37 protein-coding genes, 8 tRNA genes and 2 pseudogenes are annotated in these 44,696 nt (G+C 39.0%); 34 read left to right on the top strand and 13 right to left on the bottom strand.

Annotation, left to right across the window (positions count from 1 at the left end; all coding sequences use genetic code 11):
* The first annotated feature begins 140 nt into the window (after positions 1-140).
* The 7 genes from H5115_RS16145 to H5115_RS16115 all read left to right on the top strand — a co-directional run bounded on the left by H5115_RS16145 (position 141) and on the right by H5115_RS16115 (position 7,834).
* Positions 141-404, top strand: a complete 264-nt coding sequence (locus H5115_RS16145) for a type IIL restriction-modification enzyme MmeI (RefSeq protein ID WP_182756306.1) — start codon at positions 141-143, stop codon at positions 402-404.
* Positions 397-2,328 carry a DEAD/DEAH box helicase gene (locus H5115_RS16140; protein ID WP_182756304.1) on the top strand — a complete coding sequence of 644 codons (1,932 nt, stop codon included), beginning with the start codon at positions 397-399 and terminating at the stop codon, positions 2,326-2,328. Before H5115_RS16145 ends, H5115_RS16140 begins: the two co-directional genes overlap by 8 nt.
* On the top strand, positions 2,328-3,578 hold the full coding sequence (locus H5115_RS16135) for a GIY-YIG nuclease family protein (RefSeq protein ID WP_182756302.1): 1,251 nt from the start codon (positions 2,328-2,330) through the stop codon (positions 3,576-3,578). The genes H5115_RS16140 and H5115_RS16135 overlap by 1 nt, the downstream gene beginning before the upstream one ends.
* A gap of 22 nt (positions 3,579-3,600) precedes the next feature.
* On the top strand, positions 3,601-4,605 hold the full coding sequence (locus tag H5115_RS16130) for a nucleotidyltransferase (RefSeq protein ID WP_182756300.1): 1,005 nt from the start codon (positions 3,601-3,603) through the stop codon (positions 4,603-4,605).
* Positions 4,602-6,305, top strand: coding sequence for a ThiF family adenylyltransferase (locus tag H5115_RS16125; protein WP_182756298.1), 1,704 nt, complete (start codon positions 4,602-4,604; stop codon positions 6,303-6,305). Before H5115_RS16130 ends, H5115_RS16125 begins: the two co-directional genes overlap by 4 nt.
* Positions 6,298-6,795 carry a Mov34/MPN/PAD-1 family protein gene (locus tag H5115_RS16120; protein ID WP_182756296.1) on the top strand — a complete coding sequence of 166 codons (498 nt, stop codon included), beginning with the start codon at positions 6,298-6,300 and terminating at the stop codon, positions 6,793-6,795. Before H5115_RS16125 ends, H5115_RS16120 begins: the two co-directional genes overlap by 8 nt.
* A 244-nt stretch (positions 6,796-7,039) precedes the next feature.
* Entirely contained in the window at positions 7,040-7,834 is a 795-nt protein-coding gene (locus H5115_RS16115; protein WP_182756294.1) for an SAVED domain-containing protein, read from the top strand.
* 58 nt (positions 7,835-7,892) lie between these two features.
* Here the strand turns inward: H5115_RS16115 and H5115_RS20270 are convergent.
* The 4 genes and pseudogenes from H5115_RS20270 to H5115_RS16090 all read right to left on the bottom strand — a co-directional run.
* Positions 7,893-8,589 (bottom strand): annotated as a pseudogene (locus H5115_RS20270) (IS3 family transposase); the annotation flags it as partial.
* A 161-nt stretch (positions 8,590-8,750) separates the two neighbouring features.
* A complete protein-coding gene (locus tag H5115_RS16100; protein ID WP_182756288.1) occupies positions 8,751-9,275 on the bottom strand; it encodes a YgjP-like metallopeptidase domain-containing protein in 525 nt (174 codons plus the stop codon).
* Positions 9,276-9,515: 240 nt separating this feature from the next.
* Positions 9,516-9,902 (bottom strand): annotated as a pseudogene (locus H5115_RS16095) (YgjP-like metallopeptidase domain-containing protein); the annotation flags it as partial.
* A 24-nt stretch (positions 9,903-9,926) separates the two neighbouring features.
* Entirely contained in the window at positions 9,927-10,775 is an 849-nt protein-coding gene (locus H5115_RS16090) for a DUF72 domain-containing protein (RefSeq protein WP_182756287.1), read from the bottom strand.
* A gap of 247 nt (positions 10,776-11,022) precedes the next feature.
* On the opposite strand from H5115_RS16090, the gene aspS reads away from it, so the two are divergent.
* The 3 genes from aspS (at position 11,023) to H5115_RS16075 (ending at position 13,762) form a co-directional block, all read left to right on the top strand.
* Entirely contained in the window at positions 11,023-12,801 is a 1,779-nt protein-coding gene (aspS, locus tag H5115_RS16085) for an aspartate--tRNA ligase (protein WP_182675658.1), read from the top strand.
* A gap of 119 nt (positions 12,802-12,920) precedes the next feature.
* On the top strand, positions 12,921-13,151 hold the full coding sequence (locus tag H5115_RS16080; protein WP_002959972.1) for a hypothetical protein: 231 nt from the start codon (positions 12,921-12,923) through the stop codon (positions 13,149-13,151).
* Positions 13,152-13,165: 14 nt separating this feature from the next.
* Positions 13,166-13,762: a pentapeptide repeat-containing protein gene (locus tag H5115_RS16075; protein ID WP_182738792.1), complete on the top strand. Its 597-nt coding sequence runs from the start codon at positions 13,166-13,168 to the stop codon at positions 13,760-13,762.
* 49 nt (positions 13,763-13,811) lie between these two features.
* Here H5115_RS16075 and H5115_RS16070 read toward each other — a convergent pair whose 3' ends face one another.
* Positions 13,812-14,135 (bottom strand): hypothetical protein, encoded by a 324-nt coding sequence (locus H5115_RS16070; protein ID WP_002959968.1) that lies wholly within the window; start codon positions 14,133-14,135, stop codon positions 13,812-13,814.
* Between the two features lie 129 nt (positions 14,136-14,264).
* Here H5115_RS16070 and H5115_RS16065 point away from each other — a divergent pair, with 129 nt between their 5' ends.
* A complete protein-coding gene (locus tag H5115_RS16065; protein WP_182756285.1) occupies positions 14,265-15,047 on the top strand; it encodes an alpha/beta hydrolase in 783 nt (260 codons plus the stop codon).
* A 58-nt stretch (positions 15,048-15,105) separates the two neighbouring features.
* On the opposite strand, the gene H5115_RS16060 is transcribed toward H5115_RS16065, so the two are convergent.
* Positions 15,106-16,308 (bottom strand): bifunctional alpha/beta hydrolase/OsmC family protein, encoded by a 1,203-nt coding sequence (locus H5115_RS16060; RefSeq protein WP_033040721.1) that lies wholly within the window; start codon positions 16,306-16,308, stop codon positions 15,106-15,108.
* Positions 16,309-16,841: 533 nt separating this feature from the next.
* Here H5115_RS16060 and H5115_RS16055 point away from each other — a divergent pair.
* The gene (locus H5115_RS16055) at positions 16,842-17,681 is read left to right on the top strand and encodes an isopenicillin N synthase family oxygenase (protein ID WP_008172584.1); all 840 of its coding nucleotides are present in this window, start codon (positions 16,842-16,844) and stop codon (positions 17,679-17,681) included.
* Between the two features lie 200 nt (positions 17,682-17,881).
* Positions 17,882-19,276 carry a DEAD/DEAH box helicase gene (locus H5115_RS16050; protein WP_149594774.1) on the top strand — a complete coding sequence of 465 codons (1,395 nt, stop codon included), beginning with the start codon at positions 17,882-17,884 and terminating at the stop codon, positions 19,274-19,276.
* A gap of 137 nt (positions 19,277-19,413) precedes the next feature.
* On the opposite strand, the gene H5115_RS16045 is transcribed toward H5115_RS16050, so the two are convergent.
* The gene (locus tag H5115_RS16045) at positions 19,414-20,157 is read right to left on the bottom strand and encodes a DUF3307 domain-containing protein (protein WP_182756283.1); all 744 of its coding nucleotides are present in this window, start codon (positions 20,155-20,157) and stop codon (positions 19,414-19,416) included.
* Positions 20,157-20,780 (bottom strand): hypothetical protein, encoded by a 624-nt coding sequence (locus H5115_RS16040; RefSeq protein WP_182756281.1) that lies wholly within the window; start codon positions 20,778-20,780, stop codon positions 20,157-20,159. Before H5115_RS16040 ends, H5115_RS16045 begins: the two co-directional genes overlap by 1 nt.
* A gap of 150 nt (positions 20,781-20,930) precedes the next feature.
* Here H5115_RS16040 and H5115_RS16035 point away from each other — a divergent pair, with 150 nt between their 5' ends.
* The 8 genes from H5115_RS16035 (at position 20,931) to H5115_RS16000 (ending at position 28,429) form a co-directional block, all read left to right on the top strand.
* Positions 20,931-21,434 carry an NYN domain-containing protein gene (locus H5115_RS16035; protein WP_002962844.1) on the top strand — a complete coding sequence of 168 codons (504 nt, stop codon included), beginning with the start codon at positions 20,931-20,933 and terminating at the stop codon, positions 21,432-21,434.
* A 174-nt stretch (positions 21,435-21,608) separates the two neighbouring features.
* Entirely contained in the window at positions 21,609-22,529 is a 921-nt protein-coding gene (gene nudC / locus H5115_RS16030; protein WP_182756308.1) for an NAD(+) diphosphatase, read from the top strand.
* Between the two features lie 9 nt (positions 22,530-22,538).
* A complete protein-coding gene (locus H5115_RS16025) occupies positions 22,539-23,720 on the top strand; it encodes a cystathionine beta-lyase (RefSeq protein WP_182756279.1) in 1,182 nt (393 codons plus the stop codon).
* 143 nt (positions 23,721-23,863) lie between these two features.
* Positions 23,864-24,691, top strand: coding sequence for an ABC transporter permease (locus H5115_RS16020; protein ID WP_182756277.1), 828 nt, complete (start codon positions 23,864-23,866; stop codon positions 24,689-24,691).
* Positions 24,688-25,596, top strand: a complete 909-nt coding sequence (locus H5115_RS16015; RefSeq protein WP_182756276.1) for an ABC transporter ATP-binding protein — start codon at positions 24,688-24,690, stop codon at positions 25,594-25,596. The genes H5115_RS16020 and H5115_RS16015 overlap by 4 nt, the downstream gene beginning before the upstream one ends.
* Positions 25,596-25,970, top strand: coding sequence for a PH domain-containing protein (locus tag H5115_RS16010; RefSeq protein ID WP_007377979.1), 375 nt, complete (start codon positions 25,596-25,598; stop codon positions 25,968-25,970). The genes H5115_RS16015 and H5115_RS16010 overlap by 1 nt, the downstream gene beginning before the upstream one ends.
* Before the next feature lie 199 nt (positions 25,971-26,169).
* Positions 26,170-26,964, top strand: a complete 795-nt coding sequence (locus H5115_RS16005) for a putative porin (protein WP_002962833.1) — start codon at positions 26,170-26,172, stop codon at positions 26,962-26,964.
* Between the two features lie 661 nt (positions 26,965-27,625).
* The gene (locus H5115_RS16000) at positions 27,626-28,429 is read left to right on the top strand and encodes a putative porin (RefSeq protein ID WP_149594781.1); all 804 of its coding nucleotides are present in this window, start codon (positions 27,626-27,628) and stop codon (positions 28,427-28,429) included.
* A 67-nt stretch (positions 28,430-28,496) separates the two neighbouring features.
* On the opposite strand, the gene H5115_RS15995 is transcribed toward H5115_RS16000, so the two are convergent.
* Positions 28,497-30,344 (bottom strand): M2 family metallopeptidase, encoded by a 1,848-nt coding sequence (locus tag H5115_RS15995; protein WP_182756273.1) that lies wholly within the window; start codon positions 30,342-30,344, stop codon positions 28,497-28,499.
* A gap of 167 nt (positions 30,345-30,511) precedes the next feature.
* On the opposite strand from H5115_RS15995, the gene H5115_RS15990 reads away from it, so the two are divergent.
* On the top strand, positions 30,512-32,788 hold the full coding sequence (locus H5115_RS15990) for an acyl-CoA dehydrogenase (protein ID WP_182756271.1): 2,277 nt from the start codon (positions 30,512-30,514) through the stop codon (positions 32,786-32,788).
* 438 nt (positions 32,789-33,226) lie between these two features.
* On the opposite strand, the gene H5115_RS15985 is transcribed toward H5115_RS15990, so the two are convergent.
* Together H5115_RS15985 and cysK are read right to left on the bottom strand one after the other, a co-directional pair.
* Positions 33,227-33,661, bottom strand: a complete 435-nt coding sequence (locus H5115_RS15985; protein WP_002963139.1) for a hypothetical protein — start codon at positions 33,659-33,661, stop codon at positions 33,227-33,229.
* Positions 33,662-33,803: 142 nt separating this feature from the next.
* Positions 33,804-34,772, bottom strand: coding sequence for a cysteine synthase A (gene cysK / locus H5115_RS15980; RefSeq protein WP_002963138.1), 969 nt, complete (start codon positions 34,770-34,772; stop codon positions 33,804-33,806).
* A gap of 362 nt (positions 34,773-35,134) precedes the next feature.
* Between cysK and H5115_RS15975 the strand changes: the two genes are divergently transcribed.
* The 12 genes from H5115_RS15975 to H5115_RS15920 all read left to right on the top strand — a co-directional run bounded on the left by H5115_RS15975 (position 35,135) and on the right by H5115_RS15920 (position 40,592).
* Positions 35,135-36,286: a dicarboxylate/amino acid:cation symporter gene (locus tag H5115_RS15975; RefSeq protein ID WP_002963137.1), complete on the top strand. Its 1,152-nt coding sequence runs from the start codon at positions 35,135-35,137 to the stop codon at positions 36,284-36,286.
* A 108-nt stretch (positions 36,287-36,394) separates the two neighbouring features.
* Positions 36,395-37,045 carry a UvrY/SirA/GacA family response regulator transcription factor gene (uvrY, locus tag H5115_RS15970; protein WP_002963136.1) on the top strand — a complete coding sequence of 217 codons (651 nt, stop codon included), beginning with the start codon at positions 36,395-36,397 and terminating at the stop codon, positions 37,043-37,045.
* A gap of 9 nt (positions 37,046-37,054) precedes the next feature.
* On the top strand, positions 37,055-38,878 hold the full coding sequence (gene uvrC, locus H5115_RS15965) for an excinuclease ABC subunit UvrC (protein WP_039488521.1): 1,824 nt from the start codon (positions 37,055-37,057) through the stop codon (positions 38,876-38,878).
* 42 nt (positions 38,879-38,920) lie between these two features.
* Positions 38,921-39,466: a CDP-diacylglycerol--glycerol-3-phosphate 3-phosphatidyltransferase gene (pgsA, locus tag H5115_RS15960; RefSeq protein WP_032827134.1), complete on the top strand. Its 546-nt coding sequence runs from the start codon at positions 38,921-38,923 to the stop codon at positions 39,464-39,466.
* Positions 39,467-39,678: 212 nt separating this feature from the next.
* A tRNA-Gly gene (locus H5115_RS15955) sits at positions 39,679-39,754 on the top strand.
* A gap of 31 nt (positions 39,755-39,785) precedes the next feature.
* A tRNA-Cys gene (locus H5115_RS15950) sits at positions 39,786-39,859 on the top strand.
* 37 nt (positions 39,860-39,896) lie between these two features.
* Positions 39,897-39,983 (top strand) — tRNA-Leu (locus H5115_RS15945).
* A gap of 64 nt (positions 39,984-40,047) precedes the next feature.
* A tRNA-Gly gene (locus tag H5115_RS15940) sits at positions 40,048-40,123 on the top strand.
* A gap of 39 nt (positions 40,124-40,162) precedes the next feature.
* A tRNA-Leu gene (locus H5115_RS15935) sits at positions 40,163-40,249 on the top strand.
* Positions 40,250-40,298: 49 nt separating this feature from the next.
* Positions 40,299-40,374 (top strand) — tRNA-Gly (locus H5115_RS15930).
* Between the two features lie 19 nt (positions 40,375-40,393).
* Positions 40,394-40,467 (top strand) — tRNA-Cys (locus H5115_RS15925).
* 38 nt (positions 40,468-40,505) lie between these two features.
* A tRNA-Leu gene (locus H5115_RS15920) sits at positions 40,506-40,592 on the top strand.
* Positions 40,593-41,019: 427 nt separating this feature from the next.
* Here the strand turns inward: H5115_RS15920 and H5115_RS15915 are convergent.
* Both H5115_RS15915 and H5115_RS15910 read right to left on the bottom strand, forming a co-directional pair.
* Complete coding sequence (locus H5115_RS15915) at positions 41,020-42,618, bottom strand: BCCT family transporter (RefSeq protein WP_182756270.1); 1,599 nt, start codon at positions 42,616-42,618, stop codon at positions 41,020-41,022.
* A 164-nt stretch (positions 42,619-42,782) separates the two neighbouring features.
* Entirely contained in the window at positions 42,783-44,198 is a 1,416-nt protein-coding gene (locus H5115_RS15910) for a sodium:alanine symporter family protein (protein ID WP_182756268.1), read from the bottom strand.
* Between the last annotated feature and the right edge of the window lie 498 nt (positions 44,199-44,696).

The following is a 44,696-nucleotide window of genomic DNA, read 5'->3' as shown; positions in this document are numbered from 1 at the left end:
TTATATCAACGGATATTACAACAATGTTAGACCACATCATTATAATGCAGGTTTAGCACCAAATGAATCTGAGGTTAGATACCAAGATTCTAAAACTGTGGCCAAAATTAGTTGACCACTACAGTTACAACAGCTTCCCAATGCCAACGTTAAATGTAAAGAGTATTGAAAAAATTGAAGAGCTAGCTATTGAACTGCTTTCTGCAAGGGAAGAATACCCAAATCTCACAATATCTGAATTATATGACCCGAACAGCATGCCTGATTCACTGAAAGTAGCTCACAATAGACTAGATGACTTCATAGAGAGTTGTTACAAAAAAGAAGGCTTTATAGATGATGATGATAGATTAGTCTTCTTATTTAATCAGTATGAATCAATGACAGGAGGTCAAAATGCGTAATTTAATGCAATTCCAATATGCCCAAAGTGGGGCTAGTTCAAATACGAATGACATGGGTATGCGAGCGATGCAGTCTCGTGCCTATGAAGGGCGAAATAGTCAATATCTTTTATTAAAAGCTCCTCCTGCTTCTGGTAAATCTCGTGCATTAATGTTTTTGGCATTAGATAAATTGCATAACCAAGGCATTAAAAAAGCTATTGTCGCAGTTCCTGAACGCTCTATCGGTGGTTCGTTTGATACTACCGAATTAAGCAAATATGGCTTCTTTTGTGATTGGGAAGTTGATAACGACAATAACCTTTGTACACCCGGTGGTGAAACCAGTAAAACTAAAGCTTTTAAACGCTTTATGGCAGGCAACGATAAAGTGCTTATTTGTACTCATGCTACGCTCCGTTTTGCTTTCCAAGAAATCGAAGATACCGCTTTCAATGATTGCTTAATTGCTATTGATGAATTTCACCATGTTTCAGCCGATGGTGAGAATGTATTGGGTGATGTTTTACGCTCTATTATGGAAAACAGTAATGCTCATATTGTTGCTATGACAGGTTCATATTTCCGTGGTGATAGTGTTCCTGTATTAACACCTGAGCTTGAAGCACAATTTGATAAAGTATCGTTCAACTATTACGAGCAACTTAATGGTTATAACTACCTTAAATCACTCGGTATTGGTTATCACTTCTACCAAGGTAAATACACCGATGTTATTCATGAAGTACTTAATTCAGAAGAAAACTACGGCAAGAAAACCATCATTCATATTCCTAATGTTAATTCAGGTGAATCAACGAAAGAAAAATATGATGAAGTAGATGCTATCCTTGAAGTGCTTGGTGAAGCAGGCAAACGTGACCCTGAGACTGGTGTTATTCCCGTTACGCGACCTGACGGTACAGTAATAAAGGTAGCTGATTTAGTTGAAGAAAATGACCGCGATATTATTCAAAACTATCTACGAAATATAAAAAATGTAGATGATATGGATGTGATCATCGCATTAGGTATGGCGAAAGAAGGCTTTGACTGGGAATACTGTGAACATGCATTAACCGTGGGTTATAGAAGCTCGTTAACTGAAATTATTCAGATAATTGGTCGCTGTACTCGTGACAGTTCAAACAAAAATCATGCGCAGTTTACTAACCTCATAGCTCAGCCAGATGCAGAAAATGACCAAGTAACCATTGCTGTAAATAACATGCTTAAAGCGATCACTTGTTCATTGCTTATGGAGCAAGTATTGGCACCCAACTTTAAGTTTAAAGCTAAAAAAGACGATGATTTTGAGCCTACACCACCGGGCACAATGAAAATTGGCGGTAGTTTTAAAGAGCCAAGTACAAAACGCAGTAAAGATATTGTTGAATCAGACTTAGCTGATTTAAAAGCAGCTATTTTGCAAGATGACAAAGTGATTGCCGCCTCAGCAGGTAAAGTTGATCCAGAAGTCGTTAATAAAATACTTATCCCTAAGATAATTCAGCGTAAATATCCTGATTTAACTGAAAAAGAAGTTGAAGAGGTTCGTCAATATGTTGTTGTAGATTCAGCGGTAAGTACTGCGGAAGTAAGTGAGAAAGGCGGTAAGAAGTTTGTTCGCTTAGCTGATAAATTTATTAACATTGATGAACTGAGTATTGATTTAATTGATGAAATTAATCCATTCCAAAAAGCGTTTGAGATACTGTCGAAATCAGTAACAACTGATGTGCTTAAGCTTATTCAAGAGTCGATTGAAACGACCCGTATTCAAATGGACTTTGAAGAAGCGAAATTGCTATGGCCTAAGGTGAAGTTGTTTGTTCATGAAAATGGCCGTGAACCTGATTTAAATGCGTCTGACTTTACCGAAAAGCGTTTGGCTGAATGCTTAATTTACATCAAGCAAGAAAAGCGCAAAAGGATGCAAGCGTAATGAAAAATGAAGAATGGCAAAAATTAAAATCGATGGAAATGGACGACTGGTTAAGCTTTATTAACGATGATGATGAATTAGGGCTTACAGCGGTCAAAGTGAAGTCAAAAGCGCCAACAGCAGATGAACACTTAGTCGCGAAGTTTCAAGAAATAAATGACTTCTATAAAGCGAATGGTCGGTTGCCTGAAAACAATATGGCAAACATTAGCGAACTAATGCTATTTAAACGGTTAGATTCGATTAGAGGTAATGACACTCAGTGCCATGCGCTAGTTGATTTTGATGAATTTAACTTGTTGCCGCTAACACATGAAGTGGCAGAACCTGCGGCAGAATATAAAGCAAAAAAGCAACCTGAACCAAAGCCTGTGGTAAAAGAAATTAACTCAGTTGAAGACATATTCGCTGATGATGACTTTGGTTTACTGGGTGATTCTGACGATAGTATTTTTAATATCAAGCATGTTAAGTCATCACTTATCATGCCTAAAACAGTAGCAAGAAGGGAAAGGTGCAAAAATTTTGAAGAATATGAAGATCTATTTAAACAATGTCATGCAAAAGTACACTCTGGCTACCTAGAAATGACAAAGTTTGTAGGTGAGCAACAAATTCAAAAGGGTGAGTTCTTTGTTCTAAATGGTGTCATGTGTTATGTGGCTGACATGGCAGAAAGGGAAAAGAAAGGTGGAAAGGTTAATGCAAGGCTTCACCTTGTTTTTGAAAATGGCACAGAGTCAAATATGCTTTTACGTTCTTTGGCTACCGAGCTTTATAAAGACGAATCTGGCAGAAGAATAATACCTACTGAGCTTGATTTCGAAATAAATGAAGAAGATCAATCGGCAGGCTTTATTTATATCTTATCAAGCCAAAGTGAAGACCCTCGCATTAATTCAATTTCAAATTTATTTAAAATTGGCTATGCAACTACACCTGTTGCCAAGCGTATCGCCAATGCAGCAAACGAACCAACGTACTTAATGGCCCCTGTAAATGTTGTTGCTGAATACGAATGCTACAACATGAATACACAAAAATTTGAAAACTTAATCCATACCGTATTTAAAGATGTTTGCATTGATGTGGAAATAGCCGATTTACAGGGCAATATGTGCAAGCCGAGAGAGTGGTTCAGCGTACCAATCGAGCAGATAAATACGGCTATTGAGCTTATTGTGAATGGGCAGATTGTTAATTATCGATATAACCCGACAACACAAAAAATTGAGTTGAAACAAAAATAATAACCAGTAAGAAGGATTATACATGGCAAAGTTACAAGCACAGTTTATAACGTTTAATGACACCATAAAGATGGGTACCTATGAAGAAAATGCAACTCTTAAAGAGAAACGCGATCTTCTTATCAATGAGCTCCGCAATTCGTTAACGGACGAAAAAATTCCTGATACTAATAAGCCATTGACGTTTTCAAAAATTGATCTCGGCTCATATGCGATGAACACAGGCGTTAAACCGACCAGTAGTGACTATGACATAGATGTTGGGATTATTTTCAATATCACAAACGATGAATACGACTCAAACAAACTTAAAAAACTAGTATTCGATAAGCTTAATAAACACCATAAGCGAACAGTTGAATTCAATAAACCATGCATTACGGTTAATTATGCCAGTGGCTACCATGTAGATTTGGCAATTTATTCTAAAAATAACGAAAGTCATCACATTGCCTGGGGTAAAGAGCACTCAATAGTAAACCGAAAGTGGTGGATTGCAGATCCCAAAGGATTAAAACAATGGGTTAGTAATGTTGCGACCGAAGCTGAACACAAAAAACAGTTTCGCCGTATTGCACGTTTCTTGAAAAAATGGAAAGCCAAAGCTTTCAGGGACAATGGCAATAATGCACCGCCTTCCATTGGTTTGACCATCCAAGCACGAAAAGCTTTCAGATACCAAGAAGGTAGTGATTTAGAAGCTCTAATTGCTGTAGTTCAAAGTATTAAAAACAGTTTCAATCAGACTTTGGACCTCGATAGTGGCTCACAAAAATCGACTATACACATAGAGCTGCCTGTTCAGCCATACAAAAATGTTTATTATAAAATGACAGAAAATCAGCAAGATACCTTTTATAATCAAGTTGTAAATTTACTTGAAGCTATAGAAGCTGCTAGAGATGAAGCATCTGAGCATGAATGTAGTAAAATTCTACGCAAAGTTTTTGGTAATGACTTCCCTTTAGTTGAAGACAGTAAACAAACTAATACTGCACCATACGTACTTACAGGTACAAGCGCTTGAACCAAGTCGAACTTTCAAGGATGATTTCAGAATTGAAATCATCCTATGTAGAATCTTTTCAGGAAGATAAAGAACGTCATTTTAATTTCGTCTTGATTGGAAATAACCGTAAGTGGGAAGTTGCTATATATTTCCCCGAGAGCTTTCCTTACTGCCTACCTTGGTCTAAGTTACTCAATCAAGCTCTAATTGGAACACTGGCGCATGTCAATCAATTTGGCACTATTTGCATTGAAGAAAGCGATACTGTTTTTGCTGATTATACGAGAGCACATGACATTATTTGTCAATATATTGAAGGTATAGTTAAACTCTTAAACAGGGTAAGCCTCAAAATATACCAAGACGAATTACTAGATGAATTAGAAGGTTATTACCAACCTAATTATAGCGTTGCTAGTTTTTACCATGCTAAAGATAAAGCTGAAATGGTTTACCTGAGAGTTATTGAAAGAGAGAAGAAAAAAGGTCCTCAAAATTCTATACCCGTCGTGATGTGTAGTCGGAATAAGGCTTTGCCATATCAATTTAGTAACGTAAAACAGTTAGGGCAGTATCGTGCTACTAAAATATTGCATTTACCTCTGGATAGCGCTGTATTACCTCCAGTAGGAGGCAAAGATTTTAGTTCTCAGTATTTTACTACTTTGCTTAATCATCTAAGTGAACAAAACAAAAAAATATTAAATAAACTCGTTAAGAAATGTCGCTCATTTAATATATTTTACGTATTACTCTCTATGCCGAGAACCAATGGTGAAAGAACACAGTTTTTATTGAGATTTAGCGCTAACCATCATTTACCTCACCCTATTGTCGAACATTCAAACGACTGGCAGATTGAACTGTTTTCAATTAGGCGGAATTCAAAAGAGTACCTCTTAGAACGTGGAGGCGGTGACATTTTATTGAGTGATAAAAAAGTTGCTGTTGTAGGGTGTGGATCTGTAGGGGGCCAAGTGGTAAACATGTTGGCTAAAGCTGGTGTAGGAGAATTGGTATTAGTCGACCCCGATATATTAAGTGCCGATAATCTATACCGACATCATTTGGGAGGCCGTGAATTAAATTTTGAAGCTGATAAAAAGACAGGTCACGTTTATACACGGAGTAAAGTTAACTCATTAGCCCGTCAATTACAGAATGATTTACCATACATAAAAGTTAAAACCAAACCTCTAAACTTTTCTGAAGCCATCAATGACAAGGATTTAGTGAGTTGCGACGCTATTGTGGTTGCTGTGGGCGTACCGTCAGTAAACTTACAAATTAACCAAGTGTTAAAAGACAGAAACTTCAATAATGTTGTTTTTTGTTGGAATGAAGCGGCTGGTTTGGGTGGTCATTCCATTGCTTTAAACCTGCAGGATAGCTGCTATCAATGCCTTTATACTGATGGCAACCAGTTGAAAGCTGAGAGTGAATTATCGCTTGTTTGTGTAGGACAGTCTATTTCTAAAAATCTTACCGGTTGTGCTGGTGTGTTTACTCCATTTTCTTTTTTAGATTCAAGCAGAACTGCTGAGTTGGCCGCAACTCAGACAATCGAAATATTGCAGTCTTTTATAACTGGTCTAGCAATCAGCTGGAAGGGTAATAACTCAACAAATCTAAAAACAACAGATAGATACTCCACTATGCCATTGAAAGAACAATTGCCTTTAAAACAGCATCATGATTGTAGGGTTTGCAATGACTGAAGAATGGCAAATGGATATAAAAGGATATGGCTTGATTAGAGTATCAAAAGAGCTATTGACAAAATTATGTGATTTTCGGCAATTAGCTAAGCAATCACCTGAATCTGGCGGTGTATTAATTGGTAAGCACCTTAATTCAGCGGGGGTATTACTTATCGATCAACTTACCCCACCTCAAAAATCAGATAAGCAAGGGCGTTGTGAATTTTATCGCTCTACTGAACACAATAAGTTAGTGAATGATATATGGAAAAAAAGTAATAAACATTCAACTTATGTGGGACTTTGGCATAGTCACCCTGAGCCTATTCCAAACTATTCTCTGATTGATAAACAAGACTGGCAGAACGCACTTATTCAATCAAAATTTGAAGGTGATAAGTTATTTTTTGTTATTGTAGGACAAACACACATTCGGATATGGATGGGAGTAAAATCTACTCTGCGATCTGAAATATCAATAATTGGAGAGTACGAAATTGGAAAGTAGTAGGTGGAGCAAAATTAAGTGGTTATGGGATAGACTCTGTGATTTCAAGCGCAAGTCATATCCGTTGTCGGCGATGGGGGCAAAATTAATTGGGTTATCAGTAGTGGGTAGCCCTATATCGACATATTGCATAAATATAGTGCTCCCACCACAGTATCAATTACTCGGTTTTGAATTGTCAAAAAACATGATGACCTGGATGACATTCACTTTGTCACTAATTCCTATGGTTATTGGAACATTTATGATTTCTACTGAACTGAAGTCATTAGCAAGAAATACCGCTAGGGTTTTAATTGCAGGGTTGCCAGGAGTTAGTGATGATTTCCCTACAGGGATTCTAAGTAAATCTGAACAACGATCAGCAAGAGAGGTGATCGTATTGAGTGTTCAGGATAATGATATTGAAAAGCAAGTTGAACGTTATAATGCTGAGGTTTGCGTTGACCTGTTCAAAAGGTTTGTCCTTCACCACCAATGTGAAAAACTCTATATAGGTGGTCTAGCTAGAATTCCATTCTTAGTGGCTTACGGTGTATTTTTAAGGAACGTTAGCAATATTACTTATTTCGATAAAATGCACGGTTCCACAGACTGGCGTATTTTAGATAACGAAGATGTCAACATCCAATTGAGTAACACTGAGTCACTTCCTAAGGCAGATGAAAATGGAAATGTGGGTCTAGCCGTTGGTTTATCAACCCCTATACTGCAAGATCAACTTCCTTTTGAATTTAAAAACAATACGGCTATCTTAAGTTCAACGACTCTAGTTGAACGTAATTTAGTACTCAATCAAGAAAATCTGCAAAGATTATCTAGTTCATTATTGGCAACAATCGATGTACTATCTAGAGACCCCAAAGTTAGGAGAATACACCTGTTTCTATCTGTGCAGTCTTCGTTAGCAATTGAAATAGGCCGGAAGTTTCAAGAAGGGATACATAAAACGTGGGTAATTCATAACTTCAATGGTAATGAAGGGCATTATGAATGGGCTTTAGAGCTGTCTGGAAAAGGAGTGGAAATTTATGATTAAAGGGCCGTCGAATAAAAATATAGTTAGTCGTAGGCTCAGTTACAGGCATTTGTAGTGGTCAACTAATTTTGTCCACAGTTTTAGAATCTTGATATCTAACCTCAGATTCATTTGGCGCTAAACCGGCATTATAATGATGCGGCCTAACATTGTTGTAATATCCATTTATGTAATCACTTACGCTATATTAAGCGTCTATAAATTTCCATATACACTTTGTTTTAAAGCTTCTATAAACGCTCCATTGGCCCATTACCCCAACAATTTCCAAGCCTACTCATACTTTACGTAATGTTATAGCGCCATAAACGTTGGCGATATTATAAACTTGTATAGTGGCTACCTTGGTCTGAATGGAACATGAGTACTGTCGGTTTCCCTCTGGTTTCAAATGCGAGTTCAAGCGCTTGTAGCGTTAAATTAGTATCTGGTGACAACGACATTGCCCAGCCAACCACTTGACGTGCAAATAAATCAATAACTACGGCTAAATAAGCCCAGCGATTGCCGGTCCAAATATACCTCACATCACCGCACCACAATGTATCTGGCTAAACAACATCAAATTGTCTATCAAGCAGATTTGGGATTTCAAGGTGTTCATAACCACCACGGTTATATGAATGTTGAGGTACTTGGCAGCTTTCGAGTTTTAATTTAACCATTAGCTTAGCTGCACGATAACGGCTCAATTCAAAATCATTGTTCGTTGTTATCGCTGCGATTGTCCGTGCCCTTGCTGGACCAACACTCATTACAAAAATAAAAGATGCTCTTATTGAGAAGGGGGTGCTGTTAAATATTAGTGAAAAGCTACTTTTACAATAAGACTATCTTTTATTAGTCTATCTAAAGTTGCTGCAATTTTATTGGGGTATCCGTGTAGCTGCTCTAGTTATCGGTAACCTTATTCGACTTAGTAAATTTGACCTTTTAATTCTACTTGAGTTAGATATAAACGCATCTCAAACTCTAGTTGATGGTAGTCTGGTAGCATATGTTGGCACAATTGATAAAATGCCTTGTCGTGTGGCTTGATCCTGATGTGGGCTAACTCATGAACAACAATCATTTCTAAAAATACTTCAGGTGCTGTTTTAAAAATATCACTAATGCGTATTTCATTTTTACTTTTTAACTTATTTCCCTGAACTCTAGAAACAAATGTATGCATGCCCAGAGCATTGTTTACAACATGTATTTTTTTATCGTAAATAACTTTACTTAATGGGGAAGACTTTCGTAGATGAGTATTCTTCAAATTCATGACATATTCACGAAGTAATTTATCGTTGTTAATATTATGCACTTTGGGATGTTTTTTAAGTAAAAATTGACCTAATGAATCTTGTTCAATCATCTTTAGAATTTGCTCTTGTACTTCAAGTGAATATGACGATAAATATTTCAACGGGGCTGACTTAACTTTTGAAGATGACATTTAGGTATTTTTAAGCTTTGGTAATTGAATAAAGAAAATTGTACCTTACTTATTTTTACTCTGGTAGTGACAACTGCTAACCATACATTTTTCGACGAGCTTTAGGTCAAATAAAATAATTATTGTTTTTTAGTGCAAGAAGAAAGAGCATCTTTTTTGAGTTAAATATTTAGTGATGCTGACCTACAATAGCCATACATAAGTTGACAACATTTAACCAATAATCGGTTGTTAGGAATAGTTGTGGTCTTTTTCTTTAAAGTGGGCGAGCTCATGTACCACTAACGCTTTTAATAACGGCTCGGGAGCGCGGAGCAAGTCACTGTTTATCGCTAAATCGTGTTTACGGGTTTTACCTTGCATTCGGTACGTATGTGTACCGAGTGCATTGGTGACCATGTCGTCTTGCTTTTTAAAAGCAGCGCGACCAAACGGCGGTGCGTTTTTTAAATACTGTTTTTTAAGCTCGGTTGCGTAGCTATAAAGTAGTTTATCGCTAGTAATGGTATGTGCTTGCGGATACTTTTTAAGTAAGTAGTCACATACCTTGTTGTTATCTATAAGGCTTAATACTTGCTCAACAATGTTAGCTGGGTAGCCGGTAAAGTAACGTGCGTATTCACTCATTATTGTTTCTCTGTCGTTTTACTTTTAAAAAAGTGCTTGCTGGTGGGCTTCTTTTTCGCCAGTAAATGGGTTTAATGCTTTGTGATCATAACCAAGGTCTTTGCAAAACTGCCTTGCTAATAATGGCGCTTCTCGGTTATCTGCCGTATGAAAAAACACATAAGGGTTTTTTCCTTCATCAAGCCATTGTTTTACTTTACTTAGCCACGGTTTATAAAAGGATTTATAGTCATTTTGTAAATCGGCGATAACAAAGCGCGCCATAGGCTCTGAGCCAGTAGCAATAGCGTGCACTGGTAAATGAGGCTTTTTTTGCTGTGCATCTATTAGCGCTTCGGTTGTTGGTTTTACCGCAAATAAGGCGCGAGTATCCATCGATATGCGATTTATATTGTTTGCCATTAATAACTGATTAAGCGCTATTTCGGCTTCACCCTTTTGAAAAAACGCAGTATGGCGTACTTCTACACCGTAATTAATCTCTTTTGGTAATAGGCTAATAAATTGGGCTAGCTTGGGTAAGTCACCAGGGCCAAATGCTTTAGGTAATTGCAGCATGATTTGCCCGGTTTTTTCTAAAATAGGGGAGAACAAGTTAAGCCAATCAGTAAGCTCGGTTTGAACATTAGTAAGATGCAGCTCGTGGCTAAAGCGACGATTAAACTTAAACGTAAATTTAAAATCATCGGGTACGCTGTTTGCCCAGCGCAATACGGTACTTGGCGATGGGTCAGCGTAAAAGCTGGTATTACCTTCAACAGAGTTAAAGTGTTGGGCGTATTGGCTAAGCATATCGGCGTTTTTACATTGGCTTGAAAATAAATTGCCTTTCCATGCATTACTCGACCACTGAGGGCATCCAATATATAACATACAAACTAGCGCCTTATTATAAAGTGGCGATAGTGTAGCAAATAACAAAACAAGCTGCTGTAAATTCAGGGGCAAAAGCGGCACACGCCCTAGCATCTTGATACTACTTGGGTATAATGCAGGGCTTAATTTGATTATTTTTAGATTGCTAGCGGCTTTATTTGTATTGTGGTGACCTGTTTTTTAAATCACACGCCTTAAAACAAATAAATATAACCGTTTAAGCCTTTTATCTGACAGGAAAACTATGCGCTCTATATATTGCGGACAGCTAAATAAAACTCACGTAGATCAAGAAGTTGAACTATGTGGCTGGATCAACAAACGACGTGACCTTGGTGGACTTATCTTTGTCGATTTACGCGATAGAGAAGGTTTAGTACAAGTTGTATTCGACTCTGACATTGAAGAGTTAATGAGTTCAGCTAACACACTTCGCCAAGAATTTTGTGTTCAGCTAAAAGGTACTGTACGTGCACGCCCTGATAGCCAAGTAAATAAAGATATGGCAACAGGTGAAATTGAAGTTTTAGGTACTGAGCTTACAATTATTAACCGCTCTGAACCGCTTCCACTTGATTTTAACCAAGTAAACTCAGAAGAGCGTCGTTTAAAATACCGTTACTTAGACCTACGTCGTTTAGAAATGAGTGACCGTATTAAATTACGTGCTAAAGCAAGCAGCTTTGTTCGTCGCTTTTTAGATGAAAACGGCTTTTTAGACATCGAAACACCTGTACTTACTAAAGCAACGCCAGAAGGCGCACGCGATTACTTAGTGCCAAGTCGCGTTCATAAAGGTAGTTTTTACGCTTTACCACAGTCTCCACAGTTATTTAAGCAATTGTTGATGATGTCGGGTTTTGACCGTTACTACCAAATTGTTAAATGTTTCCGTGATGAAGATTTACGTGCCGACCGCCAACCAGAATTTACCCAAATAGATATAGAAACCTCGTTCATGAGTTCTGATCAAGTACGTGGTATGACTGAAAAAATGATCCGCGAGATGTGGCAAACTTTGTTAAACGTTGATTTGGGCGATTTTCCAATCATGCCTTACAGCGAGGCAATGAGCCTTTACGGTTCTGATAAACCAGATTTGCGTAACCCAATGAAATTAGTTGATGTTGCAGATTTAGTTAAAGACGTAGAGTTTAATGTTTTCTCAGGTCCAGCTAACGACGAAAAAGGTCGCGTTGCTGTATTAACTGTACCGGGTGGCGCTAAGCTTTCTCGTAAACAGCTTGACGATTACACTAAGTTTATTGGTATTTACGGCGCTAAAGGCATGGCGTGGATGAAAGTAAACGACCACACTGCGGGCGCTGAAGGCGTTCAATCACCAGTGGCTAAGTTTTTAAGTGAAGACGTAATCACTAAATTACTTGAGCGTACTAATGCTCAGTCTGGCGATATTATTTTATTCGGTGCCGATAAGCGTAACACAGTAAACGAAGCAATGGGCGCACTGCGCGTTAAGATTGGTGTTGACTTAGAAATCACTAACCTTAATAGTTGGGCACCACTTTGGGTTGTAGACTTCCCAATGTTTGAAGAAGATGACGAAGGCACATTACATGCTGTGCATCATCCATTCACTGCACCAAAAGATATTACTGCAAGTGAGCTTGAAGCAAACCCTGCTGCGGCTATTTCAGATGCCTACGACATGGTATTGAACGGCTACGAAGTGGGTGGCGGTTCGGTACGTATTCATAATGCAGATATGCAAGAAACTGCATTTAGAATTTTAGGTATTAACGAGCAAGAGCAACAAGACAAGTTTGGCTTTTTACTTGATGCACTTAAATACGGCACACCACCACATGCTGGTTTAGCATTTGGTCTTGACCGTTTAGCAATGCTTTTATGTGGTACCGATAACATTCGTGACGTTATTGCTTTCCCTAAAACAACACAAGCGTCGTGTTTATTAACTAACGCGCCTAGTAAGCCTAATATGGATTCGTTAGCTGAGCTTGCAATTAGTGTTGTGGAAAAAGCGATACCTAGCGAAGAGTAATTTTTATTTAGCTTATTGAGCTAAATTTAAAAACCCTTAAGTTATATGCTTAAGGGTTTTTTTGTGGTTAAATTTGCAGCAGAGTGTATTTTAACCGAACAGACGAAAAAGGAATTATTATGTCGATCAATGCAACCTTATTTGGTGAGTTCTTAGTTTTTTTTATTGTGCTGAGTATTCCTATTTTTGCTGTAATTAGCTACAAAATAGGTAAGCGTAAAAGTACTATGCCTGGGGTTTTAGCTTTTGTGGGTGGCTGTTTAGCGCTATTTCCACTATTTGCTTTGATTTTTATTGCAGTGCTTGCGCTTAAAAAAGATTTACCTAAAAATAGCGTCTATGCCCATTAAAAACTATGTTAATAGTGTCAATTTCAAATAATAATCACTACTTCGACGAGCAATTTAATGCTTTGCAGCACGAAGAGCAACTAACTGAAAATTCTGAGTTTGAAGAGTGCACATTTACCGATTGCGACTTTTCAGGCGGGCAGTTTAAAAATTGCCGATTTATACAGTGCAACTTTAAAAACTGTAATTTATCGTCACTTAAATGGAACTACAGCTCGCTTGAAGATGTAAGTTTTAGCCACTGTAAATTAAATAGTCTGCAATGGACTGACGTAGATTGGCCAGCGCTTAGTATTAACGCACCGGTGAGTTTTAATTATTGCGAGCTCAGTAATAGTTCTTTTTTTGAATTAACCCTCAAAGCCCTCAAACTAACACACTGCTTTGCCAAAAATGTTGATTTTAGACATGCTGATTTAAGCGGTAGTGAATTTACAGGAACAGATTTTCGCGATAGTGAGTTTTTTCAAACTAACTTAACAAAATGTGATTTTGTAGGTGCGACAGCGTTTAATATAGATTTGAATAATAATATTTTAGCGAATGCTAAGTTTGATCGCTTCGAAGCACTTAATTTACTTACCAGCCTTAATATAGAGCTTTGTGATTAACTGAACACCTAGAAGCGACAGCTTAGCTGGGCTTCTAGATACTGCGTAATTAACGGCTAGGGCCATTTTTATTACGTGCACTGGCAAGCTGTCTTGCGATTTCTAATAACGCGGGTGAAATATCTTCAGCGCCGTCTTTAATTAGTTTTGTAACGTCACCTGATGAAAACAAACCGTCACGTGGTGATTTAATACCTAACTCACGAACAAAATCCTTCGTTTTACCTGTGCTGCCTGTTTCGATGAACTTAAAAATAATACGTTCATTGTTGTTTTTAGCAGGGGTTTTTAGTGTTTCGATTTCGTCATGTATTGCCGTTAGTTTGTCTTCTAGGATTTCTATACGTTCTTGAATGCTATTGTATGATTTCATTTATTGGATCTTTTACTAAATATATTTAAACAATGGCGGCTATTATCGCATAGTTTGACAATAGAGAATGCAAACCTATAAAGTAAAAGTTATTTTTAATTAAAAACAATAATTTATATAAGTTTAAATATGCAAAAAACACTTAAAAAGCTTTTTATATTAAGTGCACTAGCTCTAAGTACATCAGTTATAAGTAAATCAGTAATAAGTACATCAGTAATCGGCGCAACAGGCTATGCAAACGATGGCGTTATAACTGATGAAAGCCGCAAGCGCACTATTCCTATAAATATCACACGACCAAGTAACAATGCTAAGTGCACTGAACAAGTAAAATGCCCTGTAGCGTTCATTAACGCAGGTTATGGGATTAGCCATAAGAAGTATACGTTTGCTAGTAATGCGTTTAATCAGCGTGGATATTTAACAATAGCAGTTGCACATGAACTAAAAAGCGACCCTGGTCTTAATCGTGAGCAGCCTTACTTAACAACACGTATGGAAAACTGGCATCGTGGCGTAGTAACGCTTAAGTTTTTAGTTAATGAGCTAGCGAGTAAATACCCAGCGTACGACTTTACAAAACTCACCTTATTTGGGCATTCTAATGGCGGTGATATTTCCGCATTATATGGCTCTATTTACCCCAATGAAGTTAGCACTATTATTACGCTCGATCATCGCCGCATGTTGATCCCACGCAATAAAAATATACGCGTACTTACTCTACGCGGTAGTGATTACCCAGCTGATGCGGATGTGCTGTTAAACGATTCAGAGCTGGATAAATTTCCTGTTACACAAACACTAATAGAAAAATCGCGCCATAACGATATGTACGATGGCGGGCCAAAATGGCTGGTGGGTAGAATGAGTAAAGAAGTAGAGGGATTTTTAGATAGTAAAAGTTAGGTATATAAAAGTTAAATCATAGCGCAGTGTTACCTGCGCTATATTTATTTTACGGCAGTTATTCTACCAGTTCACTAACAATAACAGGGTTATTATGTAGTGTTTTATGCACTGGGCATTTGTCGGCTATTTCGAGTAAACGCTGACGCTCTGGCTCAGTTAAGTCGCCACGTAAGGTGATTTTACGGGTAATGGCTTCAAGGTTACCTGTTTGCTCACAATCGTCGCAATCTTTGTTGTAATCGCGAGTGTGATCAAGCTCTACTTTTACATGCTCCAGTGGTAAGTTTTTACGTGTAGCGTACATACGCAGTGTCATGGCCGTACAGGCACCAAGCCCCGCTAATAAGTGATGATACGGATCGGGACCTAAGTTTTTACCGCCTACTTTTATTGGCTCATCTGCAAGCCAAGTATGATCTTTTGTACTTACGTGCTGAGTAAATACATGGTCTTTTTCTTCAACAAGTACATTACCACCCGTTAAACTTGCCGTGTATTTAGTTTTGTCGTACTTAACATAACGGTTTGCCCACGTTGCAATTATTTGTGCTGCGTAGTCGGCATCGTTTTTATTTGTTAAAAGGTGATCGGCGTTATCTAGGCTAATAAAGCTTTTAGGATGCTTAGCTGATGCATAAATTTTTTCAGCTTCACTAATATTTACAGTCGCATCAATAGGGGAGTGCATTACTAATAATGCGCGCTTAAGTTTACTTATGTGGCTTTTATCGTACTTGGCTATATCGTCAATAAATTGCTTTTTAATGGTAAATTCACGACCAGCTAAGTTAACTTTAGCTTCCCCTGCTGCGTTAATTTCATCAAGGTGTGCTTCAAAGTTATGCGCTACGTGCTGCGCATCTGACGGTGCGCCAATGGTTGTAATAGCCGATACTTCAGGAATATGCTCAGCAGCAGCAAGAACGGCTGCCCCGCCTAAACTGTGGCCAATGAGTAGTTGCGGCGGAGCAAAATGTTCACGTAAATGATTTGCCGCAGATACTAAATCTTGAATGTTTGATGAAAAGTTACTGTTAGCAAAATCACCATCACTATTACCTAAACCGGTAAAGTCGAAACGCAGTACGGCGATACCTTGTTGTGTGAGTGCACGGCTAATCCGTGTAGCTGCTGCAATGTCTTTACCGCATGTAAAGCAGTGTGCAAATAGCGCGTAAAACTTAACGTCACCAGAGGGAAGTTCAAGTTGGCCGGCAAGTTCTAAATCGCCGCTTTTAAAAGATACTTTTTGTCGCATGGGGAGCCTTATTTACACAAATAAAATATATTCTGTTAGGGCGTGTTGACCGTTGTGGATTGAAATTTGTTCAATCTAGGGGCGATTTAATCGCGGCGCGAGGTTTGTAACCTAGTGGACTAAGTAAAAACCGAGCAACAAAGAGTTAATCGTCCCTAGAAAGAACCCAAAGGGTAGCGCATGTTTGGCATTTATGCTGCGTTATCGCCTATTTATGGGGAACAACCACACATCATAGGCTCTGCCTTGCTTAAATACCAAACAGCCTGCTGCAAATTCACCCACCAAAGGTCAGCACGCCCTAGTAGACCAGAGATAGTTACTAAACCTTGCAAATTCAACGTTTTTTTATAAGTTGATCTTGATCAAGCAAAGTGTCGGTGACCATGTCTTGAGGACATATGTCCTTATGTTTTTGAGGTCATTTGTCTATCCTCGCATAGCGCTATAATGAAGGCTTTGCTACTTTATATAAGTAATTTAGCACTATTAAAAGCAACTCACTTCACACAACCTATTCACTGGAACGTACAATGCAATTACCTACTGTTGATTATAAAGCTCCCGATGCGGCTGCACAATTTGTTGAATCGTTAAGAAATACTGGATTTGGCGTTTTAAAAAACCACCCAATCCCACAGTCTTTAGTTGAGTCTATTTACAAAAATTGGCAAGACTTTTTTAACTCAGAGCAAAAGCACGACTTTTTATTCTCTAAAGAAACTCAAGACGGTTACTTTCCGCCTTCAGTATCTGAAGTAGCGAAAGGCTTTACAATAAAAGACATTAAAGAGTACTTTCATGTGTACCCTAAAGGTCGCGTTCCTGCCCAGCTTGAAGCTGATGTACGTGAATACTACCGTTTAGCAAGTGAATTTGCTGGCACATTATTAAGCTGGGTTCAGGCTGAAGCACCAGCTGATGTGCGTGCTAAGTTTTCAATTGATTTAAAAGACATGATTGCCGATTCTGAGCAAACATTGTTACGTATCCTTCATTATCCGCCTATGACGGGTGATGAAGAGCCAGGTGCTATTCGCGCAGCAGCCCATGGCGATATTAACTTATTAACTGTATTACCAGCTTCTAATGAGCCTGGTTTACAAGTTCAAAAAACAGATGGCGGTTGGTTAGACGTGCCATGTGATTTTGGCAGCTTAATTATTAATATCGGCGACATGCTACAAGAAGCGTCGGGCGGGTATTTCCCATCGACAATTCACCGTGTAATTAACCCAACGGGTAAAGCATCTACTAAATCGCGTATTTCACTACCGTTATTTTTACACCCGCATCCAGATGTTGTGCTTTCAGAGCGCTACACGGCTGATAGCTACTTGCAAGAACGTTTGCGTGAGTTAGGCGTTAAGTAACTCTAATACTTAGAGTAATTAAGTATAAACAAAAAACGGCTTATGGCCGTTTTTTGCATTTTTAAGCAACTTGAGCACTGGTTTAATTTTATTGAACGGTGCTCAATTGCTCGCAACGTAAATAATGGCATGCATTCTTAGCTACTACAGGTATAATGCGCGCAACTGGCTAATGTAGCCTTATTTAAAAGAGAGTTTATATGAGTTTTGAAGGTTTAGGTTTATCACAGTCTTTGGTTAATGCGGTTTTAGAAAAGGGCTATGAAACGCCAACGCCGATTCAGGCTCAAGCAATTCCTGCAATTATTGAACGCCGTGATGTTATGGCAGCAGCGCAAACAGGTACAGGTAAAACAGCAGGCTTTACATTACCACTTATTGAGCGTTTGTCGTCGGGCCCTAAAGCTAAAAGTAACCACGTACGTGCTCTTATTTTAACGCCTACGCGTGAACTTGCTTTGCAAGTAAGCGAAAACGTTGAAGAGTACGCTAAGCATTCGGATGTGAGCTCGTTTGTAGTCTACGGTGGCGTTAAAATTAACCCACAAATGCAGCGTCTTCGTAAAGGTGTTGATATTTTAGTAGCAACGCCGGGTCGTTTAATCGACTTACATAATCAAAATGCAGTTAAATTTGATAGTGTTGAAGTGCTTGTACTCGATGAAGCTGACCGCATGTTAGACATGGGCTTTATTCACGACATTAAACGCTTAATTGCTAAAATGCCTGCTAAACGTCAAAACTTGATGTTTTCGGCTACATTTTCTGACGAAATTCGAGCATTAGCAAAAGGGTTAATTAATGACCCAGTTGAAATTTCAGTTGCTGCAAAAAATACTACAGCTAAAAGTGTTACTCAGTGCGTTTACGCGGTAGATAAAACACGTAAAACAGCATTGCTAAGCCATTTGATTCGCACTAACGATTGGCAACAAGTGTTAGTGTTTAGCCGTACAAAGCACGGTGCTAACCGTTTAGTTAAGCAACTAGAGCGTGATGATATTACAGGCGCTGCTATTCATGGTAATAAGTCACAAGGTGCTCGCGTTAAAGCACTTGATGGTTTTAAAAGTGGTGAAGTACGCGTACTAGTAGCAACAGACATTGTTGCACGTGGTTTAGACATTGTTGAATTACCGCATGTTGTTAACTACGATTTGCCAAATGTATATGAAGATTACGTTCACCGAATTGGCCGTACAGGCCGTGCTGGAGCGTCGGGTCATGCGATTTCGTTTGTAACGGTTGATGATGCTGTTGATTTATACGGTATTGAACGCTTTATTGGTGAGCTTATTCCACGTGCTGAAGAAGATGGTTTTGAGCCTATTAACCCAGTAGCTGAACGCGCATTAGATGCTCGCCCTCTACCGGCTAAAAAGCCTAAGAAAAAGCAGCCTTTTAATAAGCCTAAATCTGATAGCAGCAAGCCTAACAGCAAAAAGCCGAACAATGGTGGTAATGGTACCGGCCCACGCCGTGGTGGTTCTAAAAAGCCAGCTGCTAAAACAGGTGATAACGCGCAAAACCCATGGGCAAAGCGTGAATCTGTTGGCGGTAATGGCCAACGCCGTCGTCGCACCAATAACGATTAATCATTATTAGTGATTGCACTAGCGTTTAATTAATTTAGAACTTGGTTAAAGGCAGATACAAAAAACGCGCTCCCTTCTTTTTAATTGATAGAAGTAGCGCGTTTTTTATTGTCTGTAATTTGTACTTACTGTATTGCCTAACTGATTAAATAGTTAATACCCAAGCCTACAAATAAAGTCACACTTACGCTAAGTAATGTGCCGAGCATAACGTACTCGGTAAGTTTTTTATCTTTGCTTGCACTTAAATCACCAAACCTAAATACCGACTTTGCAGCAAGTAAAAAACCAAGCCCTGCGAATTGGTCAAGCAATATAAAGCTCAGCATAAGTACGCGCTCAAGCATACCTATGCTTTGCCCTGCAAGTGGTAAGCTACCAGTACTTGAAAAGTTACTTGTTAAACGCTCTAACATCATTCTTATAAATACTGCGCTGGGACTTAAAATAATTAAATAACCGCATACCACCCACAGTATGTTGGGATCAGTGAGCATATTATTAATTGCAGCCATAAAGCTATTATTATCAGTTAGCCAAATACTGAGCGCAATAATAACGAGTATGTGCGCTATTTGATCTAGTAAAAAAGGCACCATGCCTTTATTAGAATACGATTTAGCTATATCAATAAAGTAATGGCTCAGCATAATGCTCGCCGTGGCAATTAAAACACTGCTTAGTTGCTGCCACCCGAATGTGTATTCCCACAGGGTAATAATGAGTGCACTTGTTACACCATGCACTAGTACATGAAAATAAAGCTTACTGGCTTTAAAGTGACGGGTATTTCTGTCGTTTACCCAACTCATAGGTTGCCAGTAAAAATCAGCGAGTAAGTGGCCAATAATAAGCGCGACCAGTAAAAGTGAAAATTCCATTATTCACCTCCTTTAATTATATTTTTTATAACGTGTTGTGTGTGCTTAATAAAGCGCTCTATAAGTTGGTAGTGCGCTAAATTTAGTAGTTTGGTTACGTTTTCGCGACTTGTTTTAAGCTCTTTAGCCAGTGCCGCGTGGCTGTTGTCTGGTGATGTTAAATAGACGTACAGGGCATTTGCTTGTTTTTGTGTGATTTTAGTGAGCAATACGTCGGCAAAGGCTAAATTAAGATTTAAGCTTTCATCGAGCTGCTGCTCGTTAATATTAAAATCAAAGCGTTGATTGCCTATTTTATCAAGGCCTTGCCCCGAAAGAGTAAAAGCAGAACCGGTTGCTGTTTTTATATCGCTGCGTGGGTTATCTATTTGCCCAAGCGCCAAGCTTTGTCGTAGTTCATAACCTGACGATTTAAGGTGTAAATATACAAGTATGGCATTTTTAAAAAGGAGCTCAGGATTATTAACTTGTAACTGAAAGGCATCGCCTCGGTATATATTCCAAAGTGTTTGCTCACCCGAAATGTTTCGCAAACTTTGCTCTAGTTGGTAAAGCATGGCATCGTATTGCTGCTTAGGGATTGTTTGCGATTTAATAATATCGCCGCTGATCACACCAATCATAAAAATCTCAAAATGGTTACTTTTTAATATGTAACCAATATTGGTTACATAAGGGTATGTAACTAATTTAGGTTACTTAAATATAAATTGCAAGGTACACTTATTTTATAACGTTACTTTTATTGCTATTAATCCTCACTAGGACACTAAATGACTTTACAAAACGAGCAGCAAAGCACGAAACCACGGGTCGGTATTTTTGTTGATGTGCAAAATATTTATTACACGTGCCGTGAGAGTTACGGGAAAAATTTTGACTACAATGCGTTTTGGCGAATGATGGAGGCGCAATACAATATTGAGTGTGCTTTTGCGTATGCAATTTATCGAGGAGATGAAAAGCAAAATCAGTTTCAAAATATTTTGCGTGCGATTGGTTTTGAGGTAAAGCTAAAGCCATTTATTCAACGCCGTGATGGAAGTGCTAAAGGCGATTGGGATGTAGGCATAACAATAGACATGTTAGAGCAGGGTAAAAATCTTGATAAAGTTATTTTGCTCTCTGGCGATGGTGACTTTGCTTTGTTACTTGGGCATTTAAAAAATCAATATAATGTACCGTGCGATGTATACGGTGCTGACAGGTTAACTGCTGAGGTATTAAAACAAAGCGCAGAGCAATTTCATTTAATTGATAATACTTTGCTACTTTAACAGTAAAAAATAGTTAAAAAAGTGCAAGCTAAGTGCCTGCAACATGAGAGATTTTAATACAAAGCCGTAATAGGTGAATTAAGCCTTATATAGGCTTTTTTTATTACTGTAATCAATTGGGTTTGCTAAATGATTATGGTAATTTTAAAGCATAACGAGTTACCAAGGACTTACATGCTTCATTACAGCAACATGCCACTAGATAGAGGCTCAAATTTTCGTAAAGACCCATCGTGGCTTACAGCGCAAATGTCGGCGCAAAGTAAATGGGTTTTAGTTAAAAATAATCAAACCCTATTTATTAAAGATACTCCTAAAGTAAGCTATTTAACGTATCAACAAGTGGCACATTTAGATTTAACGAGTGCTATTTTTGTTGGTTTAAACAATGCTAAACATGGTGTGTTTGCATTGGATGTCTCTGATCTGGATGAAAGCGTACTTTCGCCTTTAATAGAGGGCGCTCAGTTTTTTGATATTCGCCAATATGGGCCTCAAGTAACCATTAAATATGCCTCAATAGCCGCCCTTGCGAGAGGGTTATGTTATTGGCATGCCACGCACCGTTTTTGTGGGCGCTGCGGTAGTAAAAACCGTTCAGTGGAAGCCGGGCACTCTAGAGTGTGTGAAAACGAAAACTGTAAGCATCCTACATTCCCTCGTACCGATCCTGCGGTAATTATGGTCGTTACTAAAGTCTTTGCTGACGGAGTAGAACGCTGTTTATTAGGTCGCCAAGCTGCGTGGCCCACTGGTATGTATTCGTCGCTTGCTGGATTTGTAGACCCAGGGGAGACACTGGAACAAGCTGTTGCGCGTGAAGTTAAAGAAGAGGCAGGCATAGAAGTTGATAACGTACGTTATGTTGCATCTCAGCCGTGGCCGTTCCCATCGTCAATTATGCTTGGCTTTTTTGCACAGGCGACATCTGAGCAAATTAACGTAGATAAAGAAGAGCTAGACGATGCAAAATGGTTTAGTCGTGAAGACTTAGAGCAATTTGGTAATTGGCACGAAGAAGGCGAGCATTTAAAGCTGCCTAGAACCGATTCTATCTCTCGTTATTTAATTGAGCATTGGCGCACAAACCCCTAAGGATTAATAATGTCGAGTAAAAGTAATAAAAACACTCAGCTGGTATCATCAGGGCGAAAAAAAGCCTATACACATGGCGTAGTCAATCCCGTTGTACAGCGTGCATCTACCATTGTATTTGATACTGTAGCCGATTTAAAAGAAGCAGCTAAAACCCGTGGCGATAAAACGTTATTTTATGGGCGCCGAGGAACAACAACACACTTTGCGCTACAAGAAGCTATTACAGAACTTGAAGGCGGCGAAGGGTGTGCATTGTACCCTTGTGGCGCTGCGGCGATCAGCCAAGTATTTTTATCGTTTTTAAAAACCGGTGATCATATTTTAATGGTTGATAACGTGTACGAACCAACTCGTGATTTTTGCGATAAAATTTTAGTGGGGCTGGGTATTACAACAACCTATTACCCGCCAACCATTGGCGCAGGTATTAAAGATTACATTCAGCCAAATACTAAAGTGTTGTTTTTAGAATCTCCAGGTTCTATTACGATGGAAGTGCAAGATGTGCCCTCTATGGTAAAAGTAGCCAATGAGCACAACGTAATGACCATGCTGGATAATACCTACGGTAACGGTTTGCATTATCGCCCGTTAGAGCACGGTGTTGATATTAGTATTCAAGCTGCAACAAAGTATATTGTTGGCCATTCAGACGTGATGATGGGGGTGGCTGTTGCTAATAAAAAGTATTGGCCAACCTTGCGCGAAAACTCATACTTACTAGGGCAATGTACCAGTGCCGATGATGCGTATTTAGCACTTAGAGGCCTGCGTACAATGGGTGTGCGTTTAAATCAACATGAAAAAGCAGCAATAGAAGTAGCTAAATGGCTCGAGCAACATGAGCTTGTTGATCATATTCGACACCCTGCATTTGAAAGCTGCCCAGGGCATGAGTTCTTTAAACGTGACTTTGATGGCAGTAATGGGTTGTTTTCATTTGTGATGAAAACCGGCAATCAAAAAGCGATTGATGCATTTTTAGATAGCCTTGAGCATATCAAAATGGGCTTTTCATGGGGCGGTTTTGAAAGTTTAGTAACGGCTAATTTAACCATGAAAGGGCTGCGCTCAAATACAGGTTGGGATTTAGGGCCGGTTATTCGCTTGCACATAGGTCTTGAAGATGTAGAAGATTTAATTAGCGATTTAAGCCAAGCACTTGAGGTTTATAAGCAGCATTTATAATTTATATCGCAATTTATGTTGTTACATTTAAATGTATTGTTACAAAGCTCACCACAGGTGGGCTTTTTTTTGCTGGTAATTCAAGGTGTTTACACTTAGTGTGGATAAATAAACAGAAAATAAAAAGTCATTAAGGATAGTCAATGGCAACACCATTACCGATAAACGTAGGGCGATTAACGCAAATAGCGGGATTTGAGCTTGTACGTATGTTTTTAACTAAACGTGGACTTATTGCATTAGCTGCCTTTGCATTGGTGTGGCTAATAATACTGCGCTACCCAATAGGGCAGGCAGTAGGCATTGTAAGTGCGCCCGATTTTGAGCAAATAGCCCGTGATATATCAGGTTCTATTGGTTTAAGTAAATTATTGGATTGGCCTGAGGCCGAATTTGCTATGTACTGGTTAATAGCCCTTTATAGCTTTCCCGTTTTTGGTTTATTTATTTGTAGCGACCAAACGGTAGGCGATAGAGAGCGCGGCACACTAAGGTTTTTATCACTGCGCTCCACTCGCTTTGAAATACTGTTTGGCCGTTTTTTAGGGCAGCTAGGAGTATTAGCATGTTTGGTGGGTATAACGCTTGTGGCTACACTCGCGGTATTGGGTTTTAGAGATCCAAGTTTACTGGCTGGTGGTTTTGCCCGTGCGCTTTCTATATTTTTAATATTAGTGATTACTCTGTGCCCATTTGTAGCACTAATGACGTTAATTAATACCTTTGCTCGCTCATCGCGTTTATCTATTGTATTGGCAATTTTATATTTTGCAGCAGGCGGTATTTTAGTTGGTATATTGCAATGGCAAATACCCGCATTAGGCTTGCTTGATTATTTATTTCCGGGTGTGCAAATAGAGCTATTAGCGGGGCAAAATTTACCATTATTGAGCGCTGTGGCTATTCCCCTTGTGCAAACTGCGGTATTACTAAGCGTTGCTCAACGTATTTTTGCAAGGAGCTCACTATGAGACCATTAATTACAGCTAGCGGTTTGAGTAAATCGTATGGTGCAAAACTTGCGCTTAATAATGTGGGCTTTGAAATTAACAAAGGCGCGCCAGTGGCACTTGTTGGGCCAAATGGTGCGGGTAAAACTACCTTATTTAGTTTGTTGTGCGGCTATATTGCGCCAAGTAAAGGCAGCCTTGAAATATTAGGGCATAAACCTGGTAGTGCTGCTTTATTTAATAAAGTAAGTGCATTACCGCAAGACGCGCAACTTGACCCTCGTTTTAATATAGATAAGCAACTCGCCTTTTATGCAAAGCTACAAGGTATGGGGGCAAAGCAAAGCCAAACTGAGGCGCTACGTGTACTTGATTTAGTTGGCTTAAAAGAAGTTGCAAAGCAGCGTGCGGGGGATTTATCGCACGGTATGCGCAAGCGCGTTACGATAGCGCAAGCACTTATTGGCGCACCACAAATTGTAATGCTTGATGAAGCAACCGCAGGGCTTGATCCGATTCATGCCAGAGAAGTACGTGAGCTGGTATCAGAATTAAGTGAACAGGCTACATTTATTTTAAGCTCTCACGATTTAACTGAGCTTGAGCGACTATGCTCACAGGTACTTCATTTAGATAAAGGCGTACTAAGCGAGCATCAAACAAAAACTAATAATACCGATAAACACTTTTATACATTAATGCTAAGCGAGGCTTATCAAAATGTTGAGCAACAGCTTCAAGCAATTGCAGGTGTGAGTCGTGTGTATATGAGCCAACATAAAGAATATGTAGTTGAGTATCAGCCAACGAGCGATCCACTTGATATTGCACTACTGAATTTTTGTCATCAACAACACTGGCAGTACAGGCAGTTAGTTAATGGTCATACGTTAGAGAATCAAATATTTAAACAGGAGAAAGTATAATGGGTTTACTTAGCGGACTTATGGGTAATGCAAGCGAAGTTGACGATTCTGATTTAGAAAAAATCCTCGCCAATACATTAATTGACGGCGAGCAAGTAGAAAAAGCATATAAAGTAGTACGTGATATGTTTATTTTTACTAATAAGCGCTTAATCTTAATTGATAAGCAAGGTATGACCGGTTCTAAAATGGAAATGGTGAGTATTGCTTACTCTAAAATTACCAAGTTTAGTAAAGAAAGTGCAGGCCATTTTGACTTAGATGCCGAGCTAAAAATATGGGTTGGCTCAGATCCAACACCAATTAGTAAAGAGTTTAAGTCTGGCGATAATATTAACGATGTTTACCGAATTATTAGCCAACACGCGCTTTAATACGGTACATGTTTTAAGTAGTTGTTGACCAGATGTTGCAACTACTTTAATTTTACAGTTTACTACACTTCCTTACAATTAACTTAATAAATACAACTGGTTAGTTAAGTTTTCATTCAGTTTCCTAACGTTAGCATGTGCCTCGACTTTAGCAATACAGCTAGAGCATAAAAAGCAATGTACATAGGGAAGTCTTACAATGAAAAAATTAGCAGTTATTATTTCGAGCATTTTATTATCTAGCACTGCGGCTGCTGCAGACAGCTATAATTCAATTAGTAACCTAAGCTACAAAAATAGCGATAACAACGACACCGTTGCTGTAGATTCTATTTACTATTTATCTCCTAAAAAAACTTTAGGTCCGTACGATCAGTTTGAATACATCAATAAACAAACTAACGTATATGGTGGCTATGCTGATGACGACTTTGGCGATTTAACATCAGTTGGTGGTGAATACTTCATTAATGAATTTGTTGTTGGCGCATCTTACGAAAACCTAGACCCAGATTCAGGTTCTAACAGTGAGCTTTATAAACTGACGGGTGGTTACTTTTTCAACCCTGATTTACTTGCAAAAGTAACACTAGTTGAAAACAAAGACGGCGACGATTACGCATTATTTGATTTAGCTTACAACTACATGCTAAACAGCACAGATTACGTAGGTGTTACACTTACATCAGACGACGATTTTGATTACCGTGCAGTTGCTGCTAAATACTTTATTGATTTACAGCAAGGTAACTACCTAACTTTTGAAGGTAAATACGAAAGCATTGATGACGCAGAAAACCAATGGGTAGCAGAAACTAACTACTACTTCTCAAAAGCAACATCTGTATTTGCTAACTACAACAAGCAAGACACTTACAGCTTTGGTGCTCAGCACTTCATCAATAAAAATATTGGTGTAAAGGTGGGTTATGAAAACAACGCTGATGATTCTGACAACGATGCGTACTTTGCTAACATGCGTTTTCAGTTTTAATTAAGTCCCGTACTTAGTTAATACAAAAGTAATATCAAAAGCCCGCTAAATTTAGCGGGCTTTGTCGTTTTAAATGTTTGAGCTTTTAACTATAAACTTTTACTAACCATAATTACGGCTTTTATTATGCTCATCTAAATAACCCCTTTAAGTTATAAATAGAGTTGCCATAAATGGCTAGATTGTTATTAAAGCCATTAAGTAGAGTCGATGATAATAGTGATAAAATAATGAGTATTGGAGTTTTTTTGCTGGTAAATAATGGTTATTGGAAAAAACAGATAAAAATATGCACTTATACAAACCTATTTTTTATTATAAATTCAGAAATAATGAATTAATTAGAGTCATTATTTTGAGAAATTAGAAAAATTTAGTGAGGGGAGGTTATATTGATGAGGTTTATCGAATAATTAAGTTGTGTTTAATTTAGCGACAACTTGTACCTTATTTGTTACTTTTTGAGTTTAAATGATGACAGACTATTGTTACGTAGATTTTGTTGATACCTGTTGTTTACATTTACTTGTAATTATTTACATTTTAAGTGGTTTTAATTTGCCCTCTTATTCAGTTTTTGTTCATTTTTTTGGCGTTAGGATGCGCCCCGACTTTAGCTAGACAGCTGAGGCATAAAAGTAATATTTATAGGGAATTTAAAATGAAAAAATTAGCCGTTATCATTTCGAGCATTTTATTATCAAGCGCTGCAACCACTGCAATAGCTGCAGATACTTACCAATCAATCAGCCATGTAGGATACGTGGATGTAGATGGTGATGACACACTAAGTGTTGACTCAACTTATTATTTTTCTCCAAAAGCGACGCTAGGTCCTTACGATCAATTTGAGTACATCAATAAGCAAACAAATGTTTATGGTGCATACAGTGATAATGATTTTGCAGATGTTACTAGCATTGGCGGTGAGTATTTTGTAGAAGATTTTGTATTAGGTGCACAGTACAATAATCTCGATAGTGATTTTGGCTCAAGCACGGATGTAATTGAACTTTCTGCAGGTTACTTCTTTAATCCAAACCTTTTATTAAAAGCAACGTTTGTTGATGTAGAAGATGCTGAGAATCAGTTTGTGTTTGACCTAGCATATAACCACGAATTAAATAGCACTGATTATATCGGTTTCACAGTAACAGCAGATGATGAGTTTGATTACCGTGCAGTAGCAGCTAAGTACTTTGCTGATTTACAGCAAGGTAACTACTTGACTGTTGAAGGTAAATTTGAAGATGTTGATGGTGGTTCAAGTAACTGGGAATTAGCATCTAACTACTATTTCAGCAAAGCAACATCGGTTTTTGTTACAGTTAATAAAAATGATGATTACACTCTTGGTGCTCAACACTTCTTCAACAACAATGTTGGTTTAGAAGCAGGTTACGGCAATAACTGGGATGATTCTGATTATGATGCTTACTTTGCAAATGTAAGCTTACAGTTCTAATTTAACTAAAAATTAGAATCTGAACAAAAAGCCCGCTCAAATGAGCGGGCTTTTTGTTCAGCGCTATTTACCAGCCGCAGTTGCGGCCTTCGTTTTGTTTATCTAAATATGTTTGTAATGGTGCAAAGTAATCGAGCATTGCTGTTGCATCCATTTGCGGCTTACCTGTCACAGTTTCAAGCGCCTCTTGCCAAGGGCGAGACGAACCCATTTCAAGCATAGCGTTTAGCTTATCCCCTGCTTCTTTTGAATTATAAATAGAGCAGCGATGAATGGCTTTATCGTTACCGGCAATTTCACACAAGCTACGATGAAATTCAAACTGTAAAATATGCGCTAAAAAGTAACGTGTATAAGGCGTGTTACCCGGAACATGGTACTTAGCACCCGGGTCAAAATCACTTTCGCTACGTGCGATAGGCGCTTGTACTCCTTGGTATTTTTCACGTAGTTCCCACCATGCTTTATTGTAATTTTCTGGTGCTACTTCACCTGAAAATACCTGCCAGCGCCACTGATCAACCATTAAGCTAAACGGTACAAAGGCGACTTTATCAAGTGCCATTTTCATCAACAAACCGATATCTTTAGATTCATCAGGTACTTGTTCAAGTAAGCCGATTTGTTTTAAGTAACCCGGTGTAACCGATAAGGCAATGGTGTCTCCAATGGCTTCATGAAAACCATCGTTTGCACTTTCTTGATAAAATAAAGGTTGTTTATTATAAGCGCGTTGATAAAAGTTATGACCTAATTCATGGTGAATAACGGAAAACTCTTCGCCTGTGCGCTGAATACACATTTTAATGCGTAAATCGTCTTTACTATCGATATTCCATGCTGATGCATGACACTGCACATCTCTGTCTTTTGGTTTTACAAACAATGAACGCTCGTAAAATGTCTCTGGTAGTGCGTCAAAACCCATTGAGGTAAAAAAGTTTTCTGCCCCTTTGACCATTTTAAGTTCGTCGTAATTATTTTGAGCTAATAACTCGGTTACGTCGTAACCCGGATCGGCGTTATCTGGTGCAACTACATCGTAAATATTACCCCATGCTTGCGCCCACATATTACCAAGTAAGTGCGCTGGAATAGGTTGATCTTGCGGTACTTTGTCGGTGCCGTACTTTTCACCTAACTTTGCGCGAACATGGCAATGTAGCGAGTTATAAAGTGGTTTAACTTGGCCCCAAATACGGTCAAGCTCGGTGGTGAAATCGTCTGCAGGCATATCGTATTTACTGCGCCACATAGCGCCCGTATCGGCATAACCAAGCTCCTTTGCACCTTCGTTGGTCAGTACTACTTGTTGCTCGTAAAGTGAGCGCATGGGTTTTGATATTTGACGCCAACCTTGCCATAAATCAAGTAGTTCGTTGTAATCTCGGCTGGTGGCCATTTTTGAGGTCATGTCGCCAAGGCTTAAACAGCTGCCATCTTCTTTACAGTATTTACCTTTACCATATAGCCCGCCAAGCTCTGCGACAATTTGTGAAAGTTGCGCTGTTTTATCAGCGTCTTGTGGGGCAGGAAGTGTAAGTGCTAGTTTTAGTTTATCAAGCTTACGGCGAGCATCGTAATCAAGCTTTAGTTCGTCGTATTTTGCAGCTTCATTTGCTAAACGCACGACTGTTTCGGTCATTTTACGGTTAACTTCAGCGGATAGAGCCGATGTATCGTGAGTAATAAAGTTTGCGTAAATCCACTCTGCACGGCTCGATTCTAAATAAAGTGCACTCAGTTCTTTTTCTGTGTTTGTTATAAATGTATTTGCATCTTTAGCTGTTACAGCTTTTTTAGTGTGTTTTGAATCGGTAGTGTCGATAGATACTTGCGCATCGCAGGCCGTTAAAGCAAGAGTACTTGCTACCATTAAGGCGCTCATACTTAGTTTAAATCGAAAGGGGGTCATGTTATTCCTTTAATTTATTGTTATTAAAACGTTGATAATAGCAGTGATGTTTAAAACAATAAAATGAATGCGTTAAGGCTCACGACTCGTCGTGCAATGATTGTATTTAAATTAAGATGGGTCATAATTAAGTTACTATTTTCATTCAATGTGTAAGGAATGTGCGCATGTTAATATTTATAATATTGCTGGTCGTGGTGGTGGTTATTTTTGCGGTTAAAGATATTCGCCTAAACTTGATTAGTCGTCCTACGTTTAAAATGTTCAAAAAGGTGCTTCCGCCATTATCGCAAACAGAGCGAGAGGCGATGGAAGCAGGTGATGTTTGGTGGGATGGTGAGTTATTTAGTGGTAACCCAGACTGGCAAAAACTGCACCACTTTCCAAAACCAGAGCTTAGCGATAAAGAAAACGCATTTATGGCTAACCAAGTAGAAACCTTATTGGCGATGCTTGATGATTATCAAATTGTACAAAAAGACAAAGACTTACCAAAAGAAGTGTGGGATTACCTAAAAAAAGAAGGTTTTTTTGCGCTGATCATTCCTGAAAAATTTGGCGGTCGTGAGTTCTCCGCAATTGCTAATTCAACGATAGTGTCAAAAATTTCGACTAAAAGCTTAACAGCCGCAGTCACTGTTATGGTGCCTAATAGCTTAGGTCCGGGCGAGTTACTTCTTCACTATGGTACTAAAGAGCAGCAAGATCGTTGGCTGCCAAGTTTAGCTAATGGTACAGATGTTCCTTGTTTTGCATTAACTGGGCCAGAGGCGGGCTCTGATGCTGGCAGCATTCCTGATTCAGGCGTGGTGTGTATGGGTGAGCACAATGGCGAGCAAGTAATGGGCCTGCGTTTAAATTGGTCAAAGCGTTACATTACACTTGCACCAGTGGCTACTGTACTCGGCTTAGCATTTAAAATGTATGACCCTGATGCTTTATTAGGTGATAAGAAAGAGCTAGGCATTACATGTGCTCTAATACCAACCGATCATCCGGGTGTTGAAACGGGTGAGCGTCATTATCCGCTTAATATGGCCTTCATGAATGGTACCACTTACGGTAAAGATGTATTTATACCACTGGACTGGATCATTGGTGGTCAAGAGTGTGCAGGGCGTGGCTGGAGAATGCTTGTTGAGTGTTTAAGTGCAGGGCGTGGTATATCACTACCAGCATTGAGTGCAGCAACTGGACATTTAGCTTCAAAAATGACATCGGCATATGCCATGGTACGCCAGCAGTTTGGTGTATCTATAGGGCAATTTGAAGGCGTGCAAGAGGCACTTGCGCGTATTGGTGGTTTAACTTACACACTTGAGTCATGCAGATTAATGACTGCAGGTGCGATTGATTTAAAATTAAGCCCGTCGGTTGTAACAGCGATTGCTAAATACCATATGACTGAAATGGGTCGTACGGTAATGAATGATGCAATGGATATTCATTCAGGTAAAGGAATTCAAGTAGGGCCTAATAACTATTTGGCGCATGGCTATATGGGGATTCCAGTATCAATTACAGTAGAAGGCGCGAATATTCTAACGCGTAATTTAATGATATTTGGTCAAGGTGCAACGCGCTGCCACCCATTTGTTTTAAAAGAAATGGAAGCCGCTGCAATGGAAGATGACGACGCAGCACTTGAACAATTTGATGGTTTATTAATGAACCATATATTATTTGCAGCAAGTAACGCAGGCATGGCATTTGTGCATGGCTTAACACGTAGTTATTTTGCTAAAGCGCCTGTAGGTGGTGAAACGGCTATTTATTATAAACAACTGAGTAGAATGAGCCGAGGCTTAGCTATTTGTACAGACGTTGCAATGTTAATGCTTGGCGGTGAGCTTAAACGTAAAGAAATGATATCAGCGCGTTTGGGTGATGTATTAAGTCATTTGTACTTAGCATCAACTGTTTTAAAACGTTATGAAGATGAAGGGCGCCAACAAGCGGATTTACCATTTGTAAAATATGCAATTGAGAACTCATTATTTGAAATTGGCCAAGCGTTTAATGGCTTCTTTAAAAACTTTTCAAACCCGGTTGTTAATTTTATCCTTAAACGTATCGTGTTCCCGCTTGGAAACCATTACCACAGACCAAGTGATGAAATAGCACAAAGTATTTGCGAGCGTATGACTCAACCTGGTGTATTTAGAAACCGCTTAACGCATTTATGTTATGTAGATGAAAATGCAGGTACAGGGGTCATGGAAAGCGCATTTTTAGCTATGCATGATATGCAAGCGCAGTTTAAAGACTTAAAACAATGGCAGCGTAAGGGCAGTGTGCCTGCAACGCTTGATATTGAAGGTGCTATAAATTATGCGCTTGAAAATAAGTTGTTAGAGCAAACTGATGCAGATGCAATGCATCATGCTAATAAGCTACGTAAGAAAGCCATTGCAGTTGATAACTTTCAACCTGGTGAGCTGTAGCGCAGTACTTTATATACTAGGGCGTGTTGAACCTTCGTGGTTGAATTTGCAGCAGGCTGTTTGGTTTTTAGGCAAGGCAGAGCCTATGTAGAGTGGTTATTCCCCATAAATAGGCGGTAACGCAGCATAAATGCCAAACATGCGCTGCCCTTTGGGTTCTTTCTAGGGACGATTAACTCTTTGTTGCCTACATGGATGTAGGTCAAGGGCGAGAGCAGGACGCGGAAGCTTTGCTCGGTTTTTACTTATTTTTACATGGATGTAAGCCAGTAGGGTAACGCAGGAGCAGTTACCGAGCTCACTAGGTTACAAACCTCGCGCCGCGATTAAATCGCCCCTAGATTGAACAAACTTCAATCCACAAAGATCAACACGCCCTAACTAAAGCGAAAAAGGCCTTACAAATGTAAGGCCTTTTTATGTTTAATTCAGTTGTTTTTAACGAGCGTAAGGGTCGGCAACAATTTTATCTATGTACCATTTGCCCTTTTTACGAAGCATTTTTACACTGCGCATTTCGTCAATTTTGTCACCATTTAAATAACCGGTAAAAATAAGGTTTATTTTAGCGTTATCGCCGTATTGTTCACGGACGCTCATATTGGTCATATCAACTTCAATGGTTACTTCATCGTATTGCATGTTTACTAAGTTACGGGAAAACTGTTTAGCGGTGCCGTAGGATTTCATTATACGCGTAAGGTTGGGGGTTGCCATGGTGCTGGCTTTTTGAAGGTCTTGCTGGTTATAAAGCGCATCAAAATAAGCGGTTGCTGTATCGCCAGGAGTGTCGCCAAGTGTTTTGGTATCGTCACCACAGGCTGATAAAAATAAACAGATGACCAAACTTAATAAACTCGTAATTTTTTTCATATTAATTATTATTAATTAGTTTTTTTAAAGTGTGTGGTTTATCTATGCAGATGTAAAGGTATGGCAGGCAATAAATAGAAAATTGGATAATAAATAATAAAAAAGGATGCCTAAAGCATCCTTCTAAAAATCTTAAAATTACTTATTGTACTAGTTCTTGTTCACTAAACTCTTCATCAAACATTGGGCTTGATAAGTAACGCTCAGTTGCACTAGGTAGAATAACAACAATATTTTTATCTGCGTTTTCAGGCTTTTCAGCAATTCGCTTAGCTGCAACAACCGCTGCACCTGACGAAATACCTACTAAAATACCTTCTTTTTTCATTAACTGATGCGCCATTGCAATTGCGTCTTCGTTAGATACAAGCTCTGCGCCATCAATTAAGTCCATATCTAAGTTGCCAGGAATGAAACCAGCACCAATACCTTGGATTTTATGAGGACCTGGTTTAATTTCTTCACCGGCAAGCGTTTGGCTAATAACTGGAGAGTTAGTTGGCTCAACAGCAATAGACTTAACGTTTAGACCTTTTTCTGTTTTGAGGTAGCGGCTAACACCTGTAATAGTACCACCAGTACCTACACCGGCTACAAAAAAGTCTACTTTGCCATCAAGCGCATCGTAAATTTCAGGGCCTGTTGTTTCAAAGTGAATTTTTGGGTTTGCAGGGTTTTCGAATTGTTGTAATAAAATATACTTATCAGGTGCTGTTGCTTGAATTTCTTTTGCTTTTTCAATTGCGCCATTCATACCTTTTGCACCGTCGGTAAGTACTAGATTTGCACCTAATGCTTTTAATAGCTTGCGACGTTCTAGGCTCATGGTGTTTGGCATAGTAAGCGTTAACTTGTAACCACGTGCTGCTGCAACAAATGCAAGTGCAATACCGGTGTTCCCAGATGTTGGTTCAATAAGTTCTTTACCTTCAACAAGCTGACCTGACTTTTCAGCTTCCCAAATCATCGATGCACCAATGCGGCATTTGATACTAAAGCTTGGATTACGAGATTCAACTTTAGCGTATACATTCCCACCTGTAACACGGTTAAGTTTTACCAGCGGTGTATTACCGATGCTTAGTGAGTTATCTTCAAAAATAGTAGACATAATGTTCCTTTGGATGCAATCTGATCAACGTGTTAATAGCCTTTGCTACTAACTATATAAACACACTTTACTGTGAGTTTAAAAAAACTAAAGTAAAGTTTGGCTATAACATATATCTATTGGGCTTATAACCAGTCGAAATAAAAATCAATTATTAGCGGTGCTTTAGTTATTATAGGTGCGGGCTTAATTTAAAATTTAAAGAGTAAAACCTCGTTTAGTCAAAAAATGTTCAAAAGAGTATTGAATTAAGCTGTGTTTGTTCAATATTTGTGCATATGAATGTAACTTGAATAGTTTTATCACACAATGCGTCTAAAACATGATAAAAACACGTATCTAAATTCAATTAAGCAATCACAATGAAATTAATCTTAAAATTAATTGCCGGTATTGTGGCCGGTATCCTAGTTGGACTATATGTACCTATAACTGGTGTTGAACTTTTATTCACAGTAAAAGAGCTGATTGGTCAAATTATCTCCTTTACCATTCCACTTATTATATTATTTTTTATTGCATCAGGTATTGCAGGCCTACCAAAAGGGTCTGGTCACTTACTTGGTAAAACAGTCGGGTTTGCTTATAGCTCTACAATTATTGCAGGTACGCTTGCATTTTTATTAGTAAGTGCTGTTATCCCTTTTTTAAGCGGTGGTATTACATTCGAGGCAGAAGTTGCTACAGAAATTGGCAGCTTTATTGATTTAGAAATTCCACCTCTGATGGGGGTAATGACCGCATTAGTAACTGCTTTTGTATTTGGTATAGGCATGAGCCAATTAGAGCTTGATACGCTTAAAAAGGTGTCTGATCAGGGCCGTGATGTGATTGACGGATTATTATCAAAAGTAATTATCCCTGCTTTACCATTTTACATTGCAGGTGTATTTGCCGAAATGACGGTAGCAGGTACTGTGGTAGATACACTGCAAACATTTGGCGTAGTACTAATTGCAGCGCTTGTTATGCACTGGTTATGGTTAAGCGTTTTATATATAGCGACAGGTGTACTATTAAAACGTAATCCAATCGAATTAGTTAAAAATATGCTACCAGCTTACTTTACAGCGTTAGGTACTATGTCAAGTGCAGCAACGATTCCAGTATCGCTTCAATCAAGTAAAGCAAATAACGTTAAAGAAGATGTAGCAAACTTTACCGTACCACTGTGTGCAACCATTCATTTATCTGGCTCAACTATCACTATAGTAACCTGTGCAATGGCTGTTATGTTTTTATCGCCAAGCATGGAAGTCCCTTCATTAATGGGTATGCTACCGTTTATTATGATGTTAGGTGTAGTAATGATTGCAGCACCAGGTGCTCCAGGTGGCGCAGTTATGTCGGCGCTTGGTCTATTAACAAGCATGCTTGGGTTTAATGAAGGCGCGGTTGCATTAATGATTGCACTTTATTTGGCACAAGATAGCTTTGGTACTGCGTGTAATGTAACGGGTGATGGTATCATTGCGTTATGGGTTGACAGATTTAGCGAAAAATCGTCATCTTAAACTATTAGGGCGAGGCAATAATATTAGTTATTGTTTCGCTTTATGTATGTTACTGTGGCAAATTAATTTAATTAAATTGCATGTTGTTAGGTAAGTGAGGATGTTCCATTGATTAATGTACTTTTAGTTGATGACCATGAACTTGTACGAACAGGAATAAAGCGTATTCTTGATGATGTACGAGGGTTTAAAGTAATTGGTGAAGCTAAAACTGGCGAAGAGGCTGTACAGTTTTGTCGTCAGCATGCGCCAAACATAGTATTAATGGATATGAATATGCCAGGCATGGGCGGATTAGAAGCGACTAAAAAGATTTGTCGTTACTGCCCTGATGTAAAAATTATTGTGCTTACCGTTAACTGTGAAGACCCGTTTCCGAGTAAAGTAATGCAAATTGGTGCACATGGCTTTTTAACTAAAGGTGCAGGTTCTGACGAAATGGTGCGTGCCATTCGTTGTGTTCATGCCGGTCAGCGTTATATTGCCCCTGAAATTGCACAGCAAATAGCACTTGCGCAAGTGACAGGTCGCACAGACGAAAATCCTTTTCAGAGCTTATCTGAACGCGAACTGCAAATTATGCTTATGATCACTAAAGGTGAAAAAGCACAAAATATAGCTGAGCGTTTAAACCTAAGTTCAAAAACAGTAAATAGCTATCGCTACCGTATGTTTGAAAAGCTAAATGTAGGTGGTGATGTTGAGCTTACCCATTTAGCAATTCGTCATAAAATGATTGATATAGACGTTTCGTACTAACTATAATTTATGTCTGAATTTGATCACGTACATTTTCTCAAAACGCTATCAAGTGAGCCGGGTGTATACCGCATGCTTGATAGTGACAACCAAGTTATTTATGTTGGAAAAGCTAAGCATTTAAAAAAGCGTGTGAGCAGTTACTTTAGAAGTAACATTACCGATAGCAAAACACGCGTTTTAGTGAGTAATATTTGTGACATCGAAGTCACACTCACTAATACTGAAACAGAAGCGCTGCTGCTTGAAAATAATCTAATAAAAAAATACCAGCCTCGCTACAACATATTATTACGCGACGATAAGTCGTATCCCTATATTTTATTAACTAGCCATAAACACCCTCGTTTAGCGTTTCATCGTGGCAGCCGTAAAATTAAAGGTGAGTACTTTGGACCTTTTCCGAGCGCGGGAGCGGTATCTGAAAGCTTGCGGTTAATGCAAAAAATATTTCCTGTTCGTCAATGTGAAGATGCTTATTACCGCGCAAGAAGTCGCCCGTGTCTGCAATATCAGCTTAAGCGTTGCTCAGCTCCGTGTGTGAATAAAGTTACGGATGATGATTACAGCGAGCAAGTTGACTATGTCCGTAAGTTTTTAACGGGTAAATCTCACGAAGTTATTGCTGATTTAATAAAAAAAATGGAAGCAGCCAGCCTACAATTAAATTTTGAACTGGCGGCAAAAGTTCGCGACCAAATAATGCTACTTCGTAAAATGCAGGAGCAACAGTCTATATCAGGTAATTTTGCTGAAATGGACGTAGTTGGTTTTGCTCATTTAAATGGTTTAAATGGTATTCATTTATTAATGATCCGCGATCACAAAGTATTGGGTAGTAAAACGTATTTTCCAAAAGTACCTAAAGATTCAAGCGAGCAAGAAATATTGACCTCATTTTTAGGACAGTACTATTTAGCGCCAGGAGCAACAGGGCGTATTGCAAAAGAAATCATATTACCTTTTGAAATAGAAGAGAGCGGGGCACTCGGTGAAGCACTCACACAAATAAGTGAGCGCAAAGTAACACTTAAAGTAGTTACCCGTGGTGAGCGTGCTCAATACTTACAACTGGCCAATAAAAATGCATTAAACAGTATTGCAGTTAAGCAAAGTACCCAAGACTCTATTAATAAACGTTATGCACAATTAAAAGCAACACTGCGACTTGATGATATTACCCGAATGGAGTGTTTTGATATAAGCCACACCATGGGTGAGAACACTGTTGCAAGTTGTGTTGTATTTGACTCACAAGGCCCAAATACAAAAGAGTATAGGCGCTATAATGTAACGGGTATAACCGGTGGTGATGATTATGCTGCAATGGAGTTTGCACTTAATAAGCGTTACAACAAATTAGTAGATGAAGACAAAATTCCAGACGTTATCTTTATTGATGGTGGTAAGGGGCAACTGGGGCGCGCGGAGCAGTACTTTTCTAACTGGCCACATACAAAAATGCCTTTGTTAGTAGGTGTTGCTAAAGGTACTAGCCGTAAGCCTGGCCTTGAAACACTATTAATTGACGGTGGTCGAAAAACCATTCCTATGGATTCAGATGCACCTGCGCTACATTTAATACAGCATATACGTGATGAATCTCATCGTTTTGCAATTGCAGGGCATCGTAATAAACGCCAAAAACAACGTACGCAATCACTACTAGAAGAAATAAATGGAGTCGGTTCTAAGCGTCGGCAAACATTATTAAAATATTTAGGGGGCATGCAGGGAGTAAAAGCTGCTAATATAGAACAGTTAAAGAAAGTTCCTGGGATCAGCCCTGACATGGCTGAGAAGATATTTAACCATTTGCATGACAAGGGCTAGCCCTACATGCGAATATAGCAAAAAAGACATATCCAAGTAGTTATGTGGAATATTCCAAACACACTCACAACATTTAGACTTTTTCTTATCCCCGTTTTTTTGGTGATATTTTATTTGCCTTATAGCTGGGCTTTTTTTGCTGCCGCCTTTATTTTTTGGCTTGCATCAATCACCGATATACTAGACGGTTATTTAGCAAGAAAGCTTGAGCAATCAACCCCTTTTGGTGCTTTTTTAGATCCTGTTGCTGATAAAGTAATGGTATGTGCCGCACTTGTCGCGTTATCTGATCAGTACCAGTCAATGTACATGACAATACCTGCTCTTATTATAATAAGCCGTGAAATTATCATATCTGCACTTCGTGAATGGATGGCAGAGCAGGGTAAGCGTGGTAATGTCGCTGTATCAAACATGGGTAAAATTAAGACGGCTGCACAAATGTTAGCCATTATCGGTTTGATTTGGCAATATGATACATGGATGAACTATTTAAGTTTTGGACTACTGTACATTGCGACCTTTTTAACCTTGAGTTCTATGATGCAATATTTACGTGCAGCATGGGGTGAATTGACTAAAAATTAACTCTAAATGTATAATAACGCACCGTTTTAGATAAAAAACAAGCAAACAGTTCAAAACTAGCATTTTTTGTATTGACGCGTTTAATAATCTCTGTAGAATGCGTCCGTGTTGAGAGGGCATAGCCCCCGAGATAAACGAAACGGTAATTAATCAGTTACCTGAATGTTCACATAAATCATCATGTGCTAATTCAAATAACTGATAAATAAAATGCGGTACTAGCTCAGTTGGTAGAGCGCGACCTTGCCAAGGTCGAGGTCACGAGTTCGAGCCTCGTGTACCGCTCCAAGTTTATCTTAAGGTTAATACCCCGTACTGGGGCGGAATGGCAGAGTGGCCATGCACCGGATTGCAAATCCGTCTACCTCGGTTCGACTCCGGGTTCCGCCTCCATTTCAACACTCCACACGCTTTAATTAGCAAACTCGATGCCCGAGTGGTGGAATTGGTAGACACAAGGGATTTAAAATCCCTCGACTAACAAGTCGTGCCGGTTCAAGTCCGGCCTCGGGCACCACTTTGTGGTTTAATTGCATTACCAAGTGTAATTTATAAAATGGTTAATTTAGAATTAATATGATGCGGTACTAGCTCAGTTGGTAGAGCGCGACCTTGCCAAGGTCGAGGTCACGAGTTCGAGCCTCGTGTACCGCTCCATATTAGTTTTATCCACTTGCTTTAAATAGCAAACTCGATGCCCGAGTGGTGGAATTGGTAGACACAAGGGATTTAAAATCCCTCGACTAACAAGTCGTGCCGGTTCAAGTCCGGCCTCGGGCACCACTTTAAATTGTTTAACCAAGATAATTTAAAGTTGATAAAATAGTATTTTGCGGTACTAGCTCAGTTGGTAGAGCGCGACCTTGCCAAGGTCGAGGTCACGAGTTCGAGCCTCGTGTACCGCTCCAAATTATTTGGAAACATTTAGGCGGAATGGCAGAGTGGCCATGCACCGGATTGCAAATCCGTTTACCCCGGTTCGACTCCGGGTTCCGCCTCCATATAATTTACTCCACACGCTTTAATTAGCAAACTCGATGCCCGAGTGGTGGAATTGGTAGACACAAGGGATTTAAAATCCCTCGACTAACAAGTCGTGCCGGTTCAAGTCCGGCCTCGGGCACCATCTTTACTAAAATCCTCAGATAAAATTCACTTAAATTCTAAATTTCTTCTAATTTTAAAACATTCAAAAATTATTCTTACTTAAATTCTCTAATCTTATTTTTAATACCTACTTACCTTTAAAATCTATTTCTTTTTATTATCTTAGAGTTTCATCATCCTCAAAATAGATCACTTAATTAAGCGAATTGGTATAAGAGCACCTGTTTATAACAGAGCAAAAAATCAGAACGCTGGTTATTTAATTTTCATGGCAATTACTCCTGCACCTAAGTTTTAACGAGGGGTGGCATTAATGAATGTAATAGAAGTGCGGTGTCTAAAATAAATTTAAGGTGGGAGTATAGGGAATGTGTTAAGCACTTAGTTATACGAATTGCGAAGATTTTATAAGCGATCCTTGAGGATCGCTTATAAAGGATAAATTGTTATTGCAGTTTACTCTGAGCTTTGTAAATTGGATACTCGCTCAATAAGCCTTGAATAAGCGCAACACACATTAAAATAAGTACTATTGAAAACGGCAAAGCTGTAGTAACTACGCCCGACTGAAGCGCTTGCAATGCTTGCGAGCCACCAACCCAGAGCAATACTGCTGCAATCACGCCTTCGACTGTAGCCCAAAATATACGTTGTGGCACTGGTGCATCTATTTTACCGCCCGCAGTTATACCATCTATTACAAGCGATCCTGAATCAGACGACGTTATAAAAAACACCAAAACGAGTGCTATAGAAATAATAGAAATAAAACTAGAAAGAGGTAACTGCTCGTATACTTGAAATAAAGTCACTGAGATATCAGTTAAACCATTTTGTCCAAGTGGGCCAACTTTATCTATAACTTGTGTAATTGCCATATTTCCGAATACGCCCATCCAAACCAAACTAAGAAGCGTGGGTAGGCCAATGACGACGAGTAAAAACTCGCGTACAGTGCGCCCCTTTGAAACTCGGGCAATAAACATCCCAACAAACGGCGACCATGATATCCACCATGCCCAATAAAACACAGTCCAAGAGTGCATCCAATCTTCATCGGGTCTATTGAATGGATTGCTCAAAGGTACAAAGTGCTCTACGTACGCCCCAAGGGTAAACCAAATAGCAGTAACTGCATCAGAGAAAGTAAGGGCAATAACGGCTAATAATAAAATAAATGCACAAATTAAATTAACATTGCTCAGTACTTTAACACCCCCCTCAATACCTCTAATAACTGAGAAAATTGCAATGCACGTTACTAAACCAATAACAGATATTTGAAAAGCAGTCCCGTAATCAGTGCCTAACAGATAATTTATCCCGCTGGTAGCTTGTTGAGCGCCAAGGCCTAGCGATGTAGCTAAACCAAATAAAGTAGACAGTACAGCGAGTATATCTATGATATGACCGAGCCATCCCCAGGCGCGATCACCAAATAATGGATAAAAAACCGAACGTATAGATAAAGGAAGGCCTTTATTAAATGCAAAAAAAGCCAAGCTTAATCCAACAACAGCGTAAATCGCCCATCCATGTAAACCCCAGTGGTACATGGTTGCACCCAAAGCTAAAGAGTGTGCTTGCGGTGAGTTTGGCTCAACGCCCATAGGCATATGATACCAACCAGTATAATATGCAGTTGGCTCAGCAACTCCCCAAAACAGTAAGCCAATCCCCATTCCTGCTGCAAAGAGCATTGAAAGCCATGACATGTAACCATGTTCTGGACGAGCTTTTACGCCACCCAACCGAATTTTACCTAAAGGAGAAAATGCTAAAATAACGCAAAAGATCACAAAGGCATTGGCTAGTAACATAAAGTAACTATCAAATTGATTAATTATTGCGTCTTTAGTCGAGGTTAGTGCATCACGGGTAACGGTAGGGTCAAAAACTAGGGTAAGTATTACAAATAAAACAACTAAGAAGGAGCTTATACCAAATACTGGGTTATGGATATCAAATCCCCACTTTTGTACATTATCTTGCCCAACTTGGTAATCAGTAGTGTCTATACTGTATTTTTTTGTCATGTCATCCATCGGATCTCCTTTTTATAGATAACTTAATTCATACATCCTACGTAATTAAATATAAAATAGTTTTAAAATTAATATAACTTTTATTTATAAGAAATGAGATGATTAAGCGTAGTATTTGTTATTTTTAGAACTAAAAAAGCGAGCCGTAGCTCGCTGATTATTCTCTATTCCCAGGCCTCTGGGTCAACCTCTTTAGCAAGTTTAGGATGCTTACTTTTGTCAAAGGTGGGTATTAAGCCCTTTTTGCGTTGTTCGTTATAGTCTTTTGAAAGCCATACAACAACACCTGAAAGCATAAATAGCGCTATAACGTTTACAATGGCCATTAAACCCATTGATATATCTGCCAGCGTCCAGATTAAACCAAGCTCACCAACAGCACCAAACATCACCATACCTAAAACAACAAGTCTAAAGATAAACATACCTTTATTAGAGTTGTGCTCTAAAAACATTAAATTTGTTTCAGCGTAAGAGTAATTGGCCACAATAGAAGTAAAGGCAAAAAACAATATAGCAATAGCAATAAAGTAAGTACCCCAGTCGCCGACATGTTCTTGTAATGCTGCTTGTGTAAGTTCAATCCCCATAACACCAGATTCAGGTACTAATTGCTGCGATAGTAAAATAAGAGAAGCAGTCGCTGTACAAATAACAATAGTATCAATAAATACGCCTAACATTTGCACATAACCTTGTGACGCTGGGTGAGGAGGGTAAGGCGTCGCAGTAGCCGCGGCATTAGCTGCACTACCCATACCAGCTTCGTTTGAGAATAAACCACGCTTTATACCTTGGATCATCGCTTGTGTGACACCGTATCCAATAGCACCAGCACCAGCTTGTTCAATACCAAAAGCACTTTTTATAATAAGCACTAGCACATCTGGTAGTGCAGTAAAGTTAATGGCGCATACATAAAGTGCAACCAGCAGGTAAGCTAATGCCATAAATGGCACAACCATTTCAGCAAAGCGAGAAATTGTTTTTAGGCCACCAAAAATAATGATGCCAGAGCCAACAACCAAGCAAATGCCTACTATATACTTAGGTACATCAAACGCTACTTCAAATGCTGCAGCAATAGAGTTTGACTGTACTGCGTTAAATACTAAACCAAAGGCTAAAATTAAACATAACGAGAATAAAGTTCCCATCCAACGTTTGCCTAAACCGTTTTGCATATAATAAGCAGGGCCACCTCTAAAATTACCATCTGCATCTTTTGTTTTATAAGCCTGAGCTAAAGTACTCTCGGCAAAACTTGTAGCCATACCTATTAATGCAATAAGCCACATCCAGAAAATAGCACCTGGGCCACCTAGATATAAGGCAACAGCAACACCTGCCATATTACCAGTACCGACACGAGCTGCTAATGAAGTACAAAAAGCCTGAAAGGATGAAATTTCGTTATCGGCACATTTACGAGAACCAAACATAACTTTGAACATATGTGGGAATTGCACAAATTGAATAAAGCCTAGTCGAAAAGTAAAGAAGAGGCCCGCTGCTATTAATAAGTAGACGAGAACTTGCCCCCATAGAAGGGCACTTATACTATTTATTATGTCTGTCATGGATACTGCCTAAATACATGAGTTAAAAAAAGTGACCGCAACTTATCACATCAGGATAAAAGTGTTTAGTTTTAAAGTTCAAAAACAGACTTATCAACAGGGTTTTGTGGGTAACTTGTGTCTATCGTGTGCGCTTGCTTGGGGCTTAATTTTAATTACTATTTTATGCAAATAACGCTTGCGTAAAATCCGCCGCTCCCTATAATGCGACCCCACTGAGACGGGAAACGCCGAAGCATAGCGAGGCACGAACTACCCAGAGAGTTAAATAAAACTTCGGTTTTAAATCTTCCAAAAGAAAATTTAAAACAAAGTATTGACTCGAAAAATAAAGGGTGTATTATTCGCATCCCTTGAGACGCTAAAGCGACTCAAACGTTCTTTAACAATATAAAGCAATCATCTGTGTGGGCACTCGTACAGATTGAGTTCTAACAGCCAAACTACTTAGGTAGCGAGGCAAACAAATTAGAGTCTCAATTGAAACTGAGTGACCAT

The organism is Pseudoalteromonas sp. SR44-2 (genome assembly GCF_014163745.1).
GTDB classification, from domain to species: domain Bacteria; phylum Pseudomonadota; class Gammaproteobacteria; order Enterobacterales; family Alteromonadaceae; genus Pseudoalteromonas; species Pseudoalteromonas distincta.
This window is presented reverse-complemented; position numbering and strand designations above follow the sequence as displayed.

Coding starts and splice junctions, on each gene's coding strand:
- H5115_RS16145 (WP_182756306.1), top strand. CDS start 141: ATGCCAACGTTAAATGTAAAGAGTATTGAAAAAATTGAAGAGCTAGCT.
- H5115_RS16140 (WP_182756304.1), top strand. CDS start 397: ATGCGTAATTTAATGCAATTCCAATATGCCCAAAGTGGGGCTAGTTCA.
- H5115_RS16135 (WP_182756302.1), top strand. CDS start 2,328: ATGAAAAATGAAGAATGGCAAAAATTAAAATCGATGGAAATGGACGAC.
- H5115_RS16130 (WP_182756300.1), top strand. CDS start 3,601: ATGGCAAAGTTACAAGCACAGTTTATAACGTTTAATGACACCATAAAG.
- H5115_RS16120 (WP_182756296.1), top strand. CDS start 6,298: ATGACTGAAGAATGGCAAATGGATATAAAAGGATATGGCTTGATTAGA.
- H5115_RS16115 (WP_182756294.1), top strand. CDS start 7,040: ATGATTTCTACTGAACTGAAGTCATTAGCAAGAAATACCGCTAGGGTT.
- H5115_RS16100 (WP_182756288.1), bottom strand. CDS start 9,275: ATGTCATCTTCAAAAGTTAAGTCAGCCCCGTTGAAATATTTATCGTCA.
- H5115_RS16090 (WP_182756287.1), bottom strand. CDS start 10,775: ATGTTATATATTGGATGCCCTCAGTGGTCGAGTAATGCATGGAAAGGC.
- aspS (WP_182675658.1), top strand. CDS start 11,023: ATGCGCTCTATATATTGCGGACAGCTAAATAAAACTCACGTAGATCAA.
- H5115_RS16080 (WP_002959972.1), top strand. CDS start 12,921: ATGTCGATCAATGCAACCTTATTTGGTGAGTTCTTAGTTTTTTTTATT.
- H5115_RS16070 (WP_002959968.1), bottom strand. CDS start 14,135: ATGAAATCATACAATAGCATTCAAGAACGTATAGAAATCCTAGAAGAC.
- H5115_RS16065 (WP_182756285.1), top strand. CDS start 14,265: ATGCAAAAAACACTTAAAAAGCTTTTTATATTAAGTGCACTAGCTCTA.
- H5115_RS16060 (WP_033040721.1), bottom strand. CDS start 16,308: ATGCGACAAAAAGTATCTTTTAAAAGCGGCGATTTAGAACTTGCCGGC.
- H5115_RS16055 (WP_008172584.1), top strand. CDS start 16,842: ATGCAATTACCTACTGTTGATTATAAAGCTCCCGATGCGGCTGCACAA.
- H5115_RS16050 (WP_149594774.1), top strand. CDS start 17,882: ATGAGTTTTGAAGGTTTAGGTTTATCACAGTCTTTGGTTAATGCGGTT.
- H5115_RS16045 (WP_182756283.1), bottom strand. CDS start 20,157: ATGGAATTTTCACTTTTACTGGTCGCGCTTATTATTGGCCACTTACTC.
- H5115_RS16040 (WP_182756281.1), bottom strand. CDS start 20,780: ATGATTGGTGTGATCAGCGGCGATATTATTAAATCGCAAACAATCCCT.
- H5115_RS16035 (WP_002962844.1), top strand. CDS start 20,931: ATGACTTTACAAAACGAGCAGCAAAGCACGAAACCACGGGTCGGTATT.
- nudC (WP_182756308.1), top strand. CDS start 21,609: ATGCTTCATTACAGCAACATGCCACTAGATAGAGGCTCAAATTTTCGT.
- H5115_RS16025 (WP_182756279.1), top strand. CDS start 22,539: ATGTCGAGTAAAAGTAATAAAAACACTCAGCTGGTATCATCAGGGCGA.
- H5115_RS16020 (WP_182756277.1), top strand. CDS start 23,864: ATGGCAACACCATTACCGATAAACGTAGGGCGATTAACGCAAATAGCG.
- H5115_RS16015 (WP_182756276.1), top strand. CDS start 24,688: ATGAGACCATTAATTACAGCTAGCGGTTTGAGTAAATCGTATGGTGCA.
- H5115_RS16010 (WP_007377979.1), top strand. CDS start 25,596: ATGGGTTTACTTAGCGGACTTATGGGTAATGCAAGCGAAGTTGACGAT.
- H5115_RS16005 (WP_002962833.1), top strand. CDS start 26,170: ATGAAAAAATTAGCAGTTATTATTTCGAGCATTTTATTATCTAGCACT.
- H5115_RS16000 (WP_149594781.1), top strand. CDS start 27,626: ATGAAAAAATTAGCCGTTATCATTTCGAGCATTTTATTATCAAGCGCT.
- H5115_RS15995 (WP_182756273.1), bottom strand. CDS start 30,344: ATGACCCCCTTTCGATTTAAACTAAGTATGAGCGCCTTAATGGTAGCA.
- H5115_RS15990 (WP_182756271.1), top strand. CDS start 30,512: ATGTTAATATTTATAATATTGCTGGTCGTGGTGGTGGTTATTTTTGCG.
- H5115_RS15985 (WP_002963139.1), bottom strand. CDS start 33,661: ATGAAAAAAATTACGAGTTTATTAAGTTTGGTCATCTGTTTATTTTTA.
- cysK (WP_002963138.1), bottom strand. CDS start 34,772: ATGTCTACTATTTTTGAAGATAACTCACTAAGCATCGGTAATACACCG.
- H5115_RS15975 (WP_002963137.1), top strand. CDS start 35,135: ATGAAATTAATCTTAAAATTAATTGCCGGTATTGTGGCCGGTATCCTA.
- uvrC (WP_039488521.1), top strand. CDS start 37,055: ATGTCTGAATTTGATCACGTACATTTTCTCAAAACGCTATCAAGTGAG.
- pgsA (WP_032827134.1), top strand. CDS start 38,921: ATGTGGAATATTCCAAACACACTCACAACATTTAGACTTTTTCTTATC.
- H5115_RS15915 (WP_182756270.1), bottom strand. CDS start 42,618: ATGGATGACATGACAAAAAAATACAGTATAGACACTACTGATTACCAA.
- H5115_RS15910 (WP_182756268.1), bottom strand. CDS start 44,198: ATGACAGACATAATAAATAGTATAAGTGCCCTTCTATGGGGGCAAGTT.